General features: G+C 41.9%; 48 protein-coding genes and 1 pseudogene (1 of these 49 only partly in view). 22 read left to right on the forward strand and 27 right to left on the reverse strand.

All coding sequences use genetic code 11. From position 1 onward, the window contains the following. From HPC40_RS02165 to gmhB, 5 genes are all read right to left on the reverse strand, one after another. Positions 1-632, reverse strand: the 5' portion of a protein-coding gene (locus HPC40_RS02165) for a YebC/PmpR family DNA-binding transcriptional regulator (protein WP_208117838.1). Its footprint begins 109 nt before the window's first position; 632 of the gene's 741 nt are visible here — the first part of the coding sequence; the start codon lies at positions 630-632; its stop codon lies off the left edge, out of view. Further along, positions 632-1,102: a dihydroneopterin triphosphate diphosphatase gene (nudB, locus tag HPC40_RS02170; RefSeq protein WP_208117839.1), complete on the reverse strand. Its 471-nt coding sequence runs from the start codon at positions 1,100-1,102 to the stop codon at positions 632-634. Before nudB ends, HPC40_RS02165 begins: the two co-directional genes overlap by 1 nt. Further along, positions 1,086-1,949, reverse strand: coding sequence for an RsiV family protein (locus HPC40_RS02175; protein ID WP_208117840.1), 864 nt, complete (start codon positions 1,947-1,949; stop codon positions 1,086-1,088). The genes nudB and HPC40_RS02175 overlap by 17 nt, the downstream gene beginning before the upstream one ends. A gap of 2 nt (positions 1,950-1,951) precedes the next feature. Further along, positions 1,952-3,721, reverse strand: coding sequence for an aspartate--tRNA ligase (gene aspS, locus HPC40_RS02180; RefSeq protein ID WP_208117841.1), 1,770 nt, complete (start codon positions 3,719-3,721; stop codon positions 1,952-1,954). A gap of 96 nt (positions 3,722-3,817) precedes the next feature. Next, positions 3,818-4,366, reverse strand: coding sequence for a D-glycero-beta-D-manno-heptose 1,7-bisphosphate 7-phosphatase (gmhB, locus tag HPC40_RS02185; RefSeq protein WP_208117842.1), 549 nt, complete (start codon positions 4,364-4,366; stop codon positions 3,818-3,820). A gap of 154 nt (positions 4,367-4,520) precedes the next feature. Between gmhB and metN the strand changes: the two genes are divergently transcribed. The 4 genes from metN (at position 4,521) to HPC40_RS02205 (ending at position 7,563) form a co-directional block, all read left to right on the forward strand. Continuing rightward, positions 4,521-5,555 (forward strand): methionine ABC transporter ATP-binding protein MetN, encoded by a 1,035-nt coding sequence (gene metN / locus HPC40_RS02190; protein ID WP_208117843.1) that lies wholly within the window; start codon positions 4,521-4,523, stop codon positions 5,553-5,555. Continuing rightward, the gene (locus tag HPC40_RS02195) at positions 5,548-6,213 is read left to right on the forward strand and encodes a methionine ABC transporter permease (RefSeq protein WP_208117844.1); all 666 of its coding nucleotides are present in this window, start codon (positions 5,548-5,550) and stop codon (positions 6,211-6,213) included. The genes metN and HPC40_RS02195 overlap by 8 nt, the downstream gene beginning before the upstream one ends. Before the next feature lie 29 nt (positions 6,214-6,242). After that, on the forward strand, positions 6,243-7,043 hold the full coding sequence (locus HPC40_RS02200) for a MetQ/NlpA family lipoprotein (protein WP_208117845.1): 801 nt from the start codon (positions 6,243-6,245) through the stop codon (positions 7,041-7,043). 64 nt (positions 7,044-7,107) lie between these two features. Further along, positions 7,108-7,563, forward strand: a complete 456-nt coding sequence (locus HPC40_RS02205; RefSeq protein ID WP_208117846.1) for a GAF domain-containing protein — start codon at positions 7,108-7,110, stop codon at positions 7,561-7,563. Here HPC40_RS02205 and HPC40_RS02210 read toward each other — a convergent pair. The 7 genes from HPC40_RS02210 to rpmH form a co-directional block, all read right to left on the reverse strand. Then, the gene (locus HPC40_RS02210) at positions 7,549-8,289 is read right to left on the reverse strand and encodes a YwiC-like family protein (protein ID WP_208117847.1); all 741 of its coding nucleotides are present in this window, start codon (positions 8,287-8,289) and stop codon (positions 7,549-7,551) included. The genes HPC40_RS02205 and HPC40_RS02210 overlap by 15 nt on opposite strands. Then, positions 8,289-9,233, reverse strand: a complete 945-nt coding sequence (locus HPC40_RS02215) for a bile acid:sodium symporter family protein (protein WP_208117848.1) — start codon at positions 9,231-9,233, stop codon at positions 8,289-8,291. Before HPC40_RS02215 ends, HPC40_RS02210 begins: the two co-directional genes overlap by 1 nt. A 98-nt stretch (positions 9,234-9,331) precedes the next feature. Continuing rightward, a complete protein-coding gene (gene mnmE / locus HPC40_RS02220) occupies positions 9,332-10,693 on the reverse strand; it encodes a tRNA uridine-5-carboxymethylaminomethyl(34) synthesis GTPase MnmE (RefSeq protein WP_208117891.1) in 1,362 nt (453 codons plus the stop codon). A gap of 56 nt (positions 10,694-10,749) precedes the next feature. Further along, the gene (yidC, locus tag HPC40_RS02225; RefSeq protein WP_208117849.1) at positions 10,750-12,381 is read right to left on the reverse strand and encodes a membrane protein insertase YidC; all 1,632 of its coding nucleotides are present in this window, start codon (positions 12,379-12,381) and stop codon (positions 10,750-10,752) included. Continuing rightward, positions 12,381-12,656, reverse strand: a complete 276-nt coding sequence (gene yidD / locus HPC40_RS02230) for a membrane protein insertion efficiency factor YidD (protein WP_208117850.1) — start codon at positions 12,654-12,656, stop codon at positions 12,381-12,383. The genes yidC and yidD overlap by 1 nt, the downstream gene beginning before the upstream one ends. Further along, positions 12,620-12,985, reverse strand: a complete 366-nt coding sequence (gene rnpA / locus HPC40_RS02235) for a ribonuclease P protein component (protein WP_208117851.1) — start codon at positions 12,983-12,985, stop codon at positions 12,620-12,622. Before rnpA ends, yidD begins: the two co-directional genes overlap by 37 nt. An 8-nt stretch (positions 12,986-12,993) precedes the next feature. After that, on the reverse strand, positions 12,994-13,128 hold the full coding sequence (rpmH, locus tag HPC40_RS02240) for a 50S ribosomal protein L34 (protein WP_084255372.1): 135 nt from the start codon (positions 13,126-13,128) through the stop codon (positions 12,994-12,996). 353 nt (positions 13,129-13,481) lie between these two features. Between rpmH and dnaA the strand changes: the two genes are divergently transcribed. From dnaA to HPC40_RS02265, 5 genes are all read left to right on the forward strand, one after another. Further along, a complete protein-coding gene (gene dnaA, locus HPC40_RS02245; RefSeq protein WP_208117852.1) occupies positions 13,482-14,834 on the forward strand; it encodes a chromosomal replication initiator protein DnaA in 1,353 nt (450 codons plus the stop codon). Positions 14,835-14,843: 9 nt separating this feature from the next. Further along, on the forward strand, positions 14,844-15,944 hold the full coding sequence (gene dnaN / locus HPC40_RS02250; RefSeq protein ID WP_208117853.1) for a DNA polymerase III subunit beta: 1,101 nt from the start codon (positions 14,844-14,846) through the stop codon (positions 15,942-15,944). A 2-nt stretch (positions 15,945-15,946) separates the two neighbouring features. Continuing rightward, positions 15,947-17,026, forward strand: coding sequence for a DNA replication/repair protein RecF (recF, locus tag HPC40_RS02255; protein WP_208117854.1), 1,080 nt, complete (start codon positions 15,947-15,949; stop codon positions 17,024-17,026). 98 nt (positions 17,027-17,124) lie between these two features. Continuing rightward, on the forward strand, positions 17,125-19,551 hold the full coding sequence (gyrB, locus tag HPC40_RS02260) for a DNA topoisomerase (ATP-hydrolyzing) subunit B (protein ID WP_208117855.1): 2,427 nt from the start codon (positions 17,125-17,127) through the stop codon (positions 19,549-19,551). Positions 19,552-19,553: 2 nt separating this feature from the next. After that, the gene (locus HPC40_RS02265; RefSeq protein WP_208117856.1) at positions 19,554-20,858 is read left to right on the forward strand and encodes an O-antigen ligase family protein; all 1,305 of its coding nucleotides are present in this window, start codon (positions 19,554-19,556) and stop codon (positions 20,856-20,858) included. 57 nt (positions 20,859-20,915) lie between these two features. Here the strand turns inward: HPC40_RS02265 and HPC40_RS02270 are convergent, their stop codons facing one another. The 8 genes from HPC40_RS02270 to mobA form a co-directional block, all read right to left on the reverse strand. Beyond that, positions 20,916-21,911 carry a peptide ABC transporter ATP-binding protein gene (locus tag HPC40_RS02270; RefSeq protein WP_208117857.1) on the reverse strand — a complete coding sequence of 332 codons (996 nt, stop codon included), beginning with the start codon at positions 21,909-21,911 and terminating at the stop codon, positions 20,916-20,918. Next, positions 21,904-22,887: a dipeptide ABC transporter ATP-binding protein gene (gene dppD, locus HPC40_RS02275; RefSeq protein ID WP_208117892.1), complete on the reverse strand. Its 984-nt coding sequence runs from the start codon at positions 22,885-22,887 to the stop codon at positions 21,904-21,906. Before dppD ends, HPC40_RS02270 begins: the two co-directional genes overlap by 8 nt. 12 nt (positions 22,888-22,899) lie before the next feature. Beyond that, on the reverse strand, positions 22,900-23,802 hold the full coding sequence (dppC, locus tag HPC40_RS02280; RefSeq protein ID WP_208117858.1) for a dipeptide ABC transporter permease DppC: 903 nt from the start codon (positions 23,800-23,802) through the stop codon (positions 22,900-22,902). 26 nt (positions 23,803-23,828) lie between these two features. Then, positions 23,829-24,839, reverse strand: a complete 1,011-nt coding sequence (locus HPC40_RS02285) for an ABC transporter permease subunit (RefSeq protein WP_208117859.1) — start codon at positions 24,837-24,839, stop codon at positions 23,829-23,831. 102 nt (positions 24,840-24,941) lie between these two features. Next, positions 24,942-26,537, reverse strand: coding sequence for an ABC transporter substrate-binding protein (locus HPC40_RS02290; protein ID WP_208117860.1), 1,596 nt, complete (start codon positions 26,535-26,537; stop codon positions 24,942-24,944). A 317-nt stretch (positions 26,538-26,854) separates the two neighbouring features. After that, positions 26,855-28,453 carry an ABC transporter substrate-binding protein gene (locus tag HPC40_RS02295; protein ID WP_208117861.1) on the reverse strand — a complete coding sequence of 533 codons (1,599 nt, stop codon included), beginning with the start codon at positions 28,451-28,453 and terminating at the stop codon, positions 26,855-26,857. Between the two features lie 163 nt (positions 28,454-28,616). Continuing rightward, entirely contained in the window at positions 28,617-29,990 is a 1,374-nt protein-coding gene (locus HPC40_RS02300; protein WP_208117862.1) for a DHA2 family efflux MFS transporter permease subunit, read from the reverse strand. Between the two features lie 3 nt (positions 29,991-29,993). Next, positions 29,994-31,097 (reverse strand): molybdenum cofactor guanylyltransferase MobA, encoded by a 1,104-nt coding sequence (gene mobA / locus HPC40_RS02305; protein WP_208117863.1) that lies wholly within the window; start codon positions 31,095-31,097, stop codon positions 29,994-29,996. Between the two features lie 84 nt (positions 31,098-31,181). On the opposite strand from mobA, the gene HPC40_RS02310 reads away from it, so the two are divergent. From HPC40_RS02310 to htpG, 3 genes are all read left to right on the forward strand, one after another. Further along, positions 31,182-31,454 (forward strand): YihD family protein, encoded by a 273-nt coding sequence (locus tag HPC40_RS02310; protein ID WP_208117864.1) that lies wholly within the window; start codon positions 31,182-31,184, stop codon positions 31,452-31,454. A gap of 24 nt (positions 31,455-31,478) precedes the next feature. Further along, entirely contained in the window at positions 31,479-32,123 is a 645-nt protein-coding gene (locus HPC40_RS02315) for a DsbA family protein (RefSeq protein ID WP_208117865.1), read from the forward strand. Positions 32,124-32,234: 111 nt separating this feature from the next. After that, entirely contained in the window at positions 32,235-34,115 is a 1,881-nt protein-coding gene (gene htpG / locus HPC40_RS02320; RefSeq protein WP_208117866.1) for a molecular chaperone HtpG, read from the forward strand. A gap of 51 nt (positions 34,116-34,166) precedes the next feature. Here the strand turns inward: htpG and mepM are convergent, their stop codons facing one another. Further along, entirely contained in the window at positions 34,167-35,696 is a 1,530-nt protein-coding gene (mepM, locus tag HPC40_RS02325) for a murein DD-endopeptidase MepM (protein ID WP_208117867.1), read from the reverse strand. A gap of 214 nt (positions 35,697-35,910) precedes the next feature. On the opposite strand from mepM, the gene znuC reads away from it, so the two are divergent. Both znuC and znuB read left to right on the forward strand, forming a co-directional pair. Next, on the forward strand, positions 35,911-36,705 hold the full coding sequence (gene znuC / locus HPC40_RS02330; RefSeq protein WP_328805293.1) for a zinc ABC transporter ATP-binding protein ZnuC: 795 nt from the start codon (positions 35,911-35,913) through the stop codon (positions 36,703-36,705). Between the two features lie 4 nt (positions 36,706-36,709). Next, entirely contained in the window at positions 36,710-37,492 is a 783-nt protein-coding gene (znuB, locus tag HPC40_RS02335) for a zinc ABC transporter permease subunit ZnuB (protein ID WP_208117869.1), read from the forward strand. A gap of 64 nt (positions 37,493-37,556) precedes the next feature. Here znuB and prc read toward each other — a convergent pair whose 3' ends face one another. Further along, the gene (gene prc / locus HPC40_RS02340; protein ID WP_208117870.1) at positions 37,557-39,587 is read right to left on the reverse strand and encodes a carboxy terminal-processing peptidase; all 2,031 of its coding nucleotides are present in this window, start codon (positions 39,585-39,587) and stop codon (positions 37,557-37,559) included. A gap of 87 nt (positions 39,588-39,674) precedes the next feature. Beyond that, positions 39,675-40,349, reverse strand: coding sequence for an RNA chaperone ProQ (proQ, locus tag HPC40_RS02345; RefSeq protein WP_208117871.1), 675 nt, complete (start codon positions 40,347-40,349; stop codon positions 39,675-39,677). Positions 40,350-40,551: 202 nt separating this feature from the next. Between proQ and HPC40_RS02350 the strand changes: the two genes are divergently transcribed. Together HPC40_RS02350 and HPC40_RS02355 are read left to right on the forward strand one after the other, a co-directional pair. After that, positions 40,552-41,814, forward strand: coding sequence for a paraquat-inducible protein A (locus tag HPC40_RS02350; RefSeq protein WP_208117893.1), 1,263 nt, complete (start codon positions 40,552-40,554; stop codon positions 41,812-41,814). After that, positions 41,795-44,470: a PqiB family protein gene (locus HPC40_RS02355; RefSeq protein ID WP_208117872.1), complete on the forward strand. Its 2,676-nt coding sequence runs from the start codon at positions 41,795-41,797 to the stop codon at positions 44,468-44,470. The genes HPC40_RS02350 and HPC40_RS02355 overlap by 20 nt, the downstream gene beginning before the upstream one ends. 30 nt (positions 44,471-44,500) lie before the next feature. Here HPC40_RS02355 and HPC40_RS02360 read toward each other — a convergent pair whose 3' ends face one another. After that, a complete protein-coding gene (locus HPC40_RS02360; protein WP_208117873.1) occupies positions 44,501-45,649 on the reverse strand; it encodes a zinc-binding metallopeptidase family protein in 1,149 nt (382 codons plus the stop codon). A gap of 200 nt (positions 45,650-45,849) precedes the next feature. Here HPC40_RS02360 and adk point away from each other — a divergent pair, with 200 nt between their 5' ends. Then, positions 45,850-46,497, forward strand: coding sequence for an adenylate kinase (adk, locus tag HPC40_RS02365; protein ID WP_208117874.1), 648 nt, complete (start codon positions 45,850-45,852; stop codon positions 46,495-46,497). An 18-nt stretch (positions 46,498-46,515) separates the two neighbouring features. On the opposite strand, the gene HPC40_RS02370 is transcribed toward adk, so the two are convergent. From HPC40_RS02370 to HPC40_RS09440, 3 genes are all read right to left on the reverse strand, one after another. After that, the gene (locus HPC40_RS02370) at positions 46,516-46,740 is read right to left on the reverse strand and encodes a ribosome alternative rescue factor ArfA (RefSeq protein WP_328805294.1); all 225 of its coding nucleotides are present in this window, start codon (positions 46,738-46,740) and stop codon (positions 46,516-46,518) included. A 277-nt stretch (positions 46,741-47,017) separates the two neighbouring features. Beyond that, positions 47,018-47,527, reverse strand: coding sequence for a nitroreductase family protein (locus HPC40_RS02375; RefSeq protein ID WP_208117876.1), 510 nt, complete (start codon positions 47,525-47,527; stop codon positions 47,018-47,020). A 29-nt stretch (positions 47,528-47,556) separates the two neighbouring features. Next, positions 47,557-47,685: a hypothetical protein gene (locus tag HPC40_RS09440; RefSeq protein ID WP_268932798.1), complete on the reverse strand. Its 129-nt coding sequence runs from the start codon at positions 47,683-47,685 to the stop codon at positions 47,557-47,559. Between the two features lie 241 nt (positions 47,686-47,926). On the opposite strand from HPC40_RS09440, the gene HPC40_RS02380 reads away from it, so the two are divergent. The 5 genes and pseudogenes from HPC40_RS02380 (at position 47,927) to HPC40_RS02400 (ending at position 55,466) form a co-directional block, all read left to right on the forward strand. Further along, entirely contained in the window at positions 47,927-48,511 is a 585-nt protein-coding gene (locus HPC40_RS02380) for a restriction endonuclease subunit S (protein ID WP_208117877.1), read from the forward strand. Positions 48,512-48,520: 9 nt separating this feature from the next. Further along, entirely contained in the window at positions 48,521-50,725 is a 2,205-nt protein-coding gene (locus HPC40_RS02385) for a type I restriction-modification system subunit M (protein WP_235972270.1), read from the forward strand. 56 nt (positions 50,726-50,781) lie between these two features. Then, positions 50,782-52,110, forward strand: coding sequence for a restriction endonuclease subunit S (locus HPC40_RS02390; RefSeq protein ID WP_208117878.1), 1,329 nt, complete (start codon positions 50,782-50,784; stop codon positions 52,108-52,110). 9 nt (positions 52,111-52,119) lie between these two features. Continuing rightward, positions 52,120-52,296, forward strand: a pseudogene (locus HPC40_RS02395) (hydroxyacid dehydrogenase); the annotation flags it as partial. Positions 52,297-52,403: 107 nt separating this feature from the next. Then, complete coding sequence (locus HPC40_RS02400; protein ID WP_208117880.1) at positions 52,404-55,466, forward strand: type I restriction endonuclease subunit R; 3,063 nt, start codon at positions 52,404-52,406, stop codon at positions 55,464-55,466. The last annotated feature ends 199 nt before the right edge of the window (positions 55,467-55,665 follow it).

Here is a 55,665-nt window from a genome sequence, read left to right on the forward strand (position 1 = left end):
TCAGCATCGAGTTCAACACTGGTTGATGGGATCATAGACACATCTGCTTCGCTAATTTTAAAGCCTGCCGCTTCAATTGCATCACGAACCGCACTTAGCTCTTCCCATGCGGTATAAACTTCAAAACTGCCGTCGTCTTGTCCTTGAATATCCTCTGCCCCTGCGTCTAATGCAGCTTCCATTAAGGCTTCTTCATCGCTACTTTCAACTAAAATAAGTCCTTTTTTGCTGAAAAGATACGCAACGGAACCATCGGTGCCAAGATTGCCACCTGTTTTGGTAAATGCGTGGCGTACTTCCGATACTGTGCGGTTGCGGTTATCGCTCAAGCACTCAACATACACTGCGGTGCCTGCTGGCCCATAGCCTTCATAGATGATGGTTTCCATATTAGAATCATCTTCTCCGCCAGCTCCTCGTTGGATCGCTCGATTAATCGTATCTCGTGTCATATTACTCGCCAGCGCTTTATCCACTGCGGTACGTAGGCGTGGATTGGCACTTACATCCGCACCACCAATTTTCGCTGCGGTTACCAACTCACGAATAAGTTTTGTAAAAATTTTACCTCGTTTGGCATCTTGTGCCGCTTTACGGTGTTTAATATTTGCCCACTTACTGTGACCTGCCATTATAAATCCTCTTTATTGTTACGTTTTAAAATAAATTCTTCGATTGCCTGCGCATTATTCCACGATTTGGTGCATTCGACCGCACGTTGGGCAGTAAGCCACTGATATGCGCTATGCTCACTTAATGTGATCGGCTGCTGTGCACTCAATGCCATTAAAAACCAGTGTTCTCGACAATGGGTTATACCTGGTGCATAACGATGTCGAAATTGGGGAAAAATCTCAAACACCACACTTTTATTGCAATTCATCAGTGCTTTATCCACCGTTCGGGCATCAAGTCCAAGCTCTTCTTGCACCTCACGCACCGCAGCTTGGTGTGGCGTTTCCCCGAATTCTAAAGAACCTGTAACTGACTGCCAAAAAGTGCGGTCATCTTGGCGTTGTAGCATAAGCACATTAAAGCTGGTAGGGTCATAGACCACTACCAATACACTTTCAGGCCGCTTAAGATTAAAAGTCGATGTCAAGCGATTTCACACTGTTTGCTAAGAATTCTTGTTTCACGACGCCAAATAACTGTTGATATGGCAACAGAAGATCAATTTCACCTTCGGCATATGGACCCAGTGCATACGGTGGAAATTTGAACTCAATTCCGCGATAGGTGAATGTGAAGTTAAACTCTTTCCCTTCAAATGTGTCTTTATAATCGTTCAATCGCTCTTGAGCAATTGCCTCGACATCAGTCGCACCAGTTGGGTCTTGATTATCGCTTTTAATATAGTCGACATAGGCTGCTTTAAGTAACGCGATTAACGCTTCTCGTTTACCTGCCTCGACAAGGTTATCAATGCTCAATTTTTCTTGCGTGTCTAAATTAAAATTTGTAAATACCGTTGAGCCAAAACCATGAGCTCCGCCTTGATAGGTATAAAATTCTTCACTAAACATCGCAATGTTACCACGTTGTCCTAAAAAGTGCGGTGCGTAATAGCTCTGCCAACCTATAGGGCCATTATCCTCATCTGCTAAGACTTTTTTGGCACTGTCTAATTGCGCTTTTGCTAATGCCTCAATATCCAATTTATCAAATTCTGCTTCTTTTTCTTCCTGGGCTTTCTCATCAAGATCAAATGGAAGCACTGGATCAAGATACACTCTCGCATTCTGCTCAAAATACTTATTCAGCCACTCTTGCCCTGTCTTAAGGGTTATCACTTGCAACGCATAACAGTGGCGATCGGGTTTTATCATACACCCTTGTTCTGATGTCAATTGTACAGGTTTCACCTCAAGTAATGGGGTTTGCGCTTGCACTGCACTGGCTGAAAGTAAAAGTGCGGTCAGTGCCGTTAATTTTGATGACATTTTCATGGTTAATCCTTTTGTTTTACAACACTAATAGCGAGCTCATTTAATGCTTGAGCATTGCCGACACTTGGTGCATCAGTAAGCAAACAGGCAGCTGCTGTGGTTTTCGGGAATGCAATAACATCGCGAATATTATCCGTGCCAGTTAGTAACATAGTTAAACGATCTAGACCGAATGCTAAGCCTGCATGAGGCGGTGTACCAAATTTCAACGCATCCAACAAGAAGCCGAATTTTTCACGTTGCTCTTGCTCGTTGATGCCTAAAATACGGAACACGGTTTGTTGCATCACGGGATCAAAAATCCGCACAGAACCACCACCGACTTCGTAGCCGTTAATCACCATATCATACGCATTTGCCACGGCTTGCGTTGGATCTTGCTCAAGTTGTTCTGGGGTTGCGTTGGCTGGTGAAGTGAATGGATGGTGCATTGCCGCAAGGTTACCCTCATCATCACGCTCAAACATCGGGAAGTCAATCACCCACAGTGGTTTCCATTCATCAAGTGCGGTCAAATTGCAATCACGACCAAGCTTCAAGCGTAACGCACCCATTGCGTCAGTAACAATTTTATAATTATCTGCGCCAAAGAAGATAATATCGCCTGTTTGTGCATTCAGACGTTTTAATACTGCACTTAACACCTCTGGCGTTAAGAATTTGGCAATCGGACTTTGCACGCCATCCATACCTGCATTAATGTCGTTGACTTTCAGCCACGCTAAGCCTTTTGCCCCATAAATCCCGACAAATTGGGTGTATTCATCAATTTGTTTGCGTGTAATGGTGTTACCATTTGGTACTCGAATAGCAGCAACACGCCCTTTAAGATCATTAGCTGGAGCACTGAACACCTTAAAATCAACTGATTTGACTAAATCAGCAACATCAACCATTTCTAGTGGGTTACGTAAATCAGGCTTATCCGAGCCAAAGCGACGCATCGCTTCCGCAAAGGTCATAACAGGAAACTTGCCCAAATCAACTTGTAAAATCGACTGCCACAATCCTACAATCATCTCTTCCATCACATCACGCACTTCTTGTGCACTCATAAATGAGGTTTCAACATCAATTTGCGTGAATTCTGGTTGACGATCAGCCCGTAAATCCTCATCACGAAAACATTTCACTATCTGGTAGTAACGATCAAAACCCGACATCATCAGCAACTGTTTGAACAACTGTGGCGATTGCGGTAACGCATAAAATTTACCTTTATGCACACGGCTTGGCACAAGGTAATCTCGCGCACCTTCAGGCGTAGCTTTGGTCAGCATTGGGGTCTCAATATCCAAAAAGCCATGGCTGTCCATAAAGTGACGAACAAAGCTCGTGATGCGTGCCCGCGTTTTAATGCGTTGTGCCATTTCAGGGCGGCGTAGATCAAGATAGCGGTATTTTAAACGTTGCTCTTCGCTGTTGTTTTGATTGAAGTCTAGTGGCAATACCTCTGAACTGTTAAAAACACGCACCGCTTTGGCAGATACTTCCACTTCTCCTGTTGCCATAGTGATATTTATTTGATTTTCTGGGCGTGCTTGGACTTCACCAACTACTTGAATACAAAACTCACCACGCAAGCGAGAAGCACTTTCAAATGCCTCTTTATTAGCCGGGTCAACAAACACTTGGACAATGCCTTGGCGATCGCGCATATCTAAAAAAATTAATCCACCCAAGTCGCGACGACGATGCACCCAGCCACTTAAGATCACTTCCTGTCCAACATTTGTGGCGTTCAAGTCACCACAATAATGTGTTCTCATCATATTTTTATCCTTTATTTTGCAATCGGGTTAATTTGTCAATTATAGCTGAATTTATGTATGGATTGAATACGTTTTTCGCCAAACCGCACTTTGTATCTAGCGTTGTTTTAAAAAGTGCGGTAACGCTGTAATCGAATCAAGCACAGCATCGGCAAGCCGCTCGCCTTCTGGGGTAATGGCTTTGCCAGTGCGAACCAAAATATTGCATCCTACGCCTGCGTTAATGCCAGCTTGAATATCTGCAATCTTATCGCCCACCATAATGGAGTGCTGAGGATCAATTTGCAATTCTGTGATTGCCTGTAATAGCATCCCCGCAGCAGGTTTGCGACAGTCACACTGAATGGCATACTCTCCCTCGCCATCTGGCAAGTGCGGGCAATAATAAATCCCATCTAAATCCACTCCGCGATCCGCAAGCGACCAATCCATCCATTCGGTTAATGTTAAAAATGCCTGTTCGGAAAACAACCCTCGCGCAATACCTGATTGATTCGTCACTAACACTAACAAATAGCCCATTTTTTTTAATTCAAGTAATGCCTCAATGCTACCATCAATAAACGTGAAATCATCAATCGTGTGAACATAGCCGTAATCAATGTTCAGTGTGCCATCGCGATCTAAAAAAATTGCTTTATTCATCGTTGTCCTACTCTATTTTCTCCGTTTGCCTTATTATGCGGCATTTTCTGCTGTATTTGCGTAAATTTTTTGCTTTAGATGAAAAATAGTGATTGACATAGCTGTCTAGACGTCTAAAATGACAAAAATGCAAAATTGAGTCATATAGGGCTTTATGATTAAGCTAAAAAATATTAATAAAATATTTAATGTGGACGGACGTACACTGACCGCACTTGATAATATCAATCTTGATATTCCTAAAGGGCAAATCTGTGGCGTGATCGGGGCATCAGGTGCTGGGAAAAGCACATTAATTCGCTGTGCGAATCTACTGGAAACGCCAACTAGCGGACAGGTGTTTGTGGACGGACAGGAGCTAACTGCTATGTCAAATAGTGCGCTAATTAAAGCCCGACGCCACATTGGTATGATTTTTCAACACTTTAATTTATTAAGTGGACGCACCGTCTTCGGTAATGTCGCGTTGCCTTTAGAATTATTAGGTGAAAGCAAAGCGAATATCAAACAGAAAGTAGATGATCTGCTCACACTCGTTGGCTTGGCAGATAAAAAAGAGGCATATCCCAGTAATCTGTCTGGTGGGCAAAAACAGCGTGTCGCGATTGCGCGTGCATTAGCGTCCAATCCCAAAGTCTTATTATGTGATGAAGCAACCAGTGCGCTTGATCCCGCAACCACTCACTCCATTTTGGATTTATTGCAGGAAATCAATCAAAAATTGGGATTAACCATTTTATTGATCACCCATGAAATGGAAGTCGTAAAACAGATTTGCCATCAGGTCGTTGTTATTGATAAAGGGCAATTAGTGGAACAAGGAAGTGTAAGCGAGATCTTCTCTAATCCTAAAACTGAACTGGCAAAACGCTTTATTAAATCAACAGTTCGCATTAATTTGCCCAAAGAATATATCGAGCAACTGTCTAGCTCACCCAAAGGAGCAAACTCATGGCCAATCATCAAATTTGAATTTACAGGTCGTTCGGTAGACGCGCCATTGCTTTCGCAAGCCTCGAAAAAATTTGGTGTAGAGTTAAGTATTTTAGTCTCACAAATTGATTATATTGGTGGCGTAAAATTTGGCTTTACGATTGCTGAAGTCGAAGGCCCTGAAGATGCTATTGAACAAACCAAAATTTATTTAATGGAACATAATGTCCGTGTTGAGGTGCTAGGCTATGTTTGATCGATTAACACCACAAGTTTGGAACATGATTGGGCAAGCAACCCTCGAAACGTTGTATATGGTTTTCGTCTCGGGGCTTATTGCCACTGTACTTGCCATTCCATTAGGCGTGCTCTTATTTATTTCACGCAAAGGACAAATTCGCCAAAATACCAAGCTCTACCGCACATTGAGTATGGCTGTCAATATTGGGCGTGCTATCCCATTTGTGATTTTATTATTTTGGATTATCCCATTTACGCGTGCTGTTGTCGGCACAAGTATTGGAACGACCGCAGCCATTGTACCATTAACAGTCTCTGCTGTGCCATTTATTGCACGCTTGGTAGAAGGCTCGCTAATCGAGATTCCAAGTGGATTGACCGAAGCGGCACGTGCAATGGGTGCAAGTAATCTACAAATTATCACGAAGTTTTTATTACCTGAAGCTCTGCCAGGGCTCATCAACGGCATCACCATTACCTTGGTGGCATTGGTCAACTACTCTGCTATGGCAGGTATCGTAGGCGGCGGTGGCTTAGGTGATGTGGCTATTCGCTATGGCTATCAAACCCACGTGCCTGAAATTTTGACCACCGTTGTTATCATTCTGGTCATTATGGTACAAATCATTCAATTTGTAGGGGACAGCCTTGTTCGCTACGTTGATCATCGTTAAACACAACAATGTCTAAAAGGAAGTTAATTATGAAACTCAAAACACTTTTTACTCTAAGTGCGGTCGCTGCAACACTCGCGTTATCAACCTCTGCTTTTGCCAAAGACGGCAAAGTTAGAATCGGTGTACAAAATGGTCCAGAAATGACCGTTGCAGAAACGGCAAAACAAGTCGCAAAAGATCAGTTCGGCCTTGAAGTAGAATTAGTGCCGTTTTCAGATTATGTTACCCCAAATGCCGCGTTGGAAGAAAAATCCATCGACGCTAACGCCTTCCAACACAAACCTTACTTAGATTCTCAATCTAAAGCCCGTGGCTGGACCGACTTAGTGATCGTGGGTAACACTTTTGTTTATCCAATTGCAGCATACTCACAAAAAATCAAAAATCTTGATGAGTTAAAAGACGGTGCAGTTATTGCGATTCCAAACGATCCAACCAATGGTGGACGCTCACTTTTATTACTACAAGCACAAGGGTTGCTCAAATTAAAAGATGGCACTGGCTTAACTCCAACAGAATTAGATATTGTTGAGAATCCGAAAAACTTGAAAATCCGCTCGCTAGATGCTGCATTGATTACGCAAGTGTTGCCTGAAGTGGATTTAGCGATCATTAACAATACGTTCGCAGGTCAAGCAGGGCTTTACCCAAGCAAAGATGCTATTTTTGTTGAAGATAAAGACTCACCGTATGTGAACATTATTGTTGCCCGTGAAGACAACAAAGATGACGAAGATGTTAAAAACTTTGTCAAAGCTTACAACTCAGAACCTGTGTATCAAAAAGCCATGGAAGAGTTTAAAGATTCTGTTGTCAAAGGCTGGTAATAACCGCACTTTAACGTGTTAATGCAAGCCGAAAGTTCGCTTTCGGCTTTTTTATGGAGCAATTATGACGGACTATACTCTGCTTACCAAAACATTAAGTGCGGTTATTGCTGATGATGACGATAAAATCAGCGTGCTTGCCAATACGGCTGCGCTACTTAATGAACATTTACCGCATATAAACTGGGTGGGCTTTTACTTACTAAAAGGTAACGTACTAACACTAGGACCTTTTCAAGGCAAAGTGGCTTGCACTCGCATTCCCGTTGGCAGAGGTGTATGTGGAAGTGCGGTTGCACAACGCACTATTTTGCGCGTGGCAAATGTGCATACATTTGCAGACCACATTGCCTGCGACAGTGCCAGTCAGTCGGAAATTGTACTACCCATTTTTTGCCAAGATCAGATTATCGGTGTACTAGATATTGACAGCCCACACCTAGACCATTTCACGGCAAACGATGAACAAGGGCTTGCCGAAATTGTCGCACGGCTTAGTGCGCATTTAAGCAAAATTTAATGGATAGAAAAGCCAATTTACGGCAAGCAAACACAATAAAAATTGTGCACTTATGATAAATTCCACGATCCCCACTTGTTTGACCGTTAGGCGAAAATGTGGGGCTATGACTGCACGCAATACTGCGGGCAAAAAGCAAAGTGCGGTTGGAATATTAATCCACGTACCTAATATGACGATCAATAGAATATGATAACCATAAGAGGCGTATAAATAGTGCACGTTTTTCCGCTCCCTTAGCATCGTTTTCACATACAATGTCGTGCCAATAAAAAAGAGCGTTGGCAGTATAAACACCCACCCAATTTGCGGATCAAAAGTGCGGTCAGGGAAATAATATGCCGCCATACCCGCAATGCCAAAAATGATAATCGCAGCAATATCATTGCCTAGTGCACGCTCTTGCTTTATTTTCACATAATGGATATTCACTAACGCAAATGGCAACATCGCAAGCACAAAAAATATGATATATGGATTATAGTAAAGTGCTGGCAACACAAAAATTACCGCACTTAAAGCATAGCGTATACACCAACGGCGGTTCACATCAAGATTGCGCTGTTTAAATAAATTAAAAAACGGATAGGTAAAGAGATATAAGCAAAACCATGCGAGTAGCAATGGTAGGTGCCACCACAGTGGATGACTAATCAACATACCATAGAAAAAAGGCAAAAGTGCCATCACGATGGCACCATGCTGGTTAGATATATATAGCTTCATTAAGTGCGGTTCTTTTCTTTCATTGAGGCAAAAAACGTTGCCAATATAGGTCCTGACACATTATGCCAAAAACTAAATACCGCACTTGGAATCGCTGCCACTGGGTTTAAATGTGCCGCTGCTAATGCCGCCCCCAATCCTGAGTTTTGCATGCCCACCTCAATGGCTACCGCTTTACTATCAAATGTGCTTAAGCGGAAGAGTTTTGCCGCTAAAAAGCCCACCAAATAACCTAGGCAGTTATGCAATACCACGACCGCAAAAATCAGTCCAAAGGCGTCAAGTTGTAGTAATTTATCTTTGCTTACCGCAACCACAGCCGCCAAAATCAGCACAATAGAAATCACCGATACCAATGGCATCGCATGACTCAATTGCGTGGCTTTTTGTTTTAACAATGTCCGCACCACAAGCCCTAAGAAAATCGGCAACAACACCATTTTTAACACAGAAATGAACATTGCCATGGCATTGATGTCAATCCATTGGCTGGCTAAAACATAAAATACCACTGGCGTTAAAAGCGGTGCCAGTAAAGTTGAAATGGTCGTACACGCCACTGAAAGTGCGGTATTGCCACGTGCCAGATAGGTCATCACATTTGATGACGTTCCGCCAGGGCAAGATCCCACCAAAATCACGCCCACAGCCAGCTCAGCAGGTAACGAAAATCCTTTCGCCAATGCAAACGCAATGGCGGGCATAATCACAAATTGCCCAACCACACCAACAAAAACAGATTTAGGATGACGTGCCACCTCACTGAAATCGTGAAATGTTAAGGTGATGCCCATCCCAAACATCACAATGCCCAACAGATAAGGCACATAGCCTAATAATGGTTTAAACACTTCAGGAAATTGAAAAGCCAGAAAGGCAAATAACAAAACCCAAATGGCAAACGTTTTGCCAGCAAATTGACTCATTTTTACTAATAACTGCATAGATTCTCTCAACAAAATTAAGTAAATTAACGTATGAAAATTAAAAGTAAATTCACGCTAACATAGCATCAAACCGCACTTTTATATCATATAAGTGGTTACTTACCAATACAAAATGAACTAAATATGCTCGTGAGTAGATCGTCAGACGTAAATTGCCCCGTAATTGTGCTTAACGCATCTTGTGCTAAACGCAACTCTTCAGCTAATAATTCACCTGCCCGAAATTCCACCAGCTGAGTATGTCCACGTTCGAGACATTCCGCCGCTTTCGCCAACGCTTCTAAATGGCGACGACGTGCTAAAAATCCCCCTTCAGGGCTTGCCTGATACCCCATTGCCTTTTTCAAATGTTCGCGTAATAACGCTATCCCTGCCCGTGTTTTCGCGGATAATGAGATAATCGTACGCCCATTTTCAATGAATAACTGCTCTGCCTCACCGCTAATATCCGCTTTATTACGAATAATGGTTAATGGCATATGATCAGGCAAACGGGCAATAAATTCTTGGCTTGCAAAATCCATTTGTTCCGCTTGCGGTGCCGCAGCATCAATCATCAACAAAACGTGATCGGCTTGCTCAATTTCTGCCCATGCACGTGTAATGCCAATTTTTTCCACCTCGTCACTCGCCTCTCGTAGCCCCGCAGTGTCGATGATGTGCAATGGCATTCCATCGATGTGAATATGCTCACGCAACACATCTCGGGTTGTGCCTGCAATGTCAGTAACAATCGCCGCTTCTCGCCCCGCTAGGGCATTTAGCAAGCTCGATTTACCTGCATTTGGGCGACCTGCAATCACGACTTTCATCCCCTCACGCAAAATTGCCCCTTGACGCGCTTGCGACCGCACTTTAGCGAGTTGCGCCATAATTTCATTGAGTTTGTTCTCCACCATACCATCGGCAAGAAAATCGATTTCTTCATCGGGAAAATCGATCGCAGCTTCAACGTAGGTACGCAGATAAATTAACATATCCACTAGCGTGTTGACTTTATGAGAGAACTCTCCTTGTAAGGAATTTAGCGCACTGCGTGCTGCCTGTGCAGAGCTGGCATCAATTAAATCGGCAATTGCCTCAGCTTGTGCAAGGTCGAGTTTATCATTCAAAAAAGCCTGTTCAGAAAACTCACCTGGGCGAGCAAGGCGTACATCATCCAGTTTTAAAATTTGCTCAAGCAGCATATCCAATACAACTTGTCCACCATGACCTTGTAATTCAAGCACATCTTCGCCTGTAAATGAGTGTGGTGCTTTAAAATACAAGGCGATTCCTTGATCAAGCACTTGCCCATCAAGGGTTTTAAATGGCAAATATTCCGCCAACCGCACTTTAGGACATTTTCCCAAAATAGCATTTGCGACAGTACAGGCTTGCGGACCTGAAACGCGTAAAATGCCGATGCCGCCACGCCCTGGGGCGGTTGCCTGTGCAACAATAGTTTCTTTTATCATCATCTTGACCGCACTTTGATTAGTATGAAAAAGGCACTCTCTTGAGTGCCTTGCGATTATTTTTTACGAGAATGTAGCCCGCGCTTCTCAAGCCCACGATAAATCCATTGTTGCTGTGCAATGGTAATCAAGTTTGAGGTTAACCAGTAAAGCACTAAGCCTGATGGGAACCACAAGAAGAAGAACGTAAATGCCACCGGCATAAATGTCATAATCTTCTGTTGCATTGGATCCGCCACAGGTGTTGGCGACATTTTCTGTAATAAGTACATTGAGCCCCCCATTAACAATGGCAGGATGTAATAAGGATCTTGTGCAGATAAGTCTTGAATCCAGCCAAAAAATGGCGCATGGCGCAATTGTACCGCTTCCATAAACATCCAGTAGAGGGCAATGAAAATTGGCATTTGTAACAAGATAGGTAAACAACCACCCAATGGATTGACTTTTTCTTCTTTATATAAACGCATCATTTCTTGGCTCATGCGTTGTTTATCATCGCCAAAACGCTCACGCAATTCTTGAATACGTGGCTGCAACATACGCATTTTCGCCATTGATGTATATTGCGCTTTAGTCAGTGGGTACAAAATCGCTTTCACGATAATAGTCACACAGATAATGGCCAAGCCCCAATTAGACACAATGCTTTGGATAAATTGTAACAATTTGAACAATGGTTTAGAAATAAACCATGCCCAGCCGTAATCCACAGTCAAATCCAAGTGCGGTGCAACGGCTTCCATTTGGTTTTGCAGTTTAGGGCCTGTCCACAATTTGCTCTCAACAGTTTGGCTGCTACCTGCTGGCACAGTCATGGTTGGCGCACGAAAGCCAATAAAGGCAAAGTTTTTATTGGTACTAGTATAAAGTTGATTCTCTTCATGCTGATTGGGAATCCAGGCTGTCGCAAAGTAGTGCTGTAAAATGGCAACCCAACCTTGTTTCGTCGCAATGGAAAGATTGGCTTTTTCCATGTCTTCAAAACTGTATTTTTTATAATTGGTCTCAGCAGATGAGTACGCTCCACCCGTATAAGTAGGCATTGCTAAGTTAGTCGAGTGTTCAATCAACGTGTGCTTAATTTGCGCATACGGCTGAACTTCAATTGGCTCAGCACGGTTATTCGTGATGGTGTAATCAACATCAACAACATAGCTTCCACGCTTGATAATAAAGGTTTTTACCACTTTCACGCCATCTTTTTCTAACACAAGCGGAATACGCAGTTCGTCTTGACCATCAGCTAAAATGAAGTTATCACCGTCAACACTATATTGCGCACGCCCTGCACGGGTATCCACGCCATCTTTACCTACCAAGCCGCTTTGTGCGACATAAACCAAGTTTTTATCATTTTGTAACAACGAGAATGGTTTATCAGAGTTAAGCTCAGCGTTGTATTTCAACAACTCAGAGTCAACAATGTCCCCACCATTGGTGGCAATTTTAAGGCGTAAAACATCACTTTCAACGGTAATCACATTGCCTGTGCTATCTGAATCAACCGCACTTTCTGTTTGACTTGTGCTAACAGGCGTATCACTTTCGGCATCAACCGTGGTGGCTGTTGCACTGGCTGTTGGCGTGTCAGCCTTTGGCGAATGATAATCAATTTGCCATTGTTGATACACCAAGAACGAAAGAAAGACGAGTGCAATAACTAATAAACTACGTTTTGAATTCATTATTTTTCTCTGCGTTGGTTAGAGGTTAACGGTTCACTTTGTTTTTCAGGTACCGGATCGTATCCGCCAGCACTTAAAGGATGACATTTTAATACACGTTTAAGCGTAAGCCAACCACCTTTTAATGCCCCAAAGCGTTTTATGGCATCTAAGCCATATTGCGAACAGGTCGGCGTGAAACGACAACGTGGCCCAAACAACGGACTTATCACTAATCGATAGACTTTAATCACAAAAATTAAGCCTTTTGCGCCAAACGACGATGACGATTGCATAATATATCCAATATGTCTATAAGTTGTGCATTGTCTAGTTCAGCCAGCCCTTTGCGTGCGATCACAATAAAATCCATTGCAGGCAAATTATGCTGATGTAATCGAAAATATTCACGACACACGCGTTTGATACGATTACGCACCACCGCACGCTTAACATGCTTTTTCGCAATCGTTAAACCGAGCCGAGGAAAACCAAGATGATTGGCGCGGGCAATAATGCTAATTTCAGGACGAGACGCTTTGACAGGCTGTTGAAAAACAAATGTGAATTGTTCGGGAGTTAACAGACGTAACTCCCGAGAAAAAGGATACTTAACTCCACTCAAAGTGTGAATTAAGCTGATAGACGTTTACGGCCTTTGGCACGGCGACGCGCTAGCACTTGACGACCGTTTTTTGTTGCCATACGAGCACGGAAACCGTGAGTACGGCTACGTTTTAATACGGATGGTTGAAATGTACGTTTCATAATTAATCTCTACTTATCGGTAAAATCTAAAGTTTTAAAAGTTAAGGCTGATCACCCAAAACAGGTAATCGAAGGTTAGCCCAAAAATAAGGAATCGAATTTTAATCGGAAACGCGTCAATAGTCAAATAAGATTACACAAAAGTGCGGTAATTTTTCCAACCGCACTTTTCACTATGGAAACCGCAGCTACCCCATATTCGCACTACTAAAATGTTTACGTCAAAAATGCAAGTACTTTTTTTGTGTTTTTTTGTGCGTAAAGTAGGGATTTTTAATTTGTAATTGGGTATTATTAACAAATACTGTGCGCAAACATGAAGAAAATGGGGATAACCCCTGATGGAGTGCTAAATGTCGTCTTCTTACCAGAAAGATTTATGGCAAGATTGTCTTTCTCAACTACAAGATAAAGTTTCATCAAATGATTTCAGCACTTGGCTCAAACCGCTACAAGCTGATGTCCAACATGATACGTTGCTATTATATGCGCCGAATAAATTTATTGTGCAATGGGTGCAAGATAAATTTTACAGTCTCATTATTGACATCATCACTGAGCTTACGCAAAGTGCGGTCTGCAAAATTAAATTTGTGTTAGGCAATAAGCCACAAGCCTCTAAACCTAGTAGTGAGCTTCCTCCGCAGCCTATGGTAGCAAGCAAGCCCGTTGAAGAGCAATATCGTTCAGGCTTAAATAGTAAGCAAACTTTTGACAATTTTGTCGAGGGGAAATCTAATCAAATGGCGCGTGCCGTGGCGCAAAAAGTCGCAGACAACCCAGGGGAAGCCAATGCTAATCCACTTTATCTTTACGGCGGAACTGGGCTTGGGAAAACGCATTTATTACACGCTATTGGTAACGAAATTCTTGCCCGCAATCCGCAAGCAAAAGTGGTATATATGCACTCCGAGCGATTTGTGCAAGAAATGGTTAAAGCACTACGCAATGACAAAATGGATCATTTCAAGCGTTTTTACCGCAGCCTTGATGCATTGTTGATCGATGACATTCAGTTTTTCTCAAATAAAGAAGGCTCACAAGAAGAATTTTTCCACACCTTTAATGCCCTATTTGAGCGTAATCATCAAATTATTCTCACCTCAGATCGCTATCCACGCGAAATTGAAAAAATTGAAGATCGGCTTCGCTCACGTTTTGGGTGGGGGTTGAGTATCGCCATTGAACCGCCCGATTTAGAAACGCGAGTGGCAATTTTAATGAAAAAAGCGGAAGAAAGCCGCCTTAGTTTGCCTGAAGAAGTTGCATTTTTTATTGGGCAGAAATTGCGTACCAATGTGCGTGAACTGGAAGGGGCATTAAATCGTGTTGCAGCATACGCCCAATTCACAGGTAAGCCAATTACCATTGATTTTGTCCGCGAAGCCCTAAAAGATATGCTGGCATTACAAGATAAAATGGTCACCATCGAAAATATTCAAAAAACCGTGGCAGAATATTATAAAATCAAAGTGTCTGACCTCACATCCAAGCGCAAATTTCGCTCTATTGCACGCCCACGCCAACTAGCAATGGCATTATGCAAAGAGTTAACCAACCGCAGCTTACCTGAAATCGGGAAGTCATTTGGCGATCGTGATCACACCACCGTATTACATGCGTGTCGGAAGATTGAAGAATTACGCGAAAAAGATAATAATATCCAAGAAGATTTTTCTAATTTAATTCGTACATTGTCTGCCTAAGGGGACACTATGCAATTTTCAATAAGCCGTGAAAATTTGATTAAACCATTACAACAAGTATGTGGCGTGTTAAACTCCCGTCCGCCAACAGCAGTATTGCATAATTTATTGTTGCAAATTGACGGGCAACGTTTAATCATGACGGGCACAGATTTAGAGGTCGAGCTCTCAACCCAATCACAACTACAACATGCCACGCAGGACGGCTTTTGCACCATTCCTGGCAAGAAATTTTTGGATATTTGCCGCAGCTTTCCCGACGACGCGCTCATCGACGTCCATTTTGAAGATGATCGTGCCGTTGTTCAATCTGGACGAAGCCGATTTACACTCTCTACCTTGCCAGCACAAGACTATCCAAGCCTAACCGATTGGCAAGCTGAAGTGGATTTTACAGTCCCTCAAGATACCTTAGTCCGTTTAATTGATGCCACCCAATTTTCAATGGCAAATCAGGATGCGCGTTATTTTTTAAACGGCATGAAATTTGAAACTGAGGGCAATTTACTGCGTACCATTGCAACTGACGGACACCGTCTTGCAGTATGTACCATTGCCTTGGAACAATCATTGCCAAATCATGCAGTGATCGTACCACGCAAAGGCGTATTAGAGCTTAAACGCCTACTCAATGAGCCTGATGATGTAGTGCGTATCCAAATTGGCACAAGTAATATTCGTGTGCAATTTGAACATACGGTATTTACCTCTAAATTGATTGATGGACGGTTCCCTGATTATCGTCGGGTATTACCACGCAATGCAGATCATATTATTGAAGCCGATTGGACGGCATTAAAGCAAGCTTTCACACGTGCTGCAATTTTGTCTAACGAACGAATGCACGGCGTACGCTTAACACTCTCAACCAATCAAATGGCGATTAACTCGAGCAATGCCGAAAAAGATGTGGTTGAAGAAGTTATTGACATTCAATACGATAACGAAGATATGGAAATTAGCTTTAATGTCAACTACTTACTGGATGTGTTAAATGCACTTAAATGCGATAAAGTGCGGTTTCGTTTCAGTGATGCCAATTCTAGCTGCCTACTAGAAGACTGCAACGATAGCTATGCTGAATATGTCATTATGCCAATGCGTTTATAATTATGGCTCTCTCAAGGCTGGTGATTAATCATTTCCGCAATTTACAAGCCGTTGATTTAGAATTAAATCACGGCTTTAACTTTATTGTGGGCAATAATGGCAGCGGCAAAACCAGCCTTTTGGAAGCCATTTATTATCTTGGACACGGTCGTTCATTTAAAAGTGCGGTCAGCCAACGCATTATTCATTATTATCAACCGCACTTTACACTTTTCGCTGATATTCACCAAGCCAACACCCATTGGTCAGTTGGGTTGCAAAAGTATCGGCAAGGGCAAACGCATGTTAAAATCAACGGTGAAGATGGCAATAAAATTGCTGATCTCGCCCAGCTTCTCCCGATTCAGATGATTTCCCCTGAAGGTTTAAGTTTGCTCAGTGATGGTCCAAGTTTTCGACGTGCCTTTTTAGATTGGGGACTATTCCACCAGCATCACCATTTTTTTGCCTTATGGAATCGCCTGCGTCGCCTGCTGCGTCAACGTAACGCTGCCCTTCTTCAGGCAAAATGTTACGCCGATCTCAGTGTATGGGACAACGAACTGATTCCGCTGGCATTGCAAATTAGCCAGTGGCGTGAAAATTATGCACAAACACTTGCTAACAATATTACACAAACGTGTCAACTTTTTTTACCCGAGCTCACTATTCAACAACGGTTTTATTATGGCTGGGATAACACGCACGATTTTGCTGATGTGCTAAAATCTGGTTTTATACGTGATAAACAACTGGGTTACACCTTTGCAGGCCCACAAAAAGCCGATTTACGCCTGAAAGTCAACGGTATTCCACTTGATGATGTACTTTCACGCGGACAATTAAAATTAATGATGTGTGCATTGCGCCTAGCCCAAGGCGAGCATTTAATGCAAAGTAAGCAGCGTCACTGTATTTTTCTCCTAGATGATTTCGCCTCTGAGCTTGATCAAAACAAGCGTGAATTACTTGCTCAACGCCTACAAGCCTGCCAATCACAAGTATTTATCAGTGCAATTCATTTAAATCAACTACAACAAATGCCCATAACACAAAGTGCGGTTTTCACGATAGAAAATGGCAATATTTCACAGCTCCGCTGACCTGATAACGCAATAAAATTCAAGATAGTGCGTGCTAAAAAGCACAAAATTTGCTATCATTTCTAAAATTTTCGCAGACAAAAATGAGCTTAAAAATTATGTCAGAAAACACACATTCAACTGCTTATGATTCCTCTAGCATTAAAGTCTTGAAAGGACTAGACGCTGTACGTAAACGCCCTGGCATGTACATTGGCGATACCGATGATGGCAGCGGCTTGCACCATATGGTTTTTGAGGTGGTGGATAATGCAATCGATGAAGCATTGGCTGGTTTTTGTCGCGATATTATCGTTACTATTCATACCGATAATTCGGTTTCCGTCCAAGATGACGGGCGTGGTATCCCTGTTGGCATTCATCCTGAAGAAGGAGTATCTGCTGCCGAAGTCATTATGACAGTACTGCATGCGGGTGGTAAATTCGATGATAATTCCTATAAAGTCTCTGGCGGATTGCACGGCGTGGGCGTATCTGTTGTCAACGCACTCTCAGACAAATTACAATTAACCATTCGCCGTGAAGGGAAAGTCCACGAGCAATTTTATAGTCTTGGTGTCCCACAAGCACCACTAGCAGTCATCGGTGAAACACAACAAACTGGTACAACAGTACGCTTTTGGCCAAGCCCAGCGACATTTACCAATATTGAATTTGAATATGAACTGCTCGCCAAACGTTTGCGTGAATTGTCATTTTTAAATTCCGGTGTCTCTATTAAATTAATCGACAAACGCAGTGACAAATCAGATCACTTCCACTATGAAGGCGGTATTCGTGCTTTTGTTGAATATTTAAACAAAAATAAAAATCCAATTCATAATCAACCGTTTTATTTCTCTATTGAAAAAGATGACGGCATCGGCGTAGAAGTCGCACTACAATGGAATGACGGCTTCCAAGAAAATCTCTATTGCTTTACCAATAATATTCCACAACGCGACGGCGGGACACACTTAGCAGGTTTTCGTGCCGCATTAACCCGTACGTTGAATAATTATATGGATGCAGAAGGTTTTAGTAAAAAATCCAAAGTCAGTGCCTCGGGTGATGATGCACGCGAAGGACTCGTGGCTGTCATTTCTGTCAAGGTACCTGATCCGAAATTTTCATCACAAACGAAAGATAAGCTAGTATCTTCTGAAGTGAAAGGTGCGGTTGAGTCAGCCATGGGTGAGCGACTGCAAACATACCTATTGGAAAATCCAACAGATGCCAAAATCATTGTAGGCAAAATTATTGATGCCGCACGCGCTCGTGAAGCTGCACGTAAGGCTCGGGAGATGACCCGTCGGAAAGGTGCACTTGATTTAGGTGGTCTTCCTGGTAAGTTAGCTGATTGTCAAGAACGCGACCCCGCACTCTCTGAACTATATATTGTGGAGGGAGATTCTGCAGGCGGCTCAGCAAAACAAGGGCGAAACCGTAAAAATCAGGCCATTCTCCCCCTTAAAGGGAAAATTCTTAACGTTGAAAAAGCCCGCTTTGACAAAATGCTCTCCTCTCAAGAAGTTGCAACACTTATCACCGCACTAGGATGTGGCATCGGGCGTGATGAATATAACCCAGAAAAATTACGCTACCATAAAATCATTATTATGACCGATGCGGATGTGGATGGTGCTCATATTCGTACACTGCTACTGACATTTTTCTATCGTCAAATGCCTGAGCTGATTGAAAAAGGTTATGTGTACATTGCACAGCCACCATTGTATAAGGTGAAAAAAGGTAAGCAAGAACAATATATTAAAGACGATGATGCCATGACAGAATATGAACTCGCGATCGCCCTTGATGGTGCGGGTTTATATGTTGCTGAAGGTGCGCCTGTTATGAATGGCTTAGCTCTGGAAAAACTCATAACTGAATACAATGGTGTACATAAAATGATTGCACGCCTTGCGCGCAATTATCCAACCGCACTTTTAGAAGAGCTCATCTATGCCCCAACACTTGATAACACGCTGCTCACAGATAAAGTGCGGTTACAACACTGGGCTGATAACATACTACAAAATTTACAACGTAAAGACGTGGGTGGAAATCATTATGCGATTAAATTGATGCATAATAGCGAGCGTAACATCAATGAAGTGGTGCTGACTGTTCGCACGCATGGTATCGATACAGACTACCATCTTGACTATCAATTTATCTCAGGTGCAGAATATCATCGTCTAACCGCACTTGGTGAACAATTGCGCGATCTATTACAAGATGATGCTTATGTTACACGCGGGGAGCGCAAACAAGCTGTTAAAAGCTTTGAGCAGGCTGTCGAATGGCTCGTGAAAGAATCACGACGTGGCTTGAGTGTGCAACGCTATAAAGGGCTTGGTGAAATGAATCCCGAACAGCTTTGGGAAACAACGATGGATCCAACTGCACGCCATATGTTACAAGTATCAATCAAAGATGCGGTAGCCGCCGATCAACTCTTCACCACACTCATGGGCGACGAAGTCGAACCTCGCCGCGAGTTCATCGAAAGCAACGCATTAAAAGCGAATGTGGATGTTTAACGATGTCTCAAATGTGGCATATTTCTTTAAATAAAATGATCGCTCTATTAGTGGTGTTGTTTTTTACAACATCACTGATCGGTTCTAAAGGGTACCAATATGCCGCCTCTATTCTGCTTTTGCTCGGTTTTTTTACATTTCCTCGGAATATTAAACAACACATGCAAAATACACAAAGTGCGGTTATTAAACTATTTAGTTTGTCCATCTTATTCTATTTTGGTACGTTTTTTTTCTCTTTGCTTATTCATAACGATAAACTCCGAGAACTTGACGCCGTATCGCGCGCCTTGTTATGTATTCCTCTTGTCTATTTATTGGTTAAATATCAATTAAAACAATCTACCGTTTTCCTGGCAATTATTTCAGGAGCTATTATTGCAGGCATGATTGCTTTTATTGACGCTTTTATATTATCCAAACCCGCAGCATTTAGCGATATGATGCAAATTCAAGGGGGAGGGATCAGCATGAGTCTAGGCGTGTTTTCACTATGTATTGGATTCTATTATTTGCAACAACACAAGCAAAAGATAGCCATAATAAGCTTTTTAGCTTCTATCTTAGGCATTAGTGCAAGCATTTTATCGACATCACGCGGAGCTTGGTTAGGATTACCCATTATTTTACCTATCATTTTTTACTATTATCGGCACTGTATCTCAAAGCGTTTTTATCTGATCACAATCATCTCGTTACTTATTGCAATTATAAGTATGTCACTAATGCCGCAATTCAAATTAGTTGAAAGGCTTGATAGTGCTAAAAATGAAATTCAAATTTATTTTGAACAGGGAAATGGCTCTACCTCAGTAGGTGCTCGCTTCGATATGTGGAAAGGTGCTCTATTCGCTATAAAAGAAAAGCCAATAACGGGCTGGGGAAAAGATGGAGCGAATAAAAAGCGTCAAGAGCAGGCTCAAGCGGGACTTATTAGCGACTATGCAGGACATTTTAACCAACCACACAATCAATATCTTGAAGCGACGATGGTGCGAGGTATAATCGGATTAATTGGTTTATTGGGCATTTTCATTGTCCCACTGATAATTTTCCTAAAAAAGACAAAAAATGCAATTCATACTAATGATATAAAATTAATTAGATTACTTGGCGTTATACACATTCTTGAAGTAATGAGCTATTGCTTGCCTCAGGGATTTTTAGTCCATCAATCGGGTACTTTATTTTATTTTATTACTTTGAGTATACTCGTATCGCTTTTAATTATTCATTTTCCGTCAAACGCTGATAAGCTAAATAATATACAAAACCAAGATATATTAAAAATGCTGACGGCTCAATAAATAAGCAACCGTAAGTTCATATCAAAAAAACCGCACTTTAAAGTGCGGTTTGCTAGTTTACTCCACGACAAAACAGGCAATTTTACTGCCATCTGCATGCGTGCGAAGAGGTGGTTTAGACTCAAAGCACTGCGGCTGTGCTAATCTGCAACGTCCACTGAAAGCACATCCTTTCGGTGGATTAAGTGGGCTTGGTAATTCTCCTTTCAGTTTAATCCGTTCTCTACGCTTTTCAGGAGAAAGCCGCGGTGTTGCGGAAAGTAACGCTTGTGTGTATGGATGGCGAGGATTCGAGAAAATCTGCTCCGCAGTCCCTTGCTCAACACAGCGTCCAAGATACATCACAATCACTTCATCAGCAATATGTTCAACAACCGATAAATCATGGGAAATAAAAATATAAGATAGACCAAGCTCAGTTTGCAAATCCATCATCAAGTTTAAAACTTGTGCACGCACTGATACATCAAGTGCCGAAACTGGTTCATCTGCTACGACAATATCTGGATTGAGCACTAAGCCACGCGCAATCGCAATCCGTTGACGTTGTCCCCCTGAAAACATATGTGGAAAACGATCATAGAACTCAGCACGAAGTCCAACTTTTGCCATAATCTCCAACACGCGTGCTTTCCGCTCTTGCGCAGAAAGGCGAGTATTGATCAATAACGGTTCTTCTAAAATTTTCCCCACTTTTTGTCGTGGATTTAATGACGCATATGGATTTTGGAATACAATTTGAATCTTCTCACGGCGGAGCTTTTTCACTTTGGTATCGTTTACCAAAAAATTTTGCCCATTATAATAAAGCTCACCTTCCGTCGGATTTTCAATCATCGTGAGTAATCGTGCAAGCGTTGATTTACCACAACCCGATTCCCCTACAACGGCAAGCGTTTTACCACGTTCAAGCGAAAACGAGACACCGTCTAATGCTTTCACTAATTTAGGAGGCGAAAATAAGCCTTTTTTTACTGGATAGTATTTTTTTAGATCAACACCTTGCAATAAAGTCGCTTGCTCAGTGGTTTGTGTTAATTGAACATCAGACATGAACCGGCTCTCCTTGCGTATTTAGCGGCGTGAAACATTTAACTCTTCTTTCCCCTATATGACGCATCTCAGGCTCTTTGGCACGACATTCGTCAGTGGCATAAGGACAGCGTGGATTCAATAGACAGCCTTGTGGTCGATCATATTTACCCGGCACAACGCCTGGCAATGAATGCAAACGTGATTTTCCTACCGCAAATTCTGGTAATGACTGTAAAAGTGCCTGAGTATATGGATGCATCGGTTGTGTAAAAATGTCTTTTGCCGTTCCCTCTTCCACGACTTGACCTGCATACATCACCAAAATTCGCTCAGCTGCTTCTGCGACTAATGCAAGATCATGTGTGATAAGCACCAGAGCCATATTCTCTTTTTTCTGTAATTCCAAAAGCAAATCAATAATTTGTGCTTGGATAGTCACATCAAGTGCGGTTGTTGGTTCATCAGCGATCAATAATTTCGGACGACATGCGATCGCCATAGCAATCATTACGCGTTGACTCATGCCCCCAGATAATTGATGAGGATATACTGCTAAGCGAGATTCAGGATCAGGGATACCCACTAACGTTAATAACTCTAATGCTCGCTCTCGTCGGCTTTGCTTTGTTCCTCCCTCATGTACTTTAAGTGCTTCCATAATTTGAAAGCCAACTGTATAAGCAGGATTAAGGCTAGTCATTGGATCTTGGAAAATCATTGCAATTTCTGCCCCGATCAACTCTCGCTTTTTCTCTGGACTAATTGAAAGTAGATCATTATCTACAAAATTCAATGAACGTGCCGACACTCTACCTGGGAAATCAATTAAGCCCATTACGGCTAAAGAACTAACTGATTTCCCCGAGCCTGACTCTCCTACAATACCAAGAACTTCGCCTTGTTTAATGTTATAACTAACACGATCGACTGCCTTAAATGGTGTTTTTTCATCACCAAAATGCACAGATAATTCGTTAACTTCAAGTAATGACATCATACACTCCAATTATTGTTTTAATTTTGGATCAAGTGCATCGCGCAAACCATCACCCATCAAGTTAAACGCTAATACAGTTAACAAAATAGCCAGCCCTGGAAAGGTTACCACCCACCACGCTCGTTGCACAAATTGTAATGCTTCCGCCAACATCGCACCCCACTCTGGTGTCGGAGGCTGTGCACCAATACCTAAAAATCCTAGCGCCGCCATATCTAGAATCGCATTCGAAAAACCAAGTGTAGTTTGCACAATCAAAGGTGCTAAACAATTTGGCAAGATAGTGATAAACATCAAACGTAATGAACTCGCACCAGCTACACGTGAAGCCGTAACATAATCACGATTGATCTCATTCAACACGGAGGCTCGCGTTAAGCGCACATAACTTGGCAAGGACACAAATGCTATGGCAAAAGAGGCGTTAATGAGCGATGGACCTAAGACAGCCACGATCGCAATAGCTAGTAATAAACTTGGCAACGCAAGCATAATATCAATGATGCGCATAATGATGACATCAACGATACCACCAAAATAGCCCGCTATCAGCCCCAAAATCACACCAAAAACCAGCGATAGCCCCACAACCAACAATCCAATGAAAAGCGATAAGCGTGCACCATAAATCAGACGAGAGAGAATATCCCGCCCAACGTCATCAGTACCCAAAATATAGCTCCAATTTCCTCCGTCAAGCCACGCTGGCGGTAGTAATAATGCGTCACGCGCTTGTACAATGGGATCATGTGGTGCGACAACATTAGCAAAGACACTAATAAGAAAAATAAAAACAATATAGCTCAAACCCACTACTGCACCTTTGCTATGGCTAAAGTGTTCCCAAAACTCAGCAATAGGACCTTTAGGTGCTGGTGCGGCTGATTTTGCCTCAATCACATTTTCTGACATAAATTTGTTGCTCACTCCAGATAAAATTATTTGCGATGGCTAATCCGTGGATTCAAAATACCATATAGCAAATCAACAAAAAGATTAACTAAAATAATGATGGTGGCGATAATTAGCACAGCACCTTGCACCACAGGATAATCACGCGCACGAATCGCTTCAATAACCCACTTTCCAATACCTGGCCATGCAAAAATCGTTTCAGTTAAAATCGCCCCTGACAGTAGCTGCCCGACGATTAGCCCAACAACAGTAACAACAGGAATTAACGCATTGCGCAAAGCGTGTACAATAATGACACGCATTTTTGATAATCCTTTTGCTCGTGCAGTACGAATATAATCTTCTCCGAGCACTTCCAACATAGATGAACGCGTCATCCGCGAAATTACCGCCAGTGGAATGGTACCAAGTACAATAGACGGCAGCACTAAATGGGAAAGTGCGGATGCAAAAGCACCTGATTCGCCTGATAACCAACTGTCCACCAACATAAAACCTGTCACATCATCTATCCAATATTCTGCCCCAATTCGCCCTGAAACTGGCGTTAAATCCAATTGTACAGACATCACCAGCATTAATAATAAGCCCCACCAAAAAATAGGCATAGAATAGCCCGTTAACGATACGGCCATGACGCTGTGATCAAATACCGAGCCACGTTTTACCGCAGCCAAAATCCCGATGGGAATACCGAGTAACACGGCGAATAAAATCGCACAGGTCGCCAATTCAATCGTTGCTGGAAAAAGGCTTAAAAATTCGTCAATAACAGGTTGGCTATTTTTAAATGAAACCCCTAAATCCCCGTGTAATAGGTCGGTTAAATAATTCAAATATTGTTGATATAACGGTAAGTCTAACCCCATCTGATGCAACATTTGCGCATGCATTTCAGGTGATAACCCACGTTCACCCATGCGAATTTCCACAGGATCACCTGGGATAAAATGAATCAACGCAAATGTAAATAATGTTATTCCAATAAAAGTAGGAATAATCATCAAAATACGTTTTAAAATAAATTGCAACATAGCTCGTTTTTCTCGAAATTTGTCATTGGTTAAAATAAAAATTAATGACAATGAAGAGGAAGAACCGCACTTTTACCATAAAAGTGCGGTTAAATTCAAATATTATTCTAATTCTACATAATAAAAGTTATGTAAGCCAAATGGATCGATCACATAATTTTTCACATTGCTGCGTAATGGCAAGAATGTTTTTGAGTGAGCGATGGTAATCCATGGGGCTTGCTCTTTGAAGATTTCTTGCGCTTGTTCGTAGAGCTTAGTCCGCTCTGCTTGGTCTGTCACCTGCACTGCTTTAGTGACTAACTCATTAAACGGCTGATAGCAGAATTTTGCATAGTTTGAACCTTGCTCTGCAGAAGCACAGCTTAATAATGTACCAAAGAAGTTATCAGGATCGCCATTATCTCCCGTCCAACCCATCAAGCCGGTTGGATCTTCTCCTTTTTTCATACGTTGGAGGTATTCACCCCACTCAAAACTGACAATTTTTGCTTTCACGCCAACGGCTGCCCAGTCAGCTTGAATAAGCTCAGCCATACGACGCGCATTCGGATTATATGGACGTGATACAGGCATTGCCCAAATTTCTGTATCAAAGCCTTTCTCAAAGCCCGCTTCTTTTAACAATGCCTTGGCTTTTTCCACATCATATGGATAATCTTTGATATTGTCGTTATAACTCCACATTGTTGGTGGAATTGGATTTTTCGCTTTATCTGCCGCGCCTAAAAATACAGCGTCAATAATCGCATCTTTATTGACCGCATAATTCAAGGCTTGACGCACTTTCACATTATCAAATGGGGCTTTTTGGGTATTGAATGACAAATACCCAATATTCAAGCCTGCCTCTTCCATCACGTTGATATTGCTTTCTTTTTTCATTTGCTCAATATCTGCAGGATTTGGATAAGGCATAATTTGACACTCGCCTTTTTGCAATTTGGCGTAGCGTACTGACGCATCTGGTGTAATCGCAAATACTAAGCGATCAATTTTAGAACGCCCTTTCCAATAGTCATCAAATGCTTTATAACGAATGGTCGCATCTTTTTTATAGCTAACAAACTCAAACGGCCCTGTGCCAATCGGATTATTATCAACTTTTTCAGGCGTACCTGCTTTCAGCATAGCATCTGCATATTCTTTTGACAAAATCGACGCAAAATCCATGCCTAAATTCGCCAAAAATGGGGCGTTAGGCTGTTTTAGGTGGAAACGTACCGTGTAATCATCGACTTTTTCAATATGGTCTAAAATATTTTGCATATCCATACCAACAAAATATTCATAGCCTAAATTAGACACATTATGGTATGGGTGTTTTTCGTTCATTTGACGCTCAAAAGAAAACACAACATCATCTGCATTCATATCGCGGCTTGGTTTGAAGTCTTTATTTGATTGGAATTTCACACCTTTGCGTAAATGGAACGTATATACTAAACCATCATCACTGATTTCCCAGCTTTCTGCCAGTGACGGTTGTACTTCTGTTGTACCGCGTTTAAATTCCGTCAAACGATTAAATATCGCCTGTCCGCTAGCATCAATGGATGCACCATCAGTCACTAATTGCGGGTTAAAAGAAGAAGGAGAGGCTTCCGAACAATAAACGAGTGTTTTATTCTCCGCATGGGCATTCATCGCCATTGCAAATGCAATCGCGGTTAAAGATAATGTGGTTAGTTTCTTCATTAATGCACTCCATATTTCAATCAAAAGAATCAAAGTTAGTCAATAAGCGTCAGGACTCCGCCCTCGCTTGCTTTCATTGATAACATTAATTTACTAATTTAACAATATACAAACAAAAGTAATTGTTAAAAATTGAAGGTTCGTCAAATTTTTTGCCTCCAAAACAGCGTTTTTATTAAAAACATACCGCACTTTTCATATAAAAACAACAAAGGAGGTCAAATAATCAAACAATAGCCAACCTTTATTTGGTTAATTTTTTGTTATATTTCAAAAAAAATGGCAGGGAAATCCTGCCATGATTAAAGTGCGGTCAATTAGTCCGCTAGGCGTGTACCATAAAGATAGGTATAGCCAAATGGGCTTTGTTTATAGTCACGCACGCGTAAACTCAACGGTGTTGACGTGATTGAGTGTGCAATTGGAATCCACGGTGCTTGCTCTTTTACAATCACTTGAGCTTGTTCATAGAGTTTTGCGCGTTTATCTTGTTCAAAAATCTTCGTTGCTTGCTCTAAGAGCTGATCGAACGGTTTATCACACCAGCGTGCGTAATTACTATAGCCTACGCTGGCGCAACTTAACAATGGTGTAAAGAAGTTATCAGGATCACCATTATCGCCTGACCAGCCATAAATACCCGCAGTCAATAACCCTTCTTTTGAGCGTTTAACATAATCGCCCCACTCATAACTGACCAGTTTAACCTTCACGCCAATTTTCGCCCAGTCGTTTTGCAAAATTTCTGCTAAGCGGCGTGGATTCGGGTTAGAGGCACGCACCACTGGTTGCACCCATAACTCACTTTCAAAGCCATCAGGATAGCCCGCTTCAGCGAGTAATTGTTTTGCCTTTTCGAGATCAAATGGATAATCTTTGATCTCATCATTATAGCTCCACACCGTCGGTGGCAGTGGGTTTTTCGCAGGCTTACCCGCACCTTGATAGACCACTTTAATGATCGATTCTTTATCAGTTGCATAATTTAATGCTTGGCGCACTTTTTGATTATCAAATGGTGCTTTTTCCACATTCATTGCTATATATGCAACATTCATGCCCTCTTTTTCGAGCATCTGGATTTTAGGATCACGCTTCATTTTTTCTAAATCCGCACTGTTCGGGAAATCCATCATATCGCATCGCCCTGTTTGCAATTTCGCATAACGTGCCGTGGCATCAGGCGTGATGCTGAAAATTAAACGTTTGATCGGAGCAACTTCACGCCAGTATGCTTCATTTGCGGCATAACGAATTGCTTGATCCAATTTGTATCCTTCAAAGACAAATGGACCGGTTCCGATTGGCTCACGATCAATCGTTTCAGGTTTACCTGCCTCCAGCATTTTGTCAGCGTACTCTTTGGAATAGATTGAGGCAAAATCCATCGCAATGGTGGATAAAAACGGAGAAAACGGATATTGCAGGGTAAATTTCACCGTATAATCATCGATTTTCTCAATGGATTTCAATAATTGCCCCATTTTCATGGCGTTAAAGTACGGATATGTCCCTTTAGAGACATTATGGTACGGATTATCTTCTTTCCATTGACGATTGAATGAGAACAACACATCATCAGCGTTAAAATCACGACTTGGTTTGAACACTTTATTTGAGTGGAACTTCACCCCTTTTCTGAGATGAAATGTGTATTCCAGCCCATCATCACTAATATCCCAACTTTCTGCCAACGCGGGCTCAAGATCTGTTGTACCTCGCACGAAACCTATCAAACGATCATAAACTTGCTGTGAACTGGCATTATACGAAATGCCATCCATTTCTAACGCAGGGCTAAAACCACCTGGCGCACGGCTGGTGCAGTTTATAAATGTATCTTTATCTAACGCCTGCGCACCTGTGCTAACAGCCACTAAAAGTGCGGTCAAAGAAAGAGTTGCTCTAAGTTTCATTATTCCTCCTTGGAATTCAGCAATGTGAATACATAGATTGTGTGAAACAAGATAACGTTAATCACGGCTATGTGAAAATACCGAATTGATATTGATTATAACTAAATGTTCTAACAATGTAATACAGCTTACCTTATTACGCAATAGCCGATGATTTCATCTTTTATTGATTCATATTTGCGCCATCGTCCCGTCTAAGACGTGAAATAATCCCTAATTGCACCACACTTAGCCCCGCCACAGTAAAAAATGTCGCTTGGAATGCGCCCAGCACCGCACTTTGCCCATAAAATGCAAGATAACCATTCAATACCACCGCCGCAAATGCAATGCCAAGACTTAATCCCACTTGTTGCGTAACACTTAAAAAGGTTGAGCCTTCGCTATTTTGGGCATCCGAAAATTCACTGATGGTTAATGTATTGGTGGCAGTAAATAAGGTTGACATCGCTATGCCATATAGCACTAATGGTATTACTATCCAATCTAGCGCAATGTGAGTATGCACTAATGCAAATAAAATCAGGCTCACCGCAAGTAATAGGGTAGCAAGCATCAGCACCATTCGATAGCCTAAACGCACTAATAATGGGCGCATTAATGGCTTAGATAAAATCGAACTCACAGCAATCGGCACCAGCAACCAGCCTGCCATCTGTGCAGAATAACCAAGGGCAACTTGCAGCATCAACGGCAGCAAAAACGGCACGCCTGAGCCGCACAATCGCAACATCATATTCACCTGTGTGCCGATAGCAAACGTGCGGTACCGAAATAACGAAAAGCCCAACAATGGCTTTTCTATCCGCATGGCATAAACATAATACACCATAAATAATATTAAACCGCTCCCTAGCACCACCACTGCCCAAAAAATGTCATAAGCATGTGAGGCTAGCATATCTAATCCAAACGTGATACCAACCAGTGCACTACCAAACAAAACGAATCCGCGCCAATCAAGACGTGCGACCACACTTTGCATATTCGGCATAAATCGCCCACTCAACCACAAGCCAAGCACGCCAATAGGAATATTAATGAGAAAAATCCAGTGCCATGTTGCATAGGTAACCAGCCACCCACCTAGCACAGGCCCCATAATCGGACCGATTAACCCCGCCATAACCATCATATTCCACACGCCCAATACATCACTGCGTGGCACGGATTTGATGATAGACAAGCGTGCTGTGGGCATTAATAATGCACCGCCTAAGCCTTGTAACACACGAGAGACAACCAGTATATTCAAATTCTGAGCCATCGCACAGCACACTGAGCCTAACATAAATAGCATAATGGCTAAACGAAACATTTTTAATGTGCCAAAACGATCCGCCAGCCAGCCACTCAACGGAATAAATAACGCCACGGTCAAGGCATAACTGATTACCGCCAGTTGCATTTGCAGCGGCGATTGCTGTAAATCTTGCGCAATGGCTGGCAACGCAGTGTTTAAAATTGTTGCATCAAGGGTTTGCATAAAAAGTGCGGTTGAAGCAACCCACGCTAAGCCACGATAATTTCGCTGCATAGGCTACCTCTGCGTTTTCGCCTGCCACCACGCCACGATGAAATCGGCAATGCCCTCAATGTCATTAAGGTCAAGCCAAAGGGCATTTTGCGTCGTCTCCCACACGCCATCACTGGCAATCGCTACCACATGTGCATCTTGTTCAGGAGGCGTTTTGTCTAAGGTGCGACGATGTACCATAATTTTATCAATAGGCTCATGCTTAAAGCCCTCCACCAAAATTAAATCGGATAACGTGCGGTCAAATTGTGCGGCTAATTGTGGAAGTGTAACGGGCTGCGCCGTTTCGGTCATGATCGCCCAGCGTTGATCGCACGTAACAGCCACTTGTTTAGCACCTGCTTGGGTCATACGAAAGCTATCTTTGCCAGGTTTGTCCGTTTGAATATGATGATGCGTGTGCTTGATCACGCTCACCCGTAGCTGCCGAGCCGCCAGTGCGGGTAAAAGTTTTTCTAACAGTGTGGTTTTACCGCTACCACTATAGCCACTAATACCTAACATCGGCAGGGCGGGTTGTGAAAACAGCAAAGTGCGGTCAAGTTCAGACAACTGTTCAGGGTAATTAATATTAGCAAAACTGCTCGCTTTATCCGAAAAATCAACCACCGTATAAGGATGACGCTGCATAAAATCACGCACTTTTCGCCCACCACCGAATAGATAATCTTGTAAATATGGAATTAACGTGCGACGCATTAATACAAAGGTAGGATGCTCACGTTCACCATCACTTACATAGGCAATATCAGCATGTTTTTGCTGTAATTGCGCATACAGTCGCATGCAGAGATCATCGGGTAAAAACGGTGCATCACAAGGCACAAATAACACATATTCAGATTGCGTGTGTAACAAGCCCGTCAGCATACCACTGAGTGGTCCAAGGAAGCCGTCCAGTTCGTCTTTTACCACAGGCAAACCACTTTGGGCATAGCGATCAAAATGGCGATTTGCATTAACCATCACCGACCGCACTTGCCCTTTTAGGCGTGCATACACCCATGAAAACAGCGGCTTTTGCTGCAATAATTGCAAACCTTTGTCTTCGCCTTGCATTCGTCTTGACAGACCGCCACAGAGAATTACAGCATCAATTGGGTCCATTTTTATCAATCTCTCTTTAGAAATGGTTCATACAATGGTATCATTCCCCCCATTGTTCACCAAATGATTATTCTAAGGCAATTTATGAAATGTCATCGCTTAAACGAAGTATTGGAATTGCTACAACCTTATTGGTCGCAAGATCCTGATTTACACCTAACACAAATCTTGCAAAAAATTGCCAATGAGGCTGGTTTTGATAAACCCGTTGCTGAGCTAACCGATGAAGTGATTATTTATCACCTCAAAATGGCAGGCACCGATAAGCATGAACCAATCCCAGGCATTAAAAAAGATTACGAAGACGATTTCAAAACCGCACTTTTAAAAGCACGTGGTATTCTTAATAATGATTGATCAAAATAATAAGGAAATTAAACGATGAAAAAATGGATCTTAATGGCATTCGCGTTTGTGTTTTCTCTCCCAAGTTTTGCGGCTGATTTCACGCCAGAGCAAGGAAAACAGTATGAAACTGTCAATCTCACGCGTAGTCCAAATAAGCAAGTGATTGAATTTTTCTCATTTTATTGCCCACACTGTGCGGCATTTCAGTTGGATTATCATATTCCGCAAAAAGTGCAAGCAGGCTTGCCTAGTGATGCACAATTTATCAAATACCACGTTAAATTTTTAGGTCGTCAATCAGAAAATTTAAGCCGTGCATGGGCATTTGCAAACGTATCAAATACGGCTGATAAAGTGGAAGACCCACTTTTTAAAGCAACCCAAGCAGGAAAAATCAACTCTATGGACGACATTCGTCAAGTATTTATTGACGCAGGCGTGAGTGCGGAAAGTTTTGATAGCGGCATTAACAGTTTTGCCGTTAATGGTTGGCTAAATCAACAAACTCAAACCTTTGAACAATACAAAGAAAATATTGAAGGCGTGCCCGCATTTTTTGTCAACGGCAACCACAAATTGCGTGTTGAAGGCTTTAAATTTGATTTAAGTGATGCACAAGGCATTAACCAATTTGCAGACCATTATGCACAAAGTGTGCTGTATTTGTTAAATCACTAACCGCACTTTAACGTTTCGAACCCACTACTTGGTGGGTTTCTTTTTGCCCTTGAAATTCTGATTTTAAGCCTCATATGTTATTGCGTTATGTTTTTAATAGAAGGATAAACTATGAGTCAAAATCAAGAAACACGTGGATTTCAATCAGAAGTCAAACAGTTACTGCAATTGATGATCCACTCGCTTTATTCCAACAAAGAAATCTTTTTGCGTGAACTTATCTCCAATGCCTCAGATGCTGCGGATAAACTGCGTTTTAAAGCATTAAGTGCACCTGAACTGTATGAAGGCGATGGTGAACTTCGGGTGCGGATCAGTGCGGATAAAGACAAAGGTACCCTGACGATCAGCGATAATGGTATCGGTATGAATCGTGAGCAGATAATTGATAATCTCGGCACCATTGCCAAATCAGGCACCAAAGCCTTTTTAAGTGAATTAGGTGCGGATCAAGCCAAAGATTCCAACCTAATTGGTCAATTTGGGGTTGGCTTTTATTCTGCGTTTATTGTGGCTGACAAAGTCAGTGTAAAAAGCCGTATGGCTGGTGAAAGTGCGGTTCAAGGTGTGCTGTGGGAGTCCAACGGCGAAGGGGAATATAGCGTAGCAGATATTGAAAAAACTGAACGCGGTACAGAAATTACCCTGCATTTGCGTGAAGATGAAAAAGAATTCTTAGACGCTTGGCGGTTGCGTGAAATTATCGGGAAATACTCTGATCACATTGACTTACCAGTAGAGTTATTAGTGCCAGAATTTGACGATGAAGGCAAAGAAACAGGCGTAAAATGGGAAAAAGTGAATAAAGCTCAAGCCCTTTGGACACGCAACAAAGCGGATATTTCAGAGGAAGAATACAAAGAATTTTATAAACATTTATCGCACGACTTCAATGATCCTCTCCGTTGGGCACACAATCGTGTAGAAGGCAAACAAGAATACACCAGCCTGTTGTATCTGCCAGAAAAAGCCCCTTGGGATCTATTTAATCGTGAATACAAGCATGGCTTAAAATTGTATGTGCAACGCGTATTTATTATGGACGATGCAGAACAATTTATGCCAAATTATCTGCGGTTTATCAAAGGGTTAGTTGATTCAAATGACTTACCACTGAATGTTTCTCGTGAAATTTTGCAAGATAACAAAGTTACTCAAGCCTTACGAAAAGCCCTCACTAAACGTGCCTTAGGTATGATTGAAAAACTCAGCCAAGACGCAGAAAAATACAGCGGATTTTGGAAAGAATTTGGTCTTGTTCTAAAAGAAGGGGTAGCAGAAGATTTTGCGAATAAAGAAACTATCGCAAAATTATTACGCTTTGCTAGCACTCAGACTGACTCCAGCGAACAGAATGTTTCCCTTGATGACTACATCGCACGCATGAAAGAAGGGCAAAAAGCCATTTACTATCTCACTGCCGACAGCTATATTGCCGCGAAAAACAGCCCGCACTTAGAACTCTTTAATAAAAAAGGGATCGAGGTGTTGTTGTTATCTGATCGGATCGATGAGTTTATGTTAGGCTATTTGACCGAATTTGATGGCAAACCACTGCAATCCATCACAAAATCCGATTTAGATCTTGGGGATTTAGCCGATAAAGCAGAAGAAGCTGAACAAAAAGCGAAAGATGAAGAATTTGCCTCTTTCATTGAACGCGTGAAAAGCTATTTAGGTGATCGTGTCAAAGATGTGCGCCTAACCCATCGCTTAAGCGACAGTCCTGCACTTGTCTCAACGGATAACGATCAAATGACCACACAAATGGCAAAACTGTTTGCTGCAGCAGGTCAAACCGTACCCGATGTGAAATACACCTTTGAGTTGAATCCTGAGCATAGCTTAGTCAAACGCACAGCAGATATGAGTGATGAAACCGAATTTGCCGAGTGGATTGAATTATTGCTTGATCAGGCTCTACTTTCAGAGCGTGGCGCACTCGAAAATCCAGCGGCATTTATTAAACGAATGAACAAATTACTCGCTTAGTTTGCAAAACACAAAGTGCGGTCATTTGACCGCACTTTTTTATACCCCAATTTAAAGTTTTAACTGTTGCACCACTTTTTTCGCCTTTGCCAAAAACGCTTTACGCTCTTTCGCTGGCAGACCTGCATTATTTCCTGGTAATTTCACCGTCATAGGATTAACAGGACGATCATTGATATGAAACTCATAATGTAAGTGCGGTCCAGTGGAACGCCCCGTGTTTCCTGAGAGCGCAATGCGTTGCCCACGCTTAATTTGCTGCCCTGGTTTCACTAAGGTACGGCTTAAATGCATATAGACTGTTTTATAATTTCGCCCGTGTTGTAACACCAAATAACGCCCAGCGCCGCGTGCTTGATATGCCACTTTTACCACTTGACCATCCGCTGGGGCAATTATCGGCGTACCTATTGGCACCGAGAAATCCACACCTTTATGTGGCGACACACGTTTTGTAATCGGGTGGCGGCGATAAGGATTAAATGGCGATGAAATCCGCGGTTGACGCGTTAATGGATAACGTGCAAAGCCACGCCCAAGTGTTTCCCCATTCACATTAAAATACGCCCCATTCGCTGCTTGAATGGCATAATAACTTTTACCATTGTGCAACACGTGAATGGCATCAACCTTGCCTTGCCCTGTTAATTTATCCCCTAAATACTCGCGAGTCATCAAAATGGCAAACTTATCCCCTTTGTGCAATTCCCGCATTTTGACCTGCCACTGAAGTGCATTAGATAACAGTTTGATTTGGCGTAATGATAGCCCTTTACGATTAAGACTACTCGAAAAGCTGCCTGAAATTTCGCCTTTGATGACTTCCGTTTTCCACACGCTTTTCTTTTCTAAAATTTGCCGTTTAAACGTGCCATCACTTTGCCGCTGGAAAATTTGCTCTTGCCTATCTGACACCAGCCAGTTGATGTAATCAACCTGATCATTTTTATCTAAAATCCAATAAAACTGTTGCCCTGCTTTTAACTTTTTAAGCTCAGGATATTGTTTAATCAAGGCATTGGCCACATCAGGGGATTGGCCTGATTGTTCTAAAATATCCTGTAAGGTTTCTCCTCCAACTACCGTTTCGCTAAACTGATTATTGATCCGCCATGCTTGGTCTGCGGCATCAATTAACGTATCAATCGCATTTTGTGCCTCTTCTGGCAAGAAATCGGTATCCTCTGTTGAGGTTTGCGAACCTGGCTCAACCTCATCATCTTTATCCTCACTCAAGCCATCGTCTAAATCTTCTGCCTCTTGCGCTTGGCCTGCTGTTTGCGCCTGCTCGCTGACCGCACTTTCTTCATTATGCTGCGCTAACGCATCCGCTGGAGAAGACTCCTCTGATTGCGACTGGACATTTTCAGGATGATTTTGCACGGTTTTCGGCACAAGATCATCTGTTGCAACATATTCTGTTGGCTGATGGGGGTTAACCGCACTTTCATTATGAGGAAAAAGAGAGGGATAGAGAAAATAAAGTGCCACAGCCCATAGTAAAACAAACAACGCCACAAAAGCAATTTTGCGGTTACGTTGTCGGCGTTTACGATCTCGGGCTAAAATAACGTTTTTCACTGCATATTCTCTTAAAAATTCACCGCTATTTTACGGTAAAGTCGTGCCAGTGCCTAATCAAAGATAGAGTTATGACAGCAAATAAATGCGAAAAGTTCGTCAAATCGACACAATTGTTGATTTATCACCCAATAGTGGCGAAAGAATAAACACACATATTGTCTGTGGTCTAAAAATCCGCTATTCTTCACTTTTTATAAAAAGGCAAAGTGCGGTGACAATACAACCCTCCCCTTTAATTGAGCTTGATGATATTACGGTGAATGTTGGTGAAAAAACCATTTTAAGCCACATTAATCTCACTCTTTTTCCCAATACGGTCACCACGATTGTAGGCCCCAATGGTGGTGGCAAATCCACGTTATTGAAAGTGTTGCTTAAACTTATGTCACCAAGCTCTGGGCAGGTAAAACATGCCGTGGGGTTACGCATTGGTTATGTGCCTCAAAAAATTCATTTAGATCCAACATTGCCTATCACTGTGAAAAAATTTCTCTCGCTTAATCGCTTTTGTCATAAAAATGCACGGGATGAGATTTTAACTGAACTGAAAATTACCCACCTGAAACATCAAAGTATGCATAAGCTCTCTGGTGGCGAAATGCAACGTGTGCTGCTTGCTCGCGCGTTGCTAAATCGTCCAACGTTATTGGTGTTAGACGAACCCGTACAAGGTGTGGATATTACAGGGCAAGCCGAGCTGTATCAGCTCATTAATCAAAGTAAATCAAAATTTAATTGCGCAGTGTTAATGGTATCGCACGATTTACATATTGTGATGGCAAATACCGATCATGTGCTTTGTATTAATCAGCATTTATGCTGTGCAGGCACGCCACAAGCGGTCTCAGAACACCCGCAGTTTATTCACTATTTTGGTGATCAATTTACACAAACCTTTGCGCTTTATACGCATCATCACAACCACAAACACAATCTTCACGGCGATGTTTGCTGTGCGCATAATCAGCCAGCCAACACCGATGTGATATGCCAACATAAGGACTAATGCAATGTTTGATATTTTATTTCCCGCATGGTTATGTGGCATGGTACTTTCTACCATTACTGCCCCATTAGGATCTTTTGTGGTATGGCGCAAAATGTCTTATTTTGGCGATACACTTTCCCATGCCTCACTATTAGGTGTGGCATTGGGGTTATTTTTCTCGCTTAATCCTTATGTTGCTGTGGTTATTATGGTATTACTTATTGCTATTGCGCTGGTTTGGCTTGAAAATCATACTACATTTTCGCTTGATACCATTCTGGGTACTATTGCACACAGTGCACTTTCTCTCGGGGTGGTTGCGATTGCTTTAATGCATAATGTGCGCGTGGACTTAATGTCTTACCTTTTTGGGGATATTCTCTCGGTCGATTACGCTGATCTCATTTGGGTTGGCTCAGGTGCATTGGTGGTGCTTAGCGTGCTATGCTGGCAATGGAAAGCATTCCTCTCCAGCACTATCAGCCCAGAGTTAGCCCAAGTGGAAGGCATAAATGTCAAACGTGCCCGCTTATTCATTGTGCTAATAACCGCACTGACTATCGCACTAAGTATGAAATTTGTTGGCGCATTAATTATCACTTCATTGTTGATCATTCCTGCCGCCACGGCACGGCGCTTTGCCCAAACCCCCGAGCAAATGGCGTTCATTGCCTTTGTCATTAGTATGCTTGATATAACCTTAGGACTTATGCTCTCTGCCTTTTACGACACGCCCGCAGGTCCATCTATTGTGATCGGGGCTGCAACGCTGTTTGCACTGTCACTCTTCAAACGCCAAGCGTAACCGCACTTTATTTTACTTTGCGTATAAAAAAAGCCTGCAATTTGCAGGCTTTTTGTCTGTTAACTCAGTGCTTTTTCTGCTCACTGAGATACTGTGCATAATCTGCGGCAATATGTTCTGCTTCTGTGGCGTAGAAATCAGGTGCCTCATAGTCTTTAGGCAAATCATCTAGTGATTTTAGCGGCTTTTTACCTTCAGCTTTAAAGCGCGCATTAAGTGCCGCCAAACGACGTGCATCATCTTGATCATTTTCTTCCTTACGTTCTTTTAAATTTAACGAGAGGAATTTACGCTCTGCACGCGCTTTTTGGATCGCCAACTCTTTATTCAACTCAATAAATTCACGCTCTTGTGCCATCCGCTTTTCATGTCGAGGAATAAGGTACTCAACCGCACTTTTATCACTTGGCAATGCCGTATAATTTGCTGCTGGAATTTTATCCCAAGGTAGTGCGTTATCTTCACTGCTTTCCCCATTTTCTTGGGTATCAATCCGCTCAGGGAATGTAATTTCAGGTTCAACGCCTTTAATTTGCGTACTGCCGCCGTTAATACGATAAAATTTCTGGATAGTGTATTGAATAAATCCAAGCGGTAACTCATTCACGTCATACACAAAATTAAGTGGCCGGCTTTGCTGTACCGTGCCTTTACCGAACGTTTTTTGCCCCAAAATCAACGCTCGATGATAATCCTGCATGGCAGCCGCAAAAATTTCACTCGCAGAGGCACTATAACGGTTAATCATCACCACCAACGGGCCGCCATACACTTGGGTACTATCAGGATCTTGATGAATACGAATACGATTATAGGCATCACGCACCTGTACAATTGGACCATCTGAGATAAAGAGCCCACTCATACCCACTGCTTCAGTCAGTGCGCCACCACCATTATTACGCAGATCTATGACCAATGCCGCAATTTTCTTTTTCTCTGCATCGAGTAACAATTTACGCACATCGTCAGTCAAACCGATATAAAAACTTTTAATTTTGATGACACCAATATTTTTGCCATCAATTTTATTAATTTCCAGTTTTGCTGCATTATCTTCTATGCGAATTTTATCGCGGACAAGGGTGACAATTTTGGTACGACCACCTTTCGCAGGCTGAATTTCCAACCGCACTTTTGTGCCTTTTTTGCCCTTAATTTTATCGACCACATCATCAAGACGCCAGCCAATCACATCTTCAATTTCGCCTTTGGCTTGCCCTACACCGAGAATCTTATCGCCCGGGGCAATCTTTTTACTCTTCTCAGCAGGCGCACCTGGCACCAGTGAACGAATGACCGTTTCATCATCTTCTGATTGCAAGGTCGCACCAATGCCTTCAAGGGATAAATTCATATCCTCCGTAAAACTTTTTGCACTGCGTGGCGAAAGATAACTCGTATGCGGGTCAATTTCACGGGCAAACGCATTCAAAAAGAGTTGTGAAATATCATCTGCTTTGGTTTGTGTTAAACGCTTAATCGCTAAGTTATAGCGTTTAGTCAGGCGTTTTTTTATCTCTGACCATTTTTTATTTTTCAGTCGCTCAGAAATGACGTCATTTTTAAAGCGTTGCAACCATAATTTATCAAGTTCCGCTTCATCTTTCGGCCATGTTGTCATTTTAGAACGATCAATCTCAATTTGATCACTGCCATTCAAGTCAGGTTCTTTATCCAGTAGCGACAACATATATTTATAACGCTCATAACGACGCTGTGCCATTAATTGATACGCATGTCGTGCTAAGGTTAGGTCACCATTATAGAGCCCTTGCGTCAGTTGCTCATCTGCCTGTTGGCGTAACTTATCCACATCGCTTTGTAAAAACGTATTATGGCTAAAATCCAAGAAATTTAGATAACGGGTAAAAATTTTCTCTGCAAACGCATCATCTAATGTAAATTTGCGATAGTGTGATTGCGTAAGGCGAGCCGTTACACGCTTAGCTGCAATCGACTGGCTTTCACCCATTTCAGGCATTTTAATTTGCTCATACTTGATCGACGGCTTAAGCGCAACACTTGCCTGAGAAAAAGCAAAAAAAGAAACTAACAATAGGGCACTTAACCCATGTAGTTTTTTCAATTTCATTACGACTACCTTGTCATGACTTTTCAAACGTTTTATAACAAAACACCGCACTTTATGATAATTCAAGTGCGATGTTAATGTGTAAAATTAAGCACGATATAAATGCGCAAATGGCACGTTTAATGTAATGCCGCCATTTAACTGCACTTTGGCGGAATCTTTCATTACATCTAACACCACCGCTGCATTAATTTTCTCTGCTACTTTCACTTTTACTGCATCGCCTTTTTGCAACGCGTTTGCATCCACTGCACTGAGGTTGACCTGCGTTTTTGCTGGCTTACGCATAACCTGAGGGCGTGCTTTTTTCACCGGTTTGACCGCACTTTTACCTTTTCGTTCATCTTTTTTGTTGGCGTTTTGTTTCGCGCGTCGCTCTGCAAGCCGTGCTTTGGCTTGTTTTAGCTCAGCTTGGGCGTGATCAATATGTTCTTGCTCAAGCTCACCTGCATCATTGCCATCTAAATCCACACGCACCGCACCGACTTTACAGCCATAGAGATAACGCCAGCTAGAAGTGTAATGACGCAGTGCATGGCGAATTTGGGTTTTGCTTACCGTTTCATCTCCCTCAAGGGCGGCAGCGAGATCTTGAAAAATCCCAATTTTGAGTGGACGCGCTTCCCCTTCTAGCGTAAAGCAACGTGGAAATTTTTCATTAAGATACGCCAACACGGCTTTTTGATTAGCAAATTTAGAATGGGTTTCCGCTTCACCTTGTGGCTTAGCATTTGCTTGTGCATTTTGAATTTCGTCAGACATTACGGCTTCCTGTGCAATGGTCGAAAATAAATTTTTTCATGAATAAAAGGACAAATATAGTGCAATAGTCTAGCCTAAATTAGGCTTGAATGACAATATAAAGTGGCGTTTTCCCGCATAAACCGCACTTTTATATTCAACATAGTCATTAAAACAAGTTTATATTATACTACAGCCCAACTATATTAAGGGAGATAAAGCCATTAGCGCACGATTTTACCGAACCGAAAATGACCACCTATTGCGTTGCGAAGAGTGCAATCTGTTGGTGGATATTCCCCGCTTACACGGCAAACAAAGTGCGGATTGCCCTCGTTGCGGTCATTTGCTGCGTTCTGGTAGCCGCTGGAGTTTAAATCGCTGTGCCATTATTGCGCTCTCTATTCTGATTTTAATGCCGTTTGCATTTACCTTTCCCTTATTGAGCATTGACTTACTCGGCGTACCTATTCACGCATCAGTGTGGGGAGGGGCATGGAATATTGCTGTCAACGGAGATATTTACACGGGGTTTATGGTGCTATTGTGTGCCATTATTATGCCGCTCTGCTTCGCCACGTTAGTGCTGTTTTTATGGCTTGCTAAGCGTTTTGCCCACCGCCCTCGTAATTTGCTATTAATGTTGGGCTATATCAAACCGTGGGTTATGCTTGATGTGTATCTTGTCAGCCTAGGTGTGGCAGCGTTTAAAGTGCGTGAATATGCCGATTTGCATATTGATATTTATTTTACTGCGTTTGTGTTCACCGCACTTTTGACAACATTGTTATTTATCAAGCTAAACCCGCTTGCGTTATGGCATGAATTCTACCCGCACTTTCACTATCCAGACAATAAAAGTGCGGTTCGTGATACGATTCGCCAATGTCATTGCTGTGAATTTGCATTTGAAGCACATTTAGGGGTTAAAGACACTCGGGGGCGTTTGTATTGCCCTCGCTGCGAATCGCTACTGGATATTAATGAGAAAATAAAACTACAACGCACATGGGCGGCTTTAATTGCTGGGATTATTATGCTTATTCCTGCCAATTTACTGCCTATTTCCTTTATTTATCTCAATGGCGTTGCCAGTGGCGATACGCTGATATCAGGCGTATGGTCATTTTTGCAATCAGGTAGCTATTTTGTTGCCTTTGTCGTTTTCACCGCCAGTATTTTTGTGCCATTTAGTAAAGTCTTTGCCTTAATTTATCTCTTGATCAGTGCTCATCAGCGCAATGCTAGCCATATTCATTTTAAAATGAAAGTATTGCATTTTGTGCATTTCGTTGGACGTTGGTCTATGCTAGATTTATTTGTATTATCATTAATGATGTCGTTGGTTGCCCGTGGACAAATCATTAACTTTTCAGTAGGACCTGCTGCCTTTTATTTTGGGGCAGCGGTATTTCTAACAATGATTGCCGCCGAACAATTTGATAGCCGAATTTTGTGGAAAATATATGACAGACAACAACCTTAACCCTAAACATGCTGATATGCAGCAACAAGACAAACCGCACAATGCAACGATTCGTCGTTTGCGTAGCATTTCACCATTTTGGTTGCTTCCGATTGTCGCCCTCTTGATTGGTATTGCACTTTTTGCTCGCATTCTTGATGAGCGTGGTGAAAGTATTACCATTTATTTCACCAACGGCGCAGGTATCACGGCAAATAAGACTCCTATTCGCTATCAAGGTTTGCAAATTGGTCTGGTCAAAAAAGTGCGGTTCACTGATGACTTAAAACAAATTGAAGTAACCGCAAATATTGACACAGAGGCCAAAACCATTTTGCGTGAAAATACCAAATTTTGGCTGGTGCAACCGAGTGCTTCCCTTGCGGGTGTGTCTGGTTTGGACGCATTGGTCTCTGGTAATTACATTACCCTCTCACCTGGTGATGGCGAAAGTGCCGACGAGTTTGTTGCAGAATCAGAAGGCCCCATGGCACAACTTGATCAAGGCGATATTTTAATTCATCTCCTTGCTGATAGTTTAGGCTCAATTTCATCAGGTGCGTCCGTTTATTACCGAAAAATCCCTGTCGGTACTATTGCTGATTACCGTTTTTTGCAAGACAAGCAAAAAGTGGAAATTGATGTTGTCATTCAAAAACCCTATGTCCATTTAGTAAAAGAAAATTCTCGTTTTTGGAACAGCTCTGGCATTCAAGCAGATGTTAGTCTCTCAGGCATTAATTTGAATATGGATAGCCTCACTTCGATGATGATGGGCGGAATCTCATTTGATTCTCCTCAAGATTCAACATCCGTCGAAACAGGGGCTACCTTTACGCTTTACGCCGATCAAAAAGCGGCACAGCGTGGCATTATTGTGAATGTGCAAATCCCTAATATTCCCGGGCTTAAAGCCAATACAACACCTGTGTATTATCAAAACTTTAAAGTCGGATCTTTATTAACACTGGATAGCAATACGAGCGACAAGCCAAGCCACTATGTCGCGGGGCAATTATTGCTTAATCAAAATATGAAATCACTACTCAAAAGCTCCACTAAAATTGTGCTTAATGAAAACTCGCTCAGTTCTGACAGTTTTAGTAGCCTAGATAAACTCCTCTCTGGTCCGTCATTTACCCTGATACAAGGTGAAGGAGGCGATGAGCAAGACAGCTTCAAGGTGCTCACCCAATCTGAGCTACTATTAAGTCTGCCTAATACGCTCGTTCTCAATTTAAAATCGGCGGAAACATACAACATTAATGTAGGGCAAGGCGTTTATTACAACGGCATTCGCATTGGCGAAATTGCCAAACGTGATGTGTCTGTCGAAGGGGTTGAATTTCAGCTTGCAATCGCTGAAGAATATCGCCATTTAATTCATGCTAACAGCAAATTTGTTGCGGCCTCTAACCTTGATGTTAAAATTGGTGTTGATGGCATTGAATTCAATGCTGCCTCGCCTGAAAAATGGCTACAAGGTGGCATTCGGATTGTGGCGATGCCCGAGGGTAAAGGACAAGGAGATCCGCTTAAAACGTATCCGCTCTATAAAGATATAACGGATGCCAATGCGGGTATTGATAGCGGCAATTTAAAGCCAACAATCACACTCAAAGCACAACAATTATCAGGCATTGATAAAGGTTCTGTGGTACTTTATAAACAATTTCCCGTCGGGCATATATTGCAAGTTCGTCCAACGCAAAGTGCATTTGATGTTGATGTCTTTATTAACACTCCTTACCGCACTTTACTGACTAAACGCAGTAAGTTTTGGATCAATAGTGCAGCAAAAGTGGATCTTTCCCCTAATGGCGTGAGCGTACAAGCCAGCCCTATTATGCGAACCTTAAAAGGGGCTATTAGCTTTGATAATATCGGCTCTGCCACACAATCCAATACATTATTTAATAACGAAACGGCCGCACAATCGGCAGGCAATGAACTCATTTTTCACGCCCAAGATGCCAAAAATCTCAGTGTAGGTATGCCTGTGCGCTATAAAGGGTTAACCATCGGTGAATTGAGTGCCTTAACATTAGACAGTAAAAATAACCGCATTCAAGCACGGGCATTAATTCAAGGACAATATTATGCCCTTATCAGCAAAAAAGGGAGCAGCTTTAATGTGGTATCCCCTGAAATTTCCGCAGGGGCTATCGAAAATATCGACAGCCTCCTACAACCTTATATTGATGTACAAATAGGGCAAGGGGCTAGCACCAAAACCTTTGCACTTCAGCAAAAACAAAGTATTGCAACCAAATTTACCACAGGCTTGCCGTTGATTTTAGAAACCACCAGTGCATTCAACCTGTCAGAAGGCTCTCCAGTGCAATACCGTGGCGTTGAAGTGGGCATTGTGAAAAAAATGCGCCTTAGCCAACTGGGTGATCGCGTATTGGTCGATGTTATTATTGGCAATCAATATAAACATCTCGTGCGTAATAATTCCCAATTTTGGATTTCATCAGGGTATAGTTTTGATGTCGGCTTAAAAGGTTTTGCATTTGAAACAGGCAGTATGCAACAATTCTTAAAAGGCGGTATTACATTCGGCACTCCATCAGGGCAGATTGTGCAACCAATGGCAAAACCAAATCAGCGTTTTTTGTTGCAACAACAATTACCTGATAACGCCAAATACTGGAATCAAGGTGCCGCCCAATAATACTTTCTCTAAAGTGCGGTCAACCGCACTTTAGGCTTGCGTTACCAATTTCACCAAAATTTGTACCGATGTCTGCATGCCTTGTAAGCTCATGATTTCGTTTACCGTGCCAAAATTAAAGCCTCCAATGGATAAACTCGGGCAGGCAATATCGAATCTTGACAAATACGCCCCGATTGGCGTGGTATACATACAATGGGGAGCAAACGCCACACCCACCTGAGAGACCGCACTTTTTACCAACTCTATCGCTAAAGGTGCTTGCTGCACACATGCTGCCATATTGTCAATCTCATGTGAAAAAGTAGCGATGACATTCAGACCCGCCGAACGTGTATGCTCAACAGCACGGTGAACCGCACTTTTAATTGTATTCAATGCCGTTTTATCCTGTGCAGAGAGCCGATAACGCATTTTCACTTGCTGCGTATTGCCTTGCAGTTCAAGTAAGGTTAAGCCATGTGGGATGTGGGTAGAAAAATGGTGTTGTAATACACAACCGTATTCCAACACATTGCCGTCATCATTACCTGTGAGCTGTAGTGCAAGATTTTGTGTATTCATATTCTCCACTGCAAGCCGCCCAATGCCTTCGGCTTGCACACTATAAAGCACATCACAGTAAAATTGATTAAAAAACGTTGCAGAAAGTTGTGCGGCATTATCAGGGACAAACGCAACACGAAGATGACAATGACGCTCGGTTTGCGTCTGTAAATGAGCAAGTGCGGTCATTACGAGAGCAATGGCAGCTTTGCTTTCCGCCCCTAAGCCGTGTTTACCATCCCCGATGATTAACGTATGCTCGTGTAATTGATGCAAAAAGGGAAACTGCACGGGGCTTATATAGCGTTTTCCATCACCCAATGCAATATCGCCCCCACGATAGCACGGGATAATTTCAGGCGTTACCCCTTTTGTGCTCAACTCAGATGATGTCGCCAAATTCACCAGCCACCCCATCGTTGGCTTATTCTCACCCGTTGCAGGTAAAACCGCACTTAGTACACCGTCGTCATTCAGGGTTATTTCCGCCATGCCCAGTGAATGCAGCTCGGCTTCCAAAGAGACGGCAAGCGCACGTTGTCCCGCATTGCTCGGGGATGTTTGGCGACGGCTTTTCGTCTGGCAATCAAATGTTAAATAACGAAAAAAACGCGTTAATAATGGATCGTTCACAGTAGTCCTCAATGATCAATTCTTATTTATTATAAAATGCGGTGCAAACAGCCATTATGATTTATGACAAAGTTTGTGCAACTCATACAAAAATCTTACCAAGAGCTTGCGCTTACGCACAATTTAGACAATCAATGCTTGAGTTTATATAGTGGCAGCGGTATGTTATAATTCTATTTTATTTACACAAGAGAACGCATATGAACATTATCTTACTTGGTGCACCGGGTGCAGGCAAAGGCACTCAAGCTCAATTCATTATGAATGAATACCACATTCCCCAAATTTCTACTGGCGATATGCTACGTGCCGCAATTAAAGCCGGTAGCGATCTTGGCAAGCAAGCGAAAGTGTTAATGGATGCCGGCAAATTGGTGCCTGATGATCTCATTATTGCTTTAGTCAAAGAGCGAGTGGCGCAAGATGATGCTAAAAATGGCTTTTTGCTTGACGGCTTTCCACGCACGATCCCGCAAGCTGACGCATTAAAAGAAGCCAATATTAAAATTGATTATGTTTTAGAGTTTGATGTCGCTGACGAGGTTATTGTGGAACGCATGAGTGGGCGACGCGTACATCAACCTTCTGGGCGTGTGTATCATGTGATATATAATCCGCCTAAAGTTGAGGGAAAAGATGATATAACAGGTGAAGAATTGATTATCCGCGCCGACGACAAACCAGAAACCGTGCTTGATCGCCTAAAAATCTATCACAATACTACCAAACCGCTGGTGGAGTACTATCAGCAAGAAGCGCACGATGGTAATACCCAATACTTCCGCCTTGATGGCACACAACGGGTGGAAGATGTGAGCAACGAACTCAAAAAAATTCTTGGCAAATAACAAAGTGCGGTCAAGAATCTAGCAAAAAGCCCAGTTGTAACTATTTTTCCAAACGGTTACAACTGGGCTTTTATCATAATGGTTACCGTATCGCCCTTTACGCTGATAACTCCCTTTGCCTTTTTTCTCTTTCTTGACTCTCACACGAAAGAGTTTGTCGGTCACTAATGCTTTAAGTGCATTGTCAGTGATGACACCACGTTGATGCTCGTATACATCGTTTTGTTTCTTTCTACTCATCATTATCTCCTTGGTTAAATTGCTCTCATTATACGCATTTTAGCCTTTTACACAAATTGGCGCGCTGTTACAACATTCATGTTTTCTTGAAATTTACTCAACTGCTCTTCATTTCCATACAAAATGGTAATCATAGATGCTATTACTTTCTGTTTACTTGCCAAAGGACTGTCAATCATCTTGCTCCCAACACCCTCAAACGCTCATCCATAGGTGAAAATGATTTTTCAGCTGCTGGCGTGAGGATATGACCAAACGGCATTTGTGCGATGAGCTTCCACTACGCGGGAATGTCAAACTCGTGCGCCACTTCGCTATCAATCAGAGGATTGTAATGCTGAAGATTGGCGCCGATGCCAAGTGCGGTCAGCTCAAGCCATAGGACGTATTGGTGCATGGCTGAGGTGTGTTGCGACCAATTCGGCATCCCGTCGGCGTATAAAGCAAAGGCTTTCTGCACTGCCTCAATCGCCGCTTGATCTTCATAAAAAAGCACGGTGCCAGCCGCCGCGCACAAGCTGTCCATGCGTTGTTTAATGCGTGCAAAGTCTGCCGTTGGGGCAAGCTGCATGAGTTGCGCTTGAGTGATATCCCACAGTTTGTGATGATGCTCATCAAACAAGATAACAAGGCGTGTGGTCTGCGAATTAAATGCAGACGGCGTATTAAGCAAGGTGCGCTTGGCAACATCAATCACCGTTTGCGGCGAAACTGATAAGGCTTTACCCAAAGCGTAGATAGAACGGCGCTCGCTGATAATCTGCTGTAAGTGTGCTGAATGGTTTGTCATCATTTTATCCTTATTTATCTGATTGATCATCATTGACTTGAATGAGAGAGCATTTTCCCACCCCACGTTACCCACGCCACGTCCAGTGCGATCAACACGGCACCTAATAGCAGGCTTTCAGGTGGTGCTTCCCCTTGTAGCAACACGGCAACTGGCACGCCGACAACCGTGTCTACTCATCAGATAAGCCAACGGTATCAAATATTAATATTTGGAATTAAGAATTGGATAATCCTTATAAACAGAATGGCTCATATATGCAGTAAAAAAAATAATGAAAAATATTTGATAAAGTGGCTGATAAAGAATATAATGCACATCAATCTATTTGCATTTATCAATCTACTGCATAAAAAACAGTGTTTTTATTCTCAATCACCCAAAATAGGAAGGTGAGTCGTGAAAACCGTACTTCTCAAACATTTAGCCCAACTTTATACGGGGTTTACTATCCGGGAATCCATTGATTATCTCGAATATGGCGAAGTCAATGCGGTGCAAATTAAAGATTTGCCCAAAGATTCGCATCAGATTGATACGGCGCTTTTAACCGGTATTGAGTGGAAATATGATTCCAAGCCACAGTTTTTACCGCATAACGCTATTTTATTGGTTGCGCGCGGTGAACCAACTGCTTATCTTTTTTCAGGCAGCATTGAAGATAAAGTCGTGGCAAGCAACCCATTTATTGTCATTAATTTAGTCAATGAAGAATTATTACCGGAATATCTAGTTTGGTATCTCAACCACTCAATGACGGCAAAAAACTATTTCTCATCGGCTTCGCGTGGGAGCTCATTTCAAATCATTACGCTTGCCGTTGTGAAAGAATTACCCGTCAACATACCGCCACTTGCCGTTCAGCAACACATTATCGGGCAGCATTCACAAGCCTTAGCCGAACAAAAATGCTTTGAGCGGCTGATTCAATTGCGTCAGGAATATAACGCCGCCATGGCAGAACACCTTTTAAACGCAAACTAAGGAATGAACATGAACATGAATATTAAAAACACCCCATATCATCCGCATCACAGCACACTGGTTTCTATTTTATGGAATATTGCTAACGGCTTGCGCGGCCCTTACCGTCCGCCACAGTATCGCCGCGTGATGTTGCCGCTGATTGTGTTGGCGCGCTTTGATGCGATTTTGAGTCCGCACACCGATGCGATGAAAGTCCTATTTGATGAAGAACAAAAGAAACCAGAAAAAAAACGTTTGCCGCGCGTATTGCTGGATAAAAAACTCACCCATATTGTAGGAGAAGCGCGTAAACAAACGCTTTACAACACCAGTGGATTTAACCTTGCCCGTTTGCTTGATGACCCTGATCATATTCGAATTAATCTGATTAAATATATTGGTGGTTTTTCAGCGAAAGCCAAAGATATTTTTGATAAATTTAAGTTTGAAGAAGAAATTGACAAACTCGATGAGGCCAACCGCTTATTTAAAATTCTGCAAACCTTTGTCGGTGACTTACAAACGCAAGGACTGACTTTATCACCGGATGCAATTTCTAATACCCAAATGGGCTATTTATTTGAAGAACTGATTCGTAAATTTAACGAACAAGCCAACGAAGAAGCAGGCGATCACTTCACCCCGCGTGAAGTCATCGGCCTGATGGTTAATATCGCTTTTGCCGAAGATCATCAAGAGTTGAAAAAAGCCGGTGTATACCGCACGATTTACGACCCAACCTGCGGCACAGGCGGAATGCTTTCTGAATCTGAAAAAGAGCTTAAAAGCTTTAATCAGGCGATTAGCCTGGGTTTATACGGACAAGAATATAATGCTGAAGCGTATGCCATTTGTTGTGCTGATTTGCTGATTAAAGACGAGCCAGCCGAACACATTATTTTTGGTGATACCTTGGGAATACAAAACGCAAAAGATAAAAATAATGGCTTTATCGCTTGTGATGGTCATATTGGTAAACGTTTCGACTATATGTTTGCTAATCCGCCTTATGGGGTGGAGTGGAAAATTCAAGAAAATTACATCAAAAAAGAATATAAAGACCAAGGATTTCAAGGGCGTTTTGGTGCAGGTCTACCGCGTATTAACGATGGTTCTCTGCTTTTCTTACAACACATGCTCAGCAAAATGAAACAACCTGAAACAGATGAACAAGGCTCACGCATTGCCGTTGTCTTCAATGGCTCACCGCTCTTTACCGGCGATGCAGGAAGCGGTGAAAGTAATATCCGCCGTTATGTGATTGAAAACGATTTACTCGAAGCTGTTATCGCACTGCCCGACCAAATGTTTTATAACACCGGCATTTATACTTATATCTGGGTATTATCCAATAAAAAAAGTGCCAAACGACAAGGGAAAGTCCAGCTGATTAATGCGACACAGTATTTTCAAAAAATGCAAAAATCACTCGGCAACAAACGTAATGAATTATCCGAACAACACATCGCTGACATCACTCAGCTTTATACCGACTTTAAAGAAACCAAAGACAGTAAAATTTTCAATAATCAAGATTTTGCTTATTTAAAAGTGATTGTCGAACGACCATTGCGACTAAACTTTCAAGCAAGCCGTGAGCGTATTGACAAACTCTGGGAACAAACCGCTTTTAATAATCTGACTAAAAGTAAAAAAATTAAAGATGAGGCTCAAATTAAAGCCGATGAAGCAAAAGGTAAAGCACAGCAAGAAGCCATTATTCAAGCATTAAACGGCATGGAAGATACCCTTTATAAAAATCGCGATGCCTTTTTAAAAGTGCTCAATCCAGTATTAAAAAAATTGGATTTCAGTATTGGTGCACCGCTAAAAAAAGCCATTTTAGAAGCCCTAAGTGAACGGGATTCTGATGCGGATATCTGCTTGGATAACAAAGGCAATAAAGAAGCTGATCCGCAGTTGCGTGATAGTGAATTGGTGCCGATGCCGTCTGAAATAGCGTTTCCACTTAGTTTGGGTTATGACAACGAAACCAATCTAGATGAATTATTGACTGCACTTCGTCCAACCGTGTCCGCTTATATGCAGGCAGAAGTTTTACCGCATGTGCCTGATGCGTGGGTAGATGAGAGCAAAACCAAACTTGGCTATGAAATTCCGATTAACCGTCATTTTTATGAATACGAACCACCACGCGATCTCGCCGTCATCAAAGCCGAAATTGTCGCGCTAGAGCGAGAAATTATGCAGATGCTAGGAAACTTGCAATAATTATATGATTTGTAGGATGGGAAAAACCCTACCTACCGCGATTAATGAAATAAAAAATGAACAGATACGACACATACAAAGATAGCGGTATTCCGTGGCTGGGAGAAGTGCCAAGCCATTGGAATATGATAAAGAATAAATATATTCTTGAATTTTCAAAAGGATTGACTATTACCAGAGAGCATTTAACTGAAAATGGTATTCCATGTGTAAATTATGGTGAAATTCACTCTAAATATGGGTTTGAGGTAAATCCTGCCAAGCATCTTTTAAAATGTGTTCCTGAAGAGTATCTGATAAACCATCAAAATGCTTTACTTAAAAATGGAGATTTCATTTTTGCTGATACATCAGAAGATATTAAAGGTTCAGGTAATTTTACTCATTTAAATAGTGAGTTACCTGTCTTTGCTGGTTATCATACAATTATTGCACGCCCAAATTCAAAAGTGGTTTTCCCAAAATTTTTGGCTTACGTATTTGATAGTAATAATTATCGCAATCAAATTAGAGCTAGAGTTAAAGGAGTGAAAGTTTTTAGCATTACACAAGCATTTCTAAAAAATACTTTTGTTTGGCTTCCCCCTCTAACCGAACAAACCGCCATCGCTGACTACTTAGATACTAAACTAGATGAAATTGATACCTTAATTGATAAACAGCAAATCTTGTTAGAAAAACTTGCTGAGCAACGTAGCGCCATTATCACTCAAGCCGTTACCAAAGGCTTAAACCCCAACGCTCCAATGAAAGCGAGCGGTGTGGAATGGCTGGGCGACGTGCCTGAGCATTGGGAATCTTGGAAAATCACTCACTCAATTAATTTGATAGGAAGTGGAACAACTCCTAAAAGCGATAATGAAGAATACTATAATGGAAATATTCTTTGGGTAACTACATCAGAATTAAGAGAAAATGTTATTTTTGATACTAAGCAAAAAGTAACTACTAGTGCTATAAAAGATTATTCTGCATTAAAAATCTATCCTAAAAATAGTGTAGCTATTGCTATGTATGGGGCTACTATTGGAAGATTAGGAATATTAGGTAAAAACGCAACTTTTAATCAAGCATGTTGTGTATTTGAAAATTCAGAAACTCTACATTATAAATTTTTATTTTATTGGTTATGGTATAGAAGACCAATTTTAGTTTCTTTATCGAATGGTGGTGGACAACCTAATTTAAGCCAAGATGATTTAAGAAAACTGAAATTACCATTACCAAACTATGAAGAACAAACCGCCATCGCTGACTACCTAGACCAAGAAACCGCCAAAATTGACCGCTTATGTGAAACGGTGAATCAAACCATAGGCCGTCTGAAAGAATACCGCAGCGCGTTGATTACGCAGGTGGTTACAGGGAAAATTAAGGTGGTATGAGGAATAAAAATGAATGATCTTATTATCTATAATACAGATGACGGTAAAAGTAAGATATCACTTCTGGTGCGGGAAAATGAAGTTTGGCTAACTCAAAGTCAGCTTGCAGAACTTTTTGCCACCTCTGTGCAAAATATATCTGAACATATTAAAAATATTATTAAAGACAGTGAATTAAATGAAAATTAAGTTATCAAGGATTCTTTGATAACTGCCGATGATGGCAAGCAATAGAGCAAGATTTGCGTGAATTAGAAGCATTGGAAAATAGTTTGAGCCAAAGGAGTTAACTGATGCACACCGAATATGATTTTGAAAATGAAATTGAACAGAGTTTATTGACTGAAGGTGGCTATTTACAAGGGCAGGCACGATCTTATGATAAGTCAACCGCACTTTTTCCTGATGATGTGGTGGCATTTATTCAGACCACTCAACCAAAATTGTGGACGCGCTTGGAGATGTTGTTTAAAGAACAAGCACAAGATGAGTTACTCAAAGCATTAAATCAGGAATTGAATATTAAAGGCTGCCTGAAAGTATTGCGTGAGGGTTTTCGCGTGGCAAACCGTACGGCAAAAATGGCTTATTTTGCACCAAATTCCCGGCTAAATGATACGTCGCAGGCGCAATATGACGCGAATAGGGTGAAAATTATCCGCCAAGTGATTACGGAATTTAATGAGCGCATTGATATGGTGATTGCGGTCAACGGTATTCCTGTGAGCACTATTGAGCTGAAAAATGAGTTGTCGGCAACACGCTGGAATGTTCAAGATGCAATGATGCAATATCGTAAGGAACGCAATCCTCAGGGCAAGTTATTTGAATTTAAAAAACGGACGTTGGTGCATTTTGCCGTTGATACCAATGAAGTCTATATGACCACGAAATTAGATGGCGATGGAACCTATTTCTTACCATTTAACCGCGGTTTTAATGATGGCAAAGGTAATCCGCCTGTTGAAGGCGATGTGAAAACCGCGTATTTGTGGCGGGACATTTTGCAAAAAGATAGCCTGATGGCGTTGCTTGGGCGTTTTCTGCATCTAAAGCACGAAGAACACAAAGTGCGGTTAGACGCGGGCTTTCGCTATATCACCACGGAAACGATGATTTTTCCGCGCTTTCATCAGCTGGATGCGGTGAGAAAGTTAGTCAGCCACGCTAAACAACACGGGGCGGGAAAAAATTATTTAATTCAGCATTCAGCAGGATCAGGTAAATCAAATACGATTGCGTGGTTAGCGCATCACTTATCTTCTTTGCATAACGCGGATGATGAAAAAATCTTTCATTCCGTGATTATTGTGACCGATCGTGTGGTATTAGACAGGCAATTGCAAGAAACGGTCGCTCAATTTGAGCAGACTGATGGTGTGGTGAAAAAAATTGATAAAGATACGCATCAGCTCACTGCCGCGATTGCTGCCAATACTCCGATTATCATTACCACTATTCAGAAATTCCCTTATGTGATGCATAGTATCCAAACTAAGGCAAAACACGGCGAACAGATGGTATTGGATACTGAGGGTAAACGCTTTGCAGTCATCGTGGATGAAGCACACAGCTCGCAAAGTGGCGAAACAGCAAGCGAATTACGCCGGGTATTAAATACAAGCGGTATTGAAGCAGCGATTGCGGCAGAGTTTATGGGTTTAGACGAAGAGCCTGAAGACATTGAAACGCAAAAACAGATGTTGCGTGAACAGTTTAAACGCAAGCGTCAGGATAATTTGAGCTTTTTTGCATTTACGGCAACACCAAAATGGAAAACACTGGCGTTATTTGATGAGCCAAATGAATACGGCACAACGCCTTTTCACAGCTACACCATGAAACAGGCGATTGAAGAAGGCTTTATTTTAGATGTATTAGCCAATTACACGACTTATAAACAATACTTTCGCTTATTACGAACAGCAGATGAACATATAGAATTACCAAAACATAAAGCCAAAAAAGCCTTACTGCGCTTTGTGAATTTGCATCCCAGTGTGATTAGCCAAAAAGTCGAAATTATTATTGAGCATTTTTATACGGTTACTCGTCATAAAATTGGTGGCAAGGCTAAAGCAATGGTGGTGACCGGTTCACGAGAACACGCCGTGCATTATAAATTGGCATTTGATGAATATATTGCCGAAAAAGGCTATCAAGGCATCAAATCATTGGTGGCATTTTCAGGCAAAGTGATTTTACCCGAACAAAGCGAAAAAGAATACACAGAACCTAGCATGAATGGTGGCATCAAAGAAACTGAATTGCCTGAGCAATTTGACAGTAATAACTATCAGGTGCTTTTAGTTGCAGATAAATACCAAACAGGCTTTGATCAACCACTTCTGCATACCATGTTTGTGGATAAAGTCCTATCAGGTGTCCAAGCAGTGCAAACGCTTTCTCGCTTAAACCGTACGGCAAAAGGCAAAGAAGATACATTTGTCTTAGACTTTGTGAATACGCCTGAAGAGATTTATGCAGCATTTAAGCCTTATTATCAACGTACAGAATTGGGTGATATTCCTGATGATGATAAGTTAGCTAGCTTAGGTAATACATTAGATGAATGGAATATCTATTCACAAAATGACATTGATGATTTTGCTGAGGTGTGGTTTAGCAGACGGACTACACCAACAAACGGCGAGCATAAAAAGCTCAATGCTATTATTGATAGAGCAGTAAACAAATATCTCTATCTTTCAGATAATAAAGAACACAACGAAGCGCAACAAAAACTGTTTAAAAGCCAACTACAAAGCTATTTAAATTTGTATTTATTTGTCTCACAAATTTTGCCTTATGCCGATTCCATTCATGAAAAACGTTATATCTATTTGAAATCGCTAATGATGAAACTGCCGCGCGGTACTCAAAGTGAAAAACTGGATTTATCAAAAATGGCAGTTTTGCAATATTATCGTTTGCAACAGATCAGCGAAGGCTCCATTCATTTAAATGAGGGTGATGCCAACGCGCTCAAAGGTTCCACCGATGTCGGAACAGGGCAAGCAAACCTCACGGAAGAATTGGATAAACTCATTCAAGATTTAAACGATTCCTTTACTACAGAATTTACGATTGCTGATTTACTATTTTTTGAATCTATTGAAAAGTTTGCTCAAGAAAATCCGGATATTATGGCTGCTGCTACTAATAATCCGCTAGCCTCTTTTATGGATTATTTTAATGAAAGAATGGATGATTTATGTATCAATTTATTCGAAAAGTTTGGCGAAAGCGCAACAAAAATCTTAAATAATCCGCAGATTAAAAGAAAAGTCAGTCAGAGACTAGCGAAAATAATTTATAAGCAGGTACATTCTGCAGCTAAATCAACTCAGCTATAGCAAATAAATTTATAACTTAATCATAATTCTATATTTGAAGAACTGCGGCGAAACGGGTAAGGCGTTACCTAAAGCGTAGATAGAACGGCGCTCGCGGGTAATCTGCTGTAAATGTGCTGAATAAGTTGTCATCATTTTATCCTTATCTATCTGATTGATCATTATTGATTTGAATGAGAGTGTTAATGATCATGCAAAA

This window comes from Spirabiliibacterium falconis, from assembly GCF_014885015.1.
Lineage (GTDB): Bacteria > Pseudomonadota > Gammaproteobacteria > Enterobacterales > Pasteurellaceae > Spirabiliibacterium > Spirabiliibacterium falconis.

Bases quoted from the DNA above. Each gene is read 5' to 3' on its own strand.
- HPC40_RS02175 (WP_208117840.1), bottom strand. From the start codon at position 1,949: ATGAAAATGTCATCAAAATTAACGGCACTGACCGCACTTTTACTTTCA.
- aspS (WP_208117841.1), bottom strand. From the start codon at position 3,721: ATGATGAGAACACATTATTGTGGTGACTTGAACGCCACAAATGTTGGA.
- gmhB (WP_208117842.1), bottom strand. From the start codon at position 4,366: ATGAATAAAGCAATTTTTTTAGATCGCGATGGCACACTGAACATTGAT.
- metN (WP_208117843.1), top strand. From the start codon at position 4,521: ATGATTAAGCTAAAAAATATTAATAAAATATTTAATGTGGACGGACGT.
- HPC40_RS02195 (WP_208117844.1), top strand. From the start codon at position 5,548: ATGTTTGATCGATTAACACCACAAGTTTGGAACATGATTGGGCAAGCA.
- HPC40_RS02200 (WP_208117845.1), top strand. From the start codon at position 6,243: ATGAAACTCAAAACACTTTTTACTCTAAGTGCGGTCGCTGCAACACTC.
- HPC40_RS02205 (WP_208117846.1), top strand. From the start codon at position 7,108: ATGACGGACTATACTCTGCTTACCAAAACATTAAGTGCGGTTATTGCT.
- HPC40_RS02210 (WP_208117847.1), bottom strand. From the start codon at position 8,289: ATGAAGCTATATATATCTAACCAGCATGGTGCCATCGTGATGGCACTT.
- HPC40_RS02215 (WP_208117848.1), bottom strand. From the start codon at position 9,233: ATGCAGTTATTAGTAAAAATGAGTCAATTTGCTGGCAAAACGTTTGCC.
- mnmE (WP_208117891.1), bottom strand. From the start codon at position 10,693: ATGATAAAAGAAACTATTGTTGCACAGGCAACCGCCCCAGGGCGTGGC.
- yidC (WP_208117849.1), bottom strand. From the start codon at position 12,381: ATGAATTCAAAACGTAGTTTATTAGTTATTGCACTCGTCTTTCTTTCG.
- yidD (WP_208117850.1), bottom strand. From the start codon at position 12,656: ATGCAATCGTCATCGTCGTTTGGCGCAAAAGGCTTAATTTTTGTGATT.
- rpmH (WP_084255372.1), bottom strand. From the start codon at position 13,128: ATGAAACGTACATTTCAACCATCCGTATTAAAACGTAGCCGTACTCAC.
- dnaA (WP_208117852.1), top strand. From the start codon at position 13,482: ATGTCGTCTTCTTACCAGAAAGATTTATGGCAAGATTGTCTTTCTCAA.
- dnaN (WP_208117853.1), top strand. From the start codon at position 14,844: ATGCAATTTTCAATAAGCCGTGAAAATTTGATTAAACCATTACAACAA.
- recF (WP_208117854.1), top strand. From the start codon at position 15,947: ATGGCTCTCTCAAGGCTGGTGATTAATCATTTCCGCAATTTACAAGCC.
- gyrB (WP_208117855.1), top strand. From the start codon at position 17,125: ATGTCAGAAAACACACATTCAACTGCTTATGATTCCTCTAGCATTAAA.
- HPC40_RS02265 (WP_208117856.1), top strand. From the start codon at position 19,554: ATGTCTCAAATGTGGCATATTTCTTTAAATAAAATGATCGCTCTATTA.
- HPC40_RS02270 (WP_208117857.1), bottom strand. From the start codon at position 21,911: ATGTCTGATGTTCAATTAACACAAACCACTGAGCAAGCGACTTTATTG.
- dppD (WP_208117892.1), bottom strand. From the start codon at position 22,887: ATGTCATTACTTGAAGTTAACGAATTATCTGTGCATTTTGGTGATGAA.
- dppC (WP_208117858.1), bottom strand. From the start codon at position 23,802: ATGTCAGAAAATGTGATTGAGGCAAAATCAGCCGCACCAGCACCTAAA.
- HPC40_RS02285 (WP_208117859.1), bottom strand. From the start codon at position 24,839: ATGTTGCAATTTATTTTAAAACGTATTTTGATGATTATTCCTACTTTT.
- HPC40_RS02290 (WP_208117860.1), bottom strand. From the start codon at position 26,537: ATGAAGAAACTAACCACATTATCTTTAACCGCGATTGCATTTGCAATG.
- HPC40_RS02295 (WP_208117861.1), bottom strand. From the start codon at position 28,453: ATGAAACTTAGAGCAACTCTTTCTTTGACCGCACTTTTAGTGGCTGTT.
- HPC40_RS02300 (WP_208117862.1), bottom strand. From the start codon at position 29,990: ATGCAGCGAAATTATCGTGGCTTAGCGTGGGTTGCTTCAACCGCACTT.
- mobA (WP_208117863.1), bottom strand. From the start codon at position 31,097: ATGGACCCAATTGATGCTGTAATTCTCTGTGGCGGTCTGTCAAGACGA.
- HPC40_RS02310 (WP_208117864.1), top strand. From the start codon at position 31,182: ATGAAATGTCATCGCTTAAACGAAGTATTGGAATTGCTACAACCTTAT.
- HPC40_RS02315 (WP_208117865.1), top strand. From the start codon at position 31,479: ATGAAAAAATGGATCTTAATGGCATTCGCGTTTGTGTTTTCTCTCCCA.
- htpG (WP_208117866.1), top strand. From the start codon at position 32,235: ATGAGTCAAAATCAAGAAACACGTGGATTTCAATCAGAAGTCAAACAG.
- znuB (WP_208117869.1), top strand. From the start codon at position 36,710: ATGTTTGATATTTTATTTCCCGCATGGTTATGTGGCATGGTACTTTCT.
- prc (WP_208117870.1), bottom strand. From the start codon at position 39,587: ATGAAATTGAAAAAACTACATGGGTTAAGTGCCCTATTGTTAGTTTCT.
- proQ (WP_208117871.1), bottom strand. From the start codon at position 40,349: ATGTCTGACGAAATTCAAAATGCACAAGCAAATGCTAAGCCACAAGGT.
- HPC40_RS02355 (WP_208117872.1), top strand. From the start codon at position 41,795: ATGACAGACAACAACCTTAACCCTAAACATGCTGATATGCAGCAACAA.
- adk (WP_208117874.1), top strand. From the start codon at position 45,850: ATGAACATTATCTTACTTGGTGCACCGGGTGCAGGCAAAGGCACTCAA.
- HPC40_RS02370 (WP_328805294.1), bottom strand. From the start codon at position 46,740: ATGATGAGTAGAAAGAAACAAAACGATGTATACGAGCATCAACGTGGT.
- HPC40_RS02375 (WP_208117876.1), bottom strand. From the start codon at position 47,527: ATGACAAACCATTCAGCACACTTACAGCAGATTATCAGCGAGCGCCGT.
- HPC40_RS02385 (WP_235972270.1), top strand. From the start codon at position 48,521: ATGAACATGAATATTAAAAACACCCCATATCATCCGCATCACAGCACA.
- HPC40_RS02390 (WP_208117878.1), top strand. From the start codon at position 50,782: ATGAACAGATACGACACATACAAAGATAGCGGTATTCCGTGGCTGGGA.
- HPC40_RS02400 (WP_208117880.1), top strand. From the start codon at position 52,404: ATGCACACCGAATATGATTTTGAAAATGAAATTGAACAGAGTTTATTG.